48 protein-coding genes, 1 tRNA gene and 1 riboswitch (2 of these 50 cut by a window edge) are annotated in these 57671 nt (G+C 51.0%); of the genes, 11 read left to right on the forward strand and 38 right to left on the reverse strand.

Annotated elements, in window-relative coordinates; all coding sequences use genetic code 11:
- The 5 genes in view from MRJ96_03325 to rsmH are tightly spaced (at most 17 nt apart) and all read right to left on the reverse strand, a layout consistent with a single transcriptional unit that may run on beyond the window.
- Positions 1–1321, reverse strand: the 5' portion of a protein-coding gene (locus MRJ96_03325) for a UDP-N-acetylmuramoyl-tripeptide--D-alanyl-D-alanine ligase (protein MDR4500469.1). The gene continues 131 nt to the left of window position 1, outside the view; the window shows 1321 of its 1452 coding nt (coding positions 1–1321); it begins with the start codon at positions 1319–1321; the stop codon falls past the left edge of the window.
- A gap of 9 nt (positions 1322–1330) precedes the next feature.
- The gene (locus tag MRJ96_03330) at positions 1331–2854 is read right to left on the reverse strand and encodes a UDP-N-acetylmuramoyl-L-alanyl-D-glutamate--2,6-diaminopimelate ligase (protein ID MDR4500470.1); all 1524 of its coding nucleotides are present in this window, start codon (positions 2852–2854) and stop codon (positions 1331–1333) included.
- Between the two features lie 17 nt (positions 2855–2871).
- Entirely contained in the window at positions 2872–4605 is a 1734-nt protein-coding gene (locus MRJ96_03335; GenBank protein ID MDR4500471.1) for a penicillin-binding protein 2, read from the reverse strand.
- A gap of 3 nt (positions 4606–4608) precedes the next feature.
- Positions 4609–4947 (reverse strand): cell division protein FtsL, encoded by a 339-nt coding sequence (locus MRJ96_03340; protein MDR4500472.1) that lies wholly within the window; start codon positions 4945–4947, stop codon positions 4609–4611.
- Positions 4944–5879: a 16S rRNA (cytosine(1402)-N(4))-methyltransferase RsmH gene (rsmH, locus tag MRJ96_03345; protein ID MDR4500473.1), complete on the reverse strand. Its 936-nt coding sequence runs from the start codon at positions 5877–5879 to the stop codon at positions 4944–4946. Before rsmH ends, MRJ96_03340 begins: the two co-directional genes overlap by 4 nt.
- 540 nt (positions 5880–6419) lie before the next feature.
- On the opposite strand from rsmH, the gene MRJ96_03350 reads away from it, so the two are divergent.
- Together MRJ96_03350 and MRJ96_03355 are read left to right on the forward strand one after the other, a co-directional pair.
- Positions 6420–6686 carry a hypothetical protein gene (locus MRJ96_03350; GenBank protein ID MDR4500474.1) on the forward strand — a complete coding sequence of 89 codons (267 nt, stop codon included), beginning with the start codon at positions 6420–6422 and terminating at the stop codon, positions 6684–6686.
- A gap of 49 nt (positions 6687–6735) precedes the next feature.
- Positions 6736–7503, forward strand: coding sequence for a DUF3108 domain-containing protein (locus tag MRJ96_03355; protein ID MDR4500475.1), 768 nt, complete (start codon positions 6736–6738; stop codon positions 7501–7503).
- Between the two features lie 32 nt (positions 7504–7535).
- Here MRJ96_03355 and MRJ96_03360 read toward each other — a convergent pair whose 3' ends face one another.
- Both MRJ96_03360 and asnS read right to left on the reverse strand, forming a co-directional pair.
- Positions 7536–8615 carry a beta-propeller fold lactonase family protein gene (locus tag MRJ96_03360; GenBank protein MDR4500476.1) on the reverse strand — a complete coding sequence of 360 codons (1080 nt, stop codon included), beginning with the start codon at positions 8613–8615 and terminating at the stop codon, positions 7536–7538.
- A gap of 27 nt (positions 8616–8642) precedes the next feature.
- Positions 8643–9944: an asparagine--tRNA ligase gene (asnS, locus tag MRJ96_03365; GenBank protein ID MDR4500477.1), complete on the reverse strand. Its 1302-nt coding sequence runs from the start codon at positions 9942–9944 to the stop codon at positions 8643–8645.
- A gap of 139 nt (positions 9945–10083) precedes the next feature.
- Here asnS and MRJ96_03370 point away from each other — a divergent pair, with 139 nt between their 5' ends.
- Entirely contained in the window at positions 10084–10404 is a 321-nt protein-coding gene (locus MRJ96_03370) for a rhodanese (GenBank protein ID MDR4500478.1), read from the forward strand.
- A gap of 52 nt (positions 10405–10456) precedes the next feature.
- On the opposite strand, the gene MRJ96_03375 is transcribed toward MRJ96_03370, so the two are convergent.
- The 14 genes from MRJ96_03375 to MRJ96_03440 form a co-directional block, all read right to left on the reverse strand.
- Positions 10457–11377: a GDP-mannose 4,6-dehydratase gene (locus MRJ96_03375; protein ID MDR4500479.1), complete on the reverse strand. Its 921-nt coding sequence runs from the start codon at positions 11375–11377 to the stop codon at positions 10457–10459.
- Between the two features lie 47 nt (positions 11378–11424).
- Positions 11425–12189, reverse strand: coding sequence for a TlyA family RNA methyltransferase (locus MRJ96_03380; GenBank protein ID MDR4500480.1), 765 nt, complete (start codon positions 12187–12189; stop codon positions 11425–11427).
- Positions 12190–12255: 66 nt separating this feature from the next.
- Entirely contained in the window at positions 12256–12516 is a 261-nt protein-coding gene (xseB, locus tag MRJ96_03385; protein MDR4500481.1) for an exodeoxyribonuclease VII small subunit, read from the reverse strand.
- A 119-nt stretch (positions 12517–12635) separates the two neighbouring features.
- Positions 12636–13994 carry an exodeoxyribonuclease VII large subunit gene (xseA, locus tag MRJ96_03390; protein MDR4500482.1) on the reverse strand — a complete coding sequence of 453 codons (1359 nt, stop codon included), beginning with the start codon at positions 13992–13994 and terminating at the stop codon, positions 12636–12638.
- A gap of 12 nt (positions 13995–14006) precedes the next feature.
- A complete protein-coding gene (locus MRJ96_03395; protein ID MDR4500483.1) occupies positions 14007–14786 on the reverse strand; it encodes a TIGR00282 family metallophosphoesterase in 780 nt (259 codons plus the stop codon).
- A gap of 21 nt (positions 14787–14807) precedes the next feature.
- Positions 14808–16385, reverse strand: a complete 1578-nt coding sequence (gene rny, locus MRJ96_03400; GenBank protein MDR4500484.1) for a ribonuclease Y — start codon at positions 16383–16385, stop codon at positions 14808–14810.
- Positions 16386–17094: 709 nt separating this feature from the next.
- On the reverse strand, positions 17095–17388 hold the full coding sequence (locus MRJ96_03405; protein ID MDR4500485.1) for a cell division protein ZapA: 294 nt from the start codon (positions 17386–17388) through the stop codon (positions 17095–17097).
- Position 17389: 1 nt separating this feature from the next.
- Entirely contained in the window at positions 17390–17635 is a 246-nt protein-coding gene (locus tag MRJ96_03410; GenBank protein MDR4500486.1) for a cell division protein ZapB, read from the reverse strand.
- Positions 17636–17688: 53 nt separating this feature from the next.
- Positions 17689–19968, reverse strand: coding sequence for a transglycosylase SLT domain-containing protein (locus MRJ96_03415; protein ID MDR4500487.1), 2280 nt, complete (start codon positions 19966–19968; stop codon positions 17689–17691).
- A gap of 137 nt (positions 19969–20105) precedes the next feature.
- Positions 20106–21125, reverse strand: coding sequence for an HDOD domain-containing protein (locus tag MRJ96_03420; protein ID MDR4500488.1), 1020 nt, complete (start codon positions 21123–21125; stop codon positions 20106–20108).
- Positions 21126–21433: 308 nt separating this feature from the next.
- Complete coding sequence (locus tag MRJ96_03425; protein ID MDR4500489.1) at positions 21434–22723, reverse strand: PAS domain S-box protein; 1290 nt, start codon at positions 22721–22723, stop codon at positions 21434–21436.
- 90 nt (positions 22724–22813) lie between these two features.
- Positions 22814–23296 (reverse strand): response regulator, encoded by a 483-nt coding sequence (locus MRJ96_03430; GenBank protein ID MDR4500490.1) that lies wholly within the window; start codon positions 23294–23296, stop codon positions 22814–22816.
- A gap of 588 nt (positions 23297–23884) precedes the next feature.
- Positions 23885–23980, reverse strand: a riboswitch (cyclic di-GMP riboswitch).
- 136 nt (positions 23981–24116) lie between these two features.
- Positions 24117–25646: an ATP-binding protein gene (locus MRJ96_03435; protein ID MDR4500491.1), complete on the reverse strand. Its 1530-nt coding sequence runs from the start codon at positions 25644–25646 to the stop codon at positions 24117–24119.
- A 137-nt stretch (positions 25647–25783) separates the two neighbouring features.
- Positions 25784–26395 (reverse strand): response regulator, encoded by a 612-nt coding sequence (locus MRJ96_03440; protein ID MDR4500492.1) that lies wholly within the window; start codon positions 26393–26395, stop codon positions 25784–25786.
- Positions 26396–26705: 310 nt separating this feature from the next.
- On the opposite strand from MRJ96_03440, the gene MRJ96_03445 reads away from it, so the two are divergent.
- Entirely contained in the window at positions 26706–26978 is a 273-nt protein-coding gene (locus MRJ96_03445; protein MDR4500493.1) for a hypothetical protein, read from the forward strand.
- 95 nt (positions 26979–27073) lie between these two features.
- On the opposite strand, the gene MRJ96_03450 is transcribed toward MRJ96_03445, so the two are convergent.
- A complete protein-coding gene (locus MRJ96_03450) occupies positions 27074–27775 on the reverse strand; it encodes a hypothetical protein (GenBank protein ID MDR4500494.1) in 702 nt (233 codons plus the stop codon).
- Between the two features lie 1132 nt (positions 27776–28907).
- Here MRJ96_03450 and MRJ96_03455 point away from each other — a divergent pair.
- Positions 28908–32345 (forward strand): acyl-[ACP]--phospholipid O-acyltransferase, encoded by a 3438-nt coding sequence (locus tag MRJ96_03455; GenBank protein ID MDR4500495.1) that lies wholly within the window; start codon positions 28908–28910, stop codon positions 32343–32345.
- 41 nt (positions 32346–32386) lie between these two features.
- Here the strand turns inward: MRJ96_03455 and MRJ96_03460 are convergent, their stop codons facing one another.
- Positions 32387–32707 carry a DUF2007 domain-containing protein gene (locus MRJ96_03460; protein MDR4500496.1) on the reverse strand — a complete coding sequence of 107 codons (321 nt, stop codon included), beginning with the start codon at positions 32705–32707 and terminating at the stop codon, positions 32387–32389.
- Between the two features lie 17 nt (positions 32708–32724).
- On the reverse strand, positions 32725–33372 hold the full coding sequence (locus tag MRJ96_03465; GenBank protein MDR4500497.1) for an acyloxyacyl hydrolase: 648 nt from the start codon (positions 33370–33372) through the stop codon (positions 32725–32727).
- Positions 33373–33674: 302 nt separating this feature from the next.
- On the opposite strand from MRJ96_03465, the gene MRJ96_03470 reads away from it, so the two are divergent.
- Positions 33675–33869, forward strand: coding sequence for a hypothetical protein (locus MRJ96_03470; GenBank protein ID MDR4500498.1), 195 nt, complete (start codon positions 33675–33677; stop codon positions 33867–33869).
- 171 nt (positions 33870–34040) lie between these two features.
- Positions 34041–34871 carry a class I SAM-dependent methyltransferase gene (locus MRJ96_03475; GenBank protein ID MDR4500499.1) on the forward strand — a complete coding sequence of 277 codons (831 nt, stop codon included), beginning with the start codon at positions 34041–34043 and terminating at the stop codon, positions 34869–34871.
- A gap of 14 nt (positions 34872–34885) precedes the next feature.
- Here the strand turns inward: MRJ96_03475 and MRJ96_03480 are convergent, their stop codons facing one another.
- The 5 genes from MRJ96_03480 to MRJ96_03500 all read right to left on the reverse strand — a co-directional run bounded on the left by MRJ96_03480 (position 34886) and on the right by MRJ96_03500 (position 38746).
- Positions 34886–35455: a pilus assembly protein N-terminal domain-containing protein gene (locus tag MRJ96_03480; GenBank protein MDR4500500.1), complete on the reverse strand. Its 570-nt coding sequence runs from the start codon at positions 35453–35455 to the stop codon at positions 34886–34888.
- Positions 35456–36095: 640 nt separating this feature from the next.
- The gene (locus MRJ96_03485; protein ID MDR4500501.1) at positions 36096–36464 is read right to left on the reverse strand and encodes a hypothetical protein; all 369 of its coding nucleotides are present in this window, start codon (positions 36462–36464) and stop codon (positions 36096–36098) included.
- A 508-nt stretch (positions 36465–36972) separates the two neighbouring features.
- Complete coding sequence (locus tag MRJ96_03490) at positions 36973–37515, reverse strand: hypothetical protein (GenBank protein ID MDR4500502.1); 543 nt, start codon at positions 37513–37515, stop codon at positions 36973–36975.
- 287 nt (positions 37516–37802) lie between these two features.
- Positions 37803–38381, reverse strand: coding sequence for a hypothetical protein (locus MRJ96_03495; protein ID MDR4500503.1), 579 nt, complete (start codon positions 38379–38381; stop codon positions 37803–37805).
- Positions 38382–38671: 290 nt separating this feature from the next.
- A tRNA-His gene (locus tag MRJ96_03500) sits at positions 38672–38746 on the reverse strand.
- A gap of 148 nt (positions 38747–38894) precedes the next feature.
- Here MRJ96_03500 and rpsT point away from each other — a divergent pair.
- On the forward strand, positions 38895–39158 hold the full coding sequence (gene rpsT, locus MRJ96_03505; protein ID MDR4500504.1) for a 30S ribosomal protein S20: 264 nt from the start codon (positions 38895–38897) through the stop codon (positions 39156–39158).
- Between the two features lie 19 nt (positions 39159–39177).
- On the opposite strand, the gene holA is transcribed toward rpsT, so the two are convergent.
- The 4 genes from holA to MRJ96_03525 all read right to left on the reverse strand — a co-directional run bounded on the left by holA (position 39178) and on the right by MRJ96_03525 (position 44298).
- Positions 39178–40284, reverse strand: a complete 1107-nt coding sequence (gene holA / locus MRJ96_03510) for a DNA polymerase III subunit delta (protein ID MDR4500505.1) — start codon at positions 40282–40284, stop codon at positions 39178–39180.
- A 39-nt stretch (positions 40285–40323) separates the two neighbouring features.
- Positions 40324–40923: an LPS assembly lipoprotein LptE gene (gene lptE, locus MRJ96_03515; GenBank protein ID MDR4500506.1), complete on the reverse strand. Its 600-nt coding sequence runs from the start codon at positions 40921–40923 to the stop codon at positions 40324–40326.
- Between the two features lie 211 nt (positions 40924–41134).
- Entirely contained in the window at positions 41135–43777 is a 2643-nt protein-coding gene (leuS, locus tag MRJ96_03520; GenBank protein ID MDR4500507.1) for a leucine--tRNA ligase, read from the reverse strand.
- A 284-nt stretch (positions 43778–44061) separates the two neighbouring features.
- Complete coding sequence (locus MRJ96_03525) at positions 44062–44298, reverse strand: hypothetical protein (protein MDR4500508.1); 237 nt, start codon at positions 44296–44298, stop codon at positions 44062–44064.
- A gap of 348 nt (positions 44299–44646) precedes the next feature.
- On the opposite strand from MRJ96_03525, the gene MRJ96_03530 reads away from it, so the two are divergent.
- Positions 44647–44883 carry a hypothetical protein gene (locus MRJ96_03530; protein MDR4500509.1) on the forward strand — a complete coding sequence of 79 codons (237 nt, stop codon included), beginning with the start codon at positions 44647–44649 and terminating at the stop codon, positions 44881–44883.
- A 118-nt stretch (positions 44884–45001) separates the two neighbouring features.
- Here MRJ96_03530 and nhaB read toward each other — a convergent pair whose 3' ends face one another.
- The 3 genes from nhaB to MRJ96_03545 form a co-directional block, all read right to left on the reverse strand.
- Positions 45002–46606 (reverse strand): sodium/proton antiporter NhaB, encoded by a 1605-nt coding sequence (gene nhaB, locus MRJ96_03535; GenBank protein ID MDR4500510.1) that lies wholly within the window; start codon positions 46604–46606, stop codon positions 45002–45004.
- 305 nt (positions 46607–46911) lie between these two features.
- Entirely contained in the window at positions 46912–47487 is a 576-nt protein-coding gene (locus tag MRJ96_03540; protein MDR4500511.1) for a DUF3365 domain-containing protein, read from the reverse strand.
- Positions 47488–47639: 152 nt separating this feature from the next.
- The gene (locus MRJ96_03545; GenBank protein ID MDR4500512.1) at positions 47640–49415 is read right to left on the reverse strand and encodes a SulP family inorganic anion transporter; all 1776 of its coding nucleotides are present in this window, start codon (positions 49413–49415) and stop codon (positions 47640–47642) included.
- Positions 49416–50743: 1328 nt separating this feature from the next.
- Between MRJ96_03545 and MRJ96_03550 the strand changes: the two genes are divergently transcribed.
- Positions 50744–52684, forward strand: a complete 1941-nt coding sequence (locus MRJ96_03550; protein MDR4500513.1) for a CHASE3 domain-containing protein — start codon at positions 50744–50746, stop codon at positions 52682–52684.
- Positions 52685–52686: 2 nt separating this feature from the next.
- Positions 52687–54075, forward strand: coding sequence for a sigma-54 dependent transcriptional regulator (locus tag MRJ96_03555; GenBank protein ID MDR4500514.1), 1389 nt, complete (start codon positions 52687–52689; stop codon positions 54073–54075).
- A 273-nt stretch (positions 54076–54348) separates the two neighbouring features.
- Here the strand turns inward: MRJ96_03555 and MRJ96_03560 are convergent, their stop codons facing one another.
- Entirely contained in the window at positions 54349–55638 is a 1290-nt protein-coding gene (locus MRJ96_03560; protein MDR4500515.1) for a nitrate oxidoreductase subunit beta, read from the reverse strand.
- Positions 55639–55795: 157 nt separating this feature from the next.
- Positions 55796–57671, reverse strand: the 3' portion of a protein-coding gene (locus MRJ96_03565; protein ID MDR4500516.1) for a molybdopterin-dependent oxidoreductase. 1562 nt of this gene lie beyond the right edge of the window; only the last 1876 of its 3438 coding nucleotides appear in the window; its start codon lies beyond the right edge, outside the window; the stop codon is at positions 55796–55798.

Below are 57671 nucleotides of genomic sequence, written 5' to 3' on the forward strand. Positions count from 1 at the left end.
TTGCGGCATCGATAACCTCATCGAGAGCAAAAACGGATGACGCCGGCATGCCGTTCCGTCTTGCGCCAGCGGCCAATTCCTTGCCGAGCGGACCACACGTGAGCAGGCAAGAAATGTTTTTCCTGGCGGCATAGCGTCCGATTTCTCGATGAAAGGCCGATTCACCTTTTCCCAACTCACGCATTTCCCCAAGAACCGCGATGGACCTCTGTCCTTGAGACAATTCCATCAGTAAATCGATGGCCGCCTTCATGGAAGCCGGGTTGGCGTTATAACAGTCGTATAAATAGGTGACTCCCTGCACACGATATATTTCGGAACGCATCGATGCCGGACGGGTTTTCGACAAACCACGAGCGATGTCTGCGCCTGAAACCCCCAAGGCATGACCTACCGCCGCGCCGGCAAGCGCATTCGAGATATTGTGTTGCCCAGGAACTCGAAGTTGGACCTGAATCGAACGGGTCCGCTCAGGAAGATGGAGCCGAAAACAGGAGCCCCGACGATCGGTATCCACATCACTCGCTCTCACCTGCGCATGCGAGGAAAACCCATACGACAACACCCGGCATTTGGCTTTCCGCGCGAATTGTTTGAAATAGGCATCGTCCGCATTTAAGACGGCAATGCCATGAGACGGAAGAGCCGGCAATAATTCAGCCTTCGCTCGAGCAGAAGCATCAATCGTCCCAAAAAATTCCAGGTGATCAGGCCCGACATTCGTGATCACACCGATCGTGGGCTGAGCGATCTCACACAAACGGGTCGTTTGCCCTTCTTGGTCAACCCCCATTTCAATCACCGCTACCTCATATCCATGCGTCATCCGCAACAGGGTATGAGGGACTCCGATGCTATTGTTGAAATTTCCCTGGGTTTTCAGTGCTCGCCACTTTGTGGCAAGCACATGAGCGACCATTTCTTTCGCTGTCGTCTTGCCATTGCTACCGGTTACGGAAACAAGAGGAATAGAGAACCGGCGGCGGTGCAATGAGGCGATCTCTTGGAACCCGACGAGAGGATCATCCACCCCTATGATAAAAGGACGGACGGACGTATCACGAGGACGATATCGACGAATCCATGGAGACACGGTTGACCAGGATGCCTGTGAGATCACCGCCCCGACCGCGCCATCTCGAAACGCATGTTTCACGAAATGATGGCCATCAAAATTGGGTCCCGTGAGCGCGACAAACAGATCGCCCTTTCGTACCTGACGGGAATCCGTCGAAACCCTGCGTACCCGCACGCGCGAGGGCGCCCATAAGAGTTGCCCGCCCGTTGCTTGAAGAATTTCTTCCATCGTGAAGGACGCCATAAAGACTCGCTACTTCACACGAACCCGGTGCTGAAGGGCTTCACGCGCCACCTGGCGATCATCAAAATTCAATCGCTCCGTTCCGACAATCTGATAATCTTCGTGGCCTTTTCCGGCGATTAACACGATGTCGCCAGGCTCGGCCGCCGCAATGGCGGCTTCGATGGCCTCCCGGCGATCGGGAATCATGCGATAGTCCGAGCGGATGGATTTGGGAATTTTCAAAATGCCTTCTTCGATCCCGTTGAGGATCGTCATCGGGTCCTCGGTGCGGGGATTGTCCGAGGTCAAGATCGCGAGATCGCTGTGCCGCACGGCCACTTGTCCCATTTTGGGGCGCTTGCCGGTGTCACGATCCCCGCCACACCCGAATACCGTAATAATCTTGGAGCGCTTGAGTGATTGCGCAGTCAAGAGGACCCGCAACAAGGCGTCTTCGGTATGGGCATAATCCACGATCACCGTAAAGTCCTGCCCCTGGGTAATTCGCTCAAACCGGCCCGGAACATTCTTGACTGAAGCAATGGACGCAACAATGAGGTCGGAAGACATTCCAAATTCTAGGGCCACGGCGATGGCCGAAAGGATGTTGTAGACATTATGCTCTCCGACCAATTGACTCCTGATGAGCCATTCGCCTGTGGGAGTCGTCACTCGAAATTGGGTCCCATCGAGCGTGCTGACGATTTCATGGGCTTGAATATCGGCTTCATGACGAATACCGTATGTCCAGACCGGAACAGAACACTGTCCCGCGAGTTTGATGCCCCATTCATCATCGATATTGACCACGGCTCGCTTGGGTGGCGTTTTACGATTGGGCGGCAAGAGGTCCGTGAAGAGCCGTTGTTTCGCCTCAAAATACTCTTGCATGTCGGCATGAAAATCCAGATGATCTTGCGTGAGATTCGTGAACACGGCGACATCAAATTCACAGCCAGATACCCGCCCCAAGGCCAACGCGTGAGACGAGACCTCCAAGATTGCCGTGTCCAGACCAGCCTCAACCATACGGGCAAGGAGTTCTTGTAGTTGAACGGCCCCTGGAGTCGTATGCGAAGCCGGATAGAAATCAGCCCCGATAAAATATCCCACCGTTCCGATGACGCCGGTTTTTTCCCCAAAATTGTCTAAAAGCGCCCGGATTAAATGAGTGACCGTGGTCTTCCCGTTCGTGCCAGTCACACCCACCATATTGAGATGGAGAGAAGGATCCCCGTGCAGGCGAGAAGCCAGACACCCGAGCGCTTCCTTGGAATTCCTGACAGTGATGGTCGGCTTCGTCATGTCGATGGCCGTCACCTGGCCGATCCGCCGAGCCATGGGACTCTCCTCAAGTACGACCCCAACCGCCCCGTCCAGGCAAGCTTGCCGGGCGAACTCGTGACCATCCACTTGCGTCCCCCTCACCGCCACAAAGAGACTGCCCTGCCTGACCCGCCGAGAATCATCGGTGACATCGAGCACTTCACGATCCAAGTCTCCATGAACGTCAAGAGGGTGAAGAGGTTGAATCAATTCCGCGATGGTCATGTCTTTCTCTCGCGCCTCTAAAAGAGGCCAGCCACTCTTACGAAGCCACCATGCTTTGGGGCAATCATCAAATGCTGCAAGGATTTTTCCGCTACTTTCCGGAACACGGGGGCTGCCACTTCCCCCCCATATCCTTTGCCTTCGGGTTCATCGATCACGACAAGAATGGCTAATTGCGGTTGATCCACGGGAACGAACCCGACGAAGGATCCGATGAATTTTGTCGATGAATAGCCACGTGCTCCCTTCTTCGCCTTCTGCGCTGTCCCGGTCTTACCGCCTACCTCGTAATCCATGAGCGCCGCTTGTTTTCCGGTGCCCTGGCTTACGACATTCGCGAGCATCTCCTTGAGCATTTCAGACGTCTCATAGGTAATCGGCTCACGCCGCATTTGGACGTTCTGCTCCATGACCAGGTTTCCTCTTGGATCTTCAACACGCGACACCACAAAGGGTCGGTAGAGTGAACCGCCATTCGCCACGGCCGAGATGGCGGTTAACAGTTGAATAGGAGTGACACTGATTCCTTGTCCGATTGCGAGGGATGAAAGGGTCAGGCCATCCCAATCGTCGATCGCCTTCAGTAAGCCCGCCGACTCACCAGGAAGGTCTATCTCCGTTTTTTGACCAAACCCAAACGCTCTGAGGTAGTCATAAACCTTTTCCGCCCCCAATGAGAGCGCCACTTTGACCATGCAAATATTACTGGAATGGGTCACCGCCTCTTTCAAGGTCATCCATCCATGCTGCTTCAGATCATGCATCTTCGTTCCCGCGATCGACATCTCCCCATCACCACAGTAGATCAGCTCGTCAGGGGTCTTTTTCCCTTCGTTGAGCGCGGCGGCTGCGAGCAAAACTTTCAGGGTCGAACCTGGTTCGTACGGATCCGTCACGGCACGATTGACATAGAGCTCTCGAGGCCAATCTTGGTAGTGGTTCGGATCAAACACCGGCCGAAGCGCCCACGCAAGGATGGCGCCGGTGTTTGGATCCATAATGAGAACCGTCCCCCGTTTGGCTTTGGTTCGACGCATGGCATCGTCCAACTCCTGCTCAGCGATGAATTGAATCACTTCATCAATCGTCAGGGTAATGCGAAATCCTTGATACGGACGCAAACCGTGATCACTGACCAACGCGATTCTTCCCCTGGAGGCGTCGCGCTGGAATTGCACCGTTTGTTTTTTGCCCTGTAAATAGGAGTCAAAATGCCACTCCAACCCCTCCAGACCTTGACTGTCCCGCCCGGCAAATCCCAGGAGATGCGCCAACGATGTTCCTTTGGGATAGAACCGCTGCGATTCCATTTTCACCGTAATCCCTGGCAAGTTCGACGCCTGAATAGCCTCCACTTCCTTAGACGTCAACTTTCGCTTCAATTGAATGGATGAACCCTTACCCTTCATTTTTTTCCGGAGGGAGGAAACGGGAACATCGATCAAAGTTGATAACTTTCTGAGGACATGGGCTTGCTGTTGTATGTCCTTTTTTCGGGCGTAGACAGAGGGAGCGTCAACATTGATCGCATAGGTACTCCCATGACGATCGACGATGAGACCACGATTGCCCTTGACTTCAATCGACTCGAAATGCTGGCCTTGCGCTTGAAGCGCTCCTTTGTTGGACTGAACGACTTGCAAAAAAAATAGACGTGAAAAAATAATCGTGAATCCAACCAGAAACCCTAAACACACGATGGCCGTACGAACACGGCATGACTGACTGACACCGTCAGGAGTTATGTTCATACGTCATTCCTCGCGAAGCGAACGTTGCGCCACTTCCATAGGCTTTCGAAGCTTTCCCTGATTCGTTGCCACGGCTGTTTCAGTGGCCACCATGACCACTTGCCCTGGTCGAGGCATCTCCAATTTAAATTCCGATCTTGCTGCTTCGGCAATGATTCGGGGAGCTGTTAACTGTGAGAACCGCAGTTGCAAAGCCTCCCTCCGGTGTTCAAGCGCGACCTCCTGCTGCTTCAATCGTTCAATATCACGACCAACCCGTAACAGGTCGACCCGCATCCACACGTACAACAGACCAATCGCGCCGAAGAACACGACCATCATCGTAAAACCGCTTCGTTTCATGTGTTGGCCATCCCGAGACGCTCAACGACTCGCAGCTTGGCGCTACGGGAACGAGGGTTATGCAGTTGTTCTTCACGGCTTGGGGTGATCGGCTTCTTAGTCAGGATATTCACCGTCGGAGCAGGCTTGGCGGACAACTCACGGAACGTTTGCTTGACGATTCTATCCTCCAAGGAATGAAAGGCGATGACGCACAGGCGTCCTCCGGGACGCAGAAGCCTACTGGCATCCCGTAAGGCACCGGCTAACCCCTTCAATTCCTGATTGACGACGATCCGAAGAGCCTGAAATGTTCGAGTGGCGTAGTGGATGCGTCCTCGTCGGGCAGGAACGGGAATGGCACGTCGAATGATTTCAGAAAGGCCCTTCGTCGTTTTGATCGGCGTCTGACGAGTCTCGACGATGGCTCGAGCGATCCTTCTGGCAAAACGCTCTTCTCCATACTCTCGAAGAACATGCTCTAATTCTTTCTCGGATACCCGAGCGAGAAACTCCTCAGCCGTTATTCCGGATGATTGATCCATCCGCATATCCAATGGGCCATCATTCATAAAACTGAAGCCTCGCTCGGCATCCATCAACTGTGGAGTAGAGACTCCAAGATCGAACACGATTCCATCAACGTCTGAAAATCCAGATTGCGTGGCAAGAGATTTGAGGTAGTCATAACTACCATGCCTGAGCTCGACTCGACTCCCATAGGCATCGAGAACCTTCTTCCCCTTTTCAATGGCCATGGAGTCCGTATCAATTCCTAATAATTTACCGTCAGGATTACTCAAATCTAGAATTTTTTTTGCTATCCCACTCATCCCCAACGTACAGTCGATATATGACTTGCCTGAACTCGGTGAGATCCAGTAAATTACTTCATTAACAAGGACTGAGACGTGTTCATGCTTGAAAACAAAGTGCTTTTCTTCATTTACCACTTTTCTAAATTACTCACCATATCCGTCCATATTTCTCTACTTTCATTCACAAAGCATTATACGGTGTGCTCTCAAGTTGTCAAGCTGATCGGCTGACCATTGCCTTAGCATATTTACCCTCTCCTCACTTTTTCAGGCATGACCAAATGCCTGATTGTATAGGTATTAGTATTTATGTAGAGACCTTCTATTTTTTGTTCATTATCCTGAAAAAGGTTCAATTGCCCTTCCTCCTTCCTTGCCTTCATCATGAATGACTGTTATCTCAACCGATACATCTTGCATCTGTCACGGCCTTCACTTCTTCGCCTTTCTAATTCCCACAACTTTTGTCTGCTCCAGTTATCCTGATTTTCTTTTCGAAATTCCCCCTGTCCCCCCAAAGCAGAATGACTCATATGATCTTCAAATGGCATGGCATAGGGAGTGCAACATTCAACGGGTAAGAACAATTCATCGAGAAAAACGCTATTGAAGAATTTGGTCGCTTCAGGCATGGGCTTCATACATGCCTGAAGATGAGCGGATAGGAGGGAAATTATGATAAATAAGGCAACTCAACCAGGGGGAAACCTCCACATCATGGCCACGCTTCTTTTCTACGGGGTCTTATCTGGATGCGCACTGGGAAAATGCATCGAATGGGAAGAAGTGGTCGTTGCCCATCCCGTATGCCACACAGGGTCTACGTATGGTGATTGCGAACACTCGACAGACTCAAGAGCGGTGACTACATTGGAGACCATCTGCACCGCCAGACTTCCGCCAGATACTGAAGAAGCTGTCGTGCAGGTCAACCACCCATGATGTGATCTAAGAGCCTGACATGTCGCAGTCCATAAAGTATGATTGATCGATGTTTTCGTGTGGAGTCCGGCATCTTTCGATCCTGTGCGTGGTCTCGTCATGCCTTGTTTCGCCAAACCTGATCTCAGCCGGAGACAGTGATGGCTCACGGCCGCGAAAAGACCATGAGTCATTCCACTACACGATTTCATTATGGGGCTTGCCTGCAGGCACAGGAACCCTCCAGGCCAACTATGAGCTGACCGCTCAGAGAGGACCGCAACTTCGCCTGAAGTCCACAGCCCATTCCAATGATTTCATTTCGCTGTTCTTTCCCGTCCATAACGTCGTAAAGTCGTCGATTCATCCCGACACATTCTTGCCCCGCCATGTCATGTTTCAGCGGCGCGAAGGAAATGACTACGAAGACTTTGACATGACGTTTCACCATGAACAGAAAGTCGTCTCGATCATCAAGAATAGCCAAGCGAGCACCATGTCCATTTCTCCTCACACCCACGGACCGCTGTCTTTTCTCTATTATGTACGCACACTCCAGGATCTTACGCCCGGACGTTCCATCGCGTTACACGTCCACCATGACAAGAAGAATTACGATATCGCGATCAATGTTGAAGAAATCGAGCGAATGTCAGGCCCGTGGGGAGAGGCGGAGGTGATTCGATGCGAAGCGGTCATGCCCTTTCGTGGAATTTTTGCGAACGAAGGCAATTTCCACTTCTGGTTGACCAACGACCAAGACCGGATTCCTGTGATGATGCAGGCAAAAGTGATCGTCGGGTCCGTGAAGGCTGTGCTGGAAGACAGGATCCCATGAACGACGGAATTCCATGATCGGGGAAGACTGGGCTACTTGACCAACGTCGTGACCCAATAGGGATACAAACCGGTTTCGTATTGCGCCACTTTTTTCAGATGTCCATTGTCAGGGTCGATCCGATAAACTCCGAGTTTCGCTTCACCCTTTCCCGCCACATAGAGAAATTTTCCAGACTTACTGATACAGAAGGAGCGAGGGATATGTTCACTCGGAAACTGCCCGATGACATGTAACCGGCCATCCTCCGGATCGATTCGAAATCCAATGATACGGTTTCGTTCACGGTTTTCATCCCGACTCGAGATATAGAGGAATGTATTATCCGGGGTAATATGGAGATCCGCTGTGGTGATGCTTTCAACATCTTTCTTCGTGGTCACGATCTGCTGAATGAGCTCGAGCAGCCCCTTGTCCGGATCCCATTCCCACATCGCCACGCCGGGATTCATTCGTTCTTGAGTGGTGTACGCCACATTGAGTCTACGATTAAAAACAAGGTGTCTCGGCTGACGCGCGCCCACATCCGGGCCATTGGCCATGGGAGGGACATTCGGAACAACCGCTCCTGTTTTTTCATCGAATCTGATTTGAAAAACCTTATTGGGACCAGTCGCAGGGACTAAGATATACCGGTTATCCCGAGAGAACACCGCCGCGTGAGCTTTTTTTTCCAGCGTGAGCTCTTGAACCAGTTGGCCTTGATACACGCCATTCGTTAATTTCCAGACTGACATTTTTCCATCGTCGTAATGACTTCCGATGAGGTACTGGCCATTGGCATCCGCTTGCAAGTAAGTCGTACGCACCCGAATGGGGGCGTTCTGGAGGCGCGTCAGCTTCCCTTCATGATCGATTCGATACGTGGCTATCGAGTATTGGTGCTCAGGCGAGGGCATTCGGGCCAGGATATAGAGGAACCGGTGATCTGGAGAAAACGTGATCGGGCCCGCCCCTTTGAGTGGATTCGTCTGGTGTTCTCGTAATTTTCCCGTCTGTTGATCGATGAGTTTCACTTGAAGCGTATTGCCGGAAGCGATATAGAGGTATTCAGCAGCCGACACGGGGCTTATGATGCTGAAGCAGATCATGATCAGGAATATGTATGGCATACAGGCGATACCTCTTCGTCACGCGCTTTATGGATAAAGCGTATAGAGCATACGGGGAAAAGGAATCGTTTCCCGGACATGCTCTAACCCGCAAATCCATGCGACAACCCGCTCTATACCCATTCCAAACCCGGCATGCGGCACCGACCCATATTTGCGAATATCGAGATACCATCGAAAGGCTTCTTCCGGAAGTTGATGTTCCTGGATTCGTGCGAGCAGCGTGTCATAGTCATGAATTCGCTGTCCGCCTCCGATGATCTCACCATATCCTTCGGGAGCCAACACATCCATACACAGGGCCAGGTTAGGAGAGGCAGGATCCGGCTCCATATAAAAGGCCTTGATGGCGGCTGGATAGCGATGCACGATAACAGGTTTATCGAATGAGGACGCCAAAACAGTTTCATCATCCCCACCAAAATCTTCGCCGAACTGAATCGAAACGCCTTTGCCCTGCAATAACTGAATCGCTTCTTCATAGGTCACCCGCGCTAACGGCGGCACTACCGCTTCAAGTTTCGAAACATCCCGTTCTAATATTTCCAGCTCTTCCCGACGGCGTGCCAAGACTCGTTCGACAACACTCGTCAGAAGGCCTTCCGCAAGATCCATTGCATCAGACAGTTCGGCAAAAGCCATTTCCGGTTCAACCATCCAAAACTCCATCAAGTGCCGCCGGGTTTTGGATTTCTCGGCCCGGAAGGTCGGTCCAAAGCAATACACCTTCCCGAACGCGGCTGCCGCCGCTTCGCTGTACAGCTGCCCGCTTTGTGCCAAATAGGCCGTTTGATCGAAGTATTGTGTCTGAAATAACGTGGTCGTCCCCTCACAAGCATTCGGTGTAAAAATGGGCGTGTCGATCAACGTAAAGTCCCGATCATCAAAGAAGTCCCGACAAGCGCGAATAATTTCATGCCGAATTCTCAAGACGGCATGTTGACGCCTTGAACGCAACCACAAATGACGGTGCTCCATTAAAAATCCAACACTGTGCTCCTTCGGTTGAATGGGAAACGGGTCAGCCAGCTGGACGATCTCGATCCCTGTCACATCAATTTCATATCCCCCCGTGGCTCTGGGCTCTTCCCTCGGGACTCCGGTCAACATAATTGAGGATTCCTGGGTGAGTTGAGCCGAACGTTCAAAATGTTCAGGCTCAATCGTCGCCTTGTTTACGACAGCCTGAACATCGCCAGTGCCATCGCGCAGGACCAAAAAGTGGATCTTGCCCTTGGATCGACGACGACGCAACCACCCCTTAAGTTTGACTTCCTGACCGACATAGGCCGCGATACGTTCGACCGTTATATTGGGAGATGCTTGCATGTGTCGCCTCTTGTTCCTCTGCCGTCACGTTTCTCTGGTATTCACGTGCCCGAGCGTTGCGATTGTGCTGGTCTTCTCGTTGACAGGGTTCAAACCCCGCGGATATCATGAAGCTCCATTGTAAAGGAGGATGTGCCCCATGAGCTATACGATAACAGTTCGAGAACTCAAGGATCGGTTAGATAAAGGAGAGGATCTTTTTATTCTGGATGTACGGGAGCCTCATGAGTTTTCCCTAGCAAAGATTGATGGATCGGTCCTCATTCCCCTCGGAACGCTGCCAACTTCTCTCGACCAGCTTGATCCGAATCGCGAGATCATCGCGATGTGCCATAAGGGCATGCGCAGCGCGGACGCCATGGGATTCCTGCTCCAGCAGGGTTTCTCCAATGTCAAGAATCTTGTAGGAGGAATCGATGCCTGGTCCGTTGAAATCGACAGCTCCGTGCCGCGCTACTAAACACTCTGAGCCAATGACGGCCCCGGCGCGTTTAGGAGGTCCGGCTCAGACACTATGATTTAAAATACTCGACAGTTTGTGACAGCCCGTCTGCCAAAGACACATTGGCATCCCACCCGAATTCTTCCCGGAGTTTGCTTACATCCAAGACACTTCGAAGCTGTTCGCCTTTTTTGGCAGGGCCATAGAGGTCTTTGCAGTCCGATTTTGTGAATTCTTTTAAAAGCCGGTAACATTCGTTCACCGTCGTCTCCTGCCCGGTCCCAACATTGTAGATCCCTTGGATATCCTGACCGAATGTCGCCATGATCGACTCCACGACGTCGTCGACATACACGAAATCCCGTGTCTGCTTCCCGGTCCCGTTGATCATGGGCTGCTCACCTTTCAACATTTTTTTGGAAAAAATCGCGATGACCCCAGCTTCGCCTTCCGCCTCTTGTCGTGGCCCGTAGACATTTCCAAAACGAAGGGCGACGTATCGAATACCCTGCTCATGCGCATAATAGGCTAGATATTTTTCCCCCGCCAACTTACTAATTCCATAGGGAGACAGAGGGTCTGTCCGATGCGACTCCGAAGCCGGAAACACTTCCTGCTCTCCATACACAGCTCCCCCGGAAGAGGCAAACGAAACTTTTCGGACACCATGTCGTATGGCATGCTTCAACAGATTGATCGTCCCGAGAATATTCACCGAGGCGTCAAAAGTGGGATCTTCCGTAGAAAGCCGGACATTCATCTGTGCCGCCAAATGGATAATCGTCGTCGGCCGTTGTGTGCGAAGAACCCGATCGATACTCCGACTTTGAATGTCCATTTTATAGAGCTTCGCCTTCTTATTGACATTTTTTCGTTTGCCTGATGATAGATTGTCGATCACGGACACGTGGTACCCTTCTTGGACCAAACGATCAACAACATGAGAACCGATAAACCCTGCGCCTCCTGTGACCAACACATTCCTAGACATGCGATTCCTCCAGAAAGTTCATGCCAACGACATTCCCTATTTTTACACTACGGTTCAGGCCGTGTGTTTACGGCCATCAGCATTTCTCGATTGCCTTTTCGGCCTAAAACCGGAGAGTCCATCATGCCCATTACGGAGAGCCCCAGGGTTTTCGCGAAGGCGATGAGCTCATCTTTGACTTGTGCTCGTTTGTCGTCTTCTCGAACAATCCCTCCGCGTCCCACCTGTCCTTTCCCGACTTCGAACTGCGGTTTCACCAACATCACGATTGATGCGGCCTTTCCCAAAAATTTCAGCACGCTTGGCAGGACGATTCGCAAGGAAATAAATGACACGTCGATCACAGCCAACTCAATTTGATCGTGAATGTCTTCCTTTGACAAATAACGGATATTGCACCGTTCATGGACGAGTACTCTCGGGTCTTCCCGAAGCTTCCAGTCTAATTGTCCATACCCCACATCAATCGCATAGACTTTTGCGACTCCATTCTGCAACAAACAATCCGTAAACCCTCCGGTGGAGGCACCAACATCCATGGCGACTTTTTCTGCGCAGTGAATATCGAAGAAGTCAAGGGCTGCCGCGAGCTTTTCACCGGCTCGACTCACATAGGTCGTGCGAGGCAAATTCAGATTGACAGTCGATGCCCGTTCAACCAGCTTTGCCCGCTTATCGACGATGACACCATCGACCGATACACGGCCAGCCAGGATGTATCGGTGAGCCTGTTCCCGATTGGCGACTAATCCACGAGACACTAACTCTTGATCAAGACGCTGCCGTTTGGCCACTCGATCTCGACCATTCACTGCAAGGCAACTCGACAAGATAGCGCGAAGAACGTAATGGGACGAATGACAGAAATATGTAAAATGTCATGATTGGGGAACATCTGAGGCCTCGGATTCCATATCGCCATCCGAGAAAGCCTGAATTCGTTTCTTCCCATCTTTGTCACGTACGAGAATTTCGACCTTCCGTTCGGCATCATCAAGAACCTTCAAACAGGTTTTTGATAATTTGATGCCTTCCTCGAAAATCTTTAACGACTCATCTAACGGCAACTCCCCACGTTCTAATTCCGTCACGATGGTTTCAAGTCTTGCTAACGCTTGTTCAAATTTCTGAGCTGCCATATAAGTTTAGTCTTTCCCAAAATCATGAATCCCATCCGTCACCGTCCGCTAAGAATGGAAGAAGCTAGCCGCGTCCTGACGAGATGCCATACCGCATTATACCTTCACGTCAATACGGGTCAAGGAACAGAAACAGGCGAATCCTTCATGACATCCTTGACAAGACACTTGACACTGCCATCAACCAGTTTGACATTCAGAAAATCCCCGATTGACACGTCGTGCACGGTGCGCACCAACGTCTTTCCATCACATGTTTCCACGATACTATATCCACGAGTCACTACCGTTAACGGACTCAGCGCGTGCAGCACGGTGATCACCCCCTCGCTTTGTTGCCTCTGTTCTTTTAACACAGCTCGTATCCCTCCCGTCATTCGCATCCAAAGCTGAGGAACAAGTTGTCGCCCACGCCGAATCTGATGATGTGGCGTATTCCCTAACAATCCCGATTCGAGGGATGAGAAACAAAGACGAAGACGTTGGTGAAAATCTTGTACTTGGAATCGAAGGCGAGTTTCTAACTCATCAACTCTTTGGCCATACCGAAAGAACCAGATAGCGGGATCAGGGAGAGAGGATCGTACCACCTTGGCTTGATGTCGACAACGTTCCAGTACATGCCGTGTCGCTTGAATGACACGCCGCTGAAGCTGCCGAGCTTGGAGATGAAGCTCCTCTTGAGACGGAGCCACTATTTCCGCGGCCGCAGAAGGAGTTGGCGCACGAACATCGGCTGCAAGATCGGCCAACGTGACATCGGTTTCGTGTCCAACGGCGGAAATGACAGGAATAGCGGAATCGGCAATGGCACGGACGACCTCTTCCTCATTAAAGGCCCAGAGATCTTCGAGTGAACCTCCCCCTCTCCCCACAATGAGGACATCCACACCCTTCCTAGAGTTTAGCGTACGGATAGCCTCTGCGATCTGCTTGGAAGCGCCTTCTCCTTGGACCAGCACAGGATGTATCAGGATCGGGATTGTTGGGCATCGCCGGTGAAGAATACTCAACATGTCATAAAGAGCTGCACCCTGCTGAGACGTCACGATCCCTATTTGGGAAGGAAAAAATGGAAGAGGTCGTTTACGAACCAGGTCAAAGATACCCTCACGTTCCAGTTTGCCTTTCAATTGTTCGAAGGCCAACTGAAGCGCACCAATTCCTTTTGGTTCCACCGCCTCCAGAATAACCTGATAGTCGCCCCGTGATTCATAGACAGTGACCGCGCCACGAATGATCACCTCTAGGCCTTCTTCGAGGACGAAAGGAAGATGTTGAGCAACCCCGCGAAATAGGACAACGCGTATTTGACTAGATGGATCTTTGAGGGTGAAGTACTGATGGCCAGACGAGGGACGTCGTAAATTGGAAATTTGGCCTTCCACCAATACGACGGGGAATTGACCTTCTAAGACTCTGCGAACCTGGCTGGTCAGCTCGGAAACAGTCAGAATGCGGGAGAGAAGATTCAGCAATGAACCGCGACCCTATTCATGGATCTGCATTCGCTCGATGCTGACCGCTTTCCCGGTCATGGCATCGACCTCGATCAGTGCCGCACACAAGACAGCCGGACCTCGAGCTACTTCAAATCGTCTGGGCATTTGAAGGAGAAATTTTTCGATCACACTCTCGGGCTTCATCCCGATCACCGAATGAGAAGGCCCAGTCATCCCAAGGTCCGTGAGGTACGCGGTGCCCTTGGGAAGGATTTGTTCATCGGCTGTCTGAACATGCGTATGAGTCCCCACCACAGCTGAGACTTTTCCATCCAGAAAATGGCCCATCGCCATCTTCTCGGATGTCGTTTCGGCATGCATATCGACGACGATAGCCTGAGTCCGCTCCCGGAGCACTTGTACTTCCCGCTCGGCGACACGAAACGGACAATCCAGGATAGGCATGAATACTCGCCCCATTAACTGAAGGATACCAAGAGATTCGCCGGATGGCGTTTCAACGATCATCGACCCGCGACCGGGAACGCCATCAGGATAGTTGGCTGGACGCAACACGCGCGAATCCTTCCGGATAAAATCTAATGCCTCTTTTTTATCCCAGGCATGATTCCCCAGCGTAATGACGGTGAGCCCAAGATCGAATAATTCATGCGCAATTTCCGGAGTAATGCCGAAACCTCCAGCAGCATTCTCTCCATTTCCGATGACTAAATCGACCTGATGTTGGGCGATCGCCTTGTGGAGGCGTTTCATGATGACACGACGACCTGGCTCGCCCATAATGTCGCCGATAAACAGTATCTTCATGAGCTCACTGCCAACGTTAAACTATTTCGCAAATTCGATAAACCGGTTTTCACGAATGACGGTGACCTTAATCTGCCCCGGATAGGTCATTTCTTGCTCAATTTTTTTGGCAAGATCACGGGAAAGTGTAAATGCTTCCGTATCGTTTAATTCCCCTTGGCGCACCACAACCCGGATTTCACGTCCAGCTTGAATCGCATAGGCCTTATCCACCCCCTTAAACCCAGTGGCCAATGACTCTAACTTTTCTAACCGTTTGACATAGGCTTCGAGTGTTTCACGTCGAGCCCCTGGTCGTGCTGCCGAAAGAGCCTCTGCTGCCGCCACTAACACGGATTCCGGGCAAATCGGTTCAACCTGTTCGTGATGGGCCGCGATAGCATTAACGATCTTCTCCGATTCACCATATTTTTTAGCCATCTCGGCCCCAAGCATGGCATGGGTTCCCTCTTCTTCATGACTGACGACTTTTCCAATATCATGAAGCAAAGCACCACGTTTGGCGAGCTTGACGTCTAACCCCAATTCTGAAGCCATGATCCCACAAATGTAGGCAGCCTCTCGTGCATGATAGAGGTTATTTTGTCCATAACTCGTTCTGTACTTGAGACGACCGAGCAGTTTGACGATTTCTGGGTGAAAATCGGACAGTCCGACTTCAAAAATCACTTTTTCAGCTTCATCTCTCATCAACTTGTCCAGTTCGCCCTTAACCTTTTCCACGACCTCTTCAATACGTGTTGGATGTATGCGTCCATCTTGCATCAACCGCTCAAGCGCAATTTTGGCCACCTCTCGTCGAAGCGGATCGAACCCGGACACAATGACGGCTTCCGGCGTTTCATCGATGATTAAGTCGACTCCGGTCGCCGCTTCCAAGGCTCGAATGTTTCTCCCTTCACGCCCGATAATACGTCCTTTCATCCCGTCGCTTGCCAGAGGGACAACGGATATCGTCGCTTCATTCACGTAATCCCGGGTGATGCGCTGAATAGAGCGCGTGACCATTTCAAGGGCTTCTCGATCAGCAGTCTCACGCGCTTCATCAAGAATTCGCTTGCTGACCAGCGCACCGTCAAGCTTAGCTTCACTCTCAATTTCATTGAGTAGCTGTCGTTTGGCTTCTTCGACGGTCATACCAGCCACTCGTTCGAGTGCTTGACGGTGCTCACGTACAGCCTGCTCGCACGCTGCTTCTTTATCCGTAATGCTTTCTTCCCTTTGCGTAAGCACCTTTTCCCGTCGTCGTGTCTCTTCTTCACGTTTTTCTAGGCTCGAATACTTACGATCTAATGCTTCCTCACGCTGGATGAGCTTTTTTTCAGTCGACTGAAATTCAGACCGTGTCTCTTTCTCGCGCCGTTGTATCTCGGATTTAGCCTGAAAGAGGAGGTCTTTGGCTTCTAATTTTGCATCTTTAATCAGACGTTCGGCATCTCGTTCCGCATTCTGAGTCAGCTGACGAGTTTGCTCTAATGCCTCTGAGCGTTTCGTTTCATCTCGGTTTCTCTGAATGACACCATTCAGGATGAAGCCGAGGGCTAACGCCAGAATCCCGACAAGAATTGAAATGGTAATCGTGGTAAAAATGGCAGCCACCCCCTTCCTTCAAATCCACACTCTAGAGTGGTGGAGAGTTGTGTTACTAGCCTTAGGACTCGTTTGAGTCGATGCTTAGCACACAAAAATTGGTAGAGGACTTGTTATACGTTACGCCAAGTTGGAATGGATGGCCGTGGAGAGGAAGCGTTAAAAGGAATGTCAGTGCTGCGAACACAAACCCGTTGAAAAGGGCTCCCTCGAAGGGGAATGCCGTTATACCCCTTGATAGGAACCATGGGAAAAAGGGAATTCTGCCAAGGCAAAACGGGATAAAGATTCTGAACTTCCTTTAAAATCAATACTTTTTCAGATGACCCGTTTAGCCACTGACTCACGATATTCTTCAGGTTTGTTGTACGCGAATTCGCACACTGCCTTTTCAGAACCATCAGTAAATGGGTCATAACACCAAAAATCTTGGCCATTACCAACATAGCTGTAACGAAAACAGCCTCCAAAATTTCCCTTTTTTAGAATAAAAGGGTCTTCTTAATGATACAGTAACATGATAATAAGCGTATGCAAAATCACGTTACCAGATGAACACATGTGGTTTCAAGATGAATTAAAGAACCCTCTAAATGATTGTAATAAGAAACGTATCTCATCTCATAGGCGAAGAGATATTGAACCAGAGTCTTGGGATTTCCTAATGGCCATGACGCCAGGGGAGAATACGCAATGATGAGAATGAGGTGTCGTACGATTAGGCTGGATGCAGTTCTAGCTGATGATCAATATGCTCCAGCATGCTTTGCGTCAACCGCTCGACTTCAACTTCTCCTGCACGTTGCGTGTTTCGTTGCTGAAACAATTGATCTGCGATGTTGATAGCGGCCAAAATCGCCAATTTCGTGGGAGTGCAGGTTTTCATGTTGAGGGTCAATGATCGCATCTGTTCATCAACATAACTCGCGAGTTCTTGGACATAGTGTTCATCAGCTTCGCCCTGAAGAGAAAACCGTTGTCCGTAGACTTCGACTTCAATGTGTTTTTTCACATTATCCCTCCTGGTGGTGGCTGGTATTATCGAGAAACTCGAGTTCACCGAGGACCTTTTCGATGCGAGAACGGATGCTCGTTCGCTCTTCTTCCCACCCCTGGGTCAGCTCGTCTTGTTTCACTAAACGCTCTCGCGCAACCTGCAGTTCGTCTTCGAGGGAGGCCTTGTCAGCGCGCAATTCCACGACGAGATCTACGAGCTTCCTGACCCGAACTTCCAGCGCCTCTATTTTCTCCAGGCTCATACTTCCCCCTTCGCTTAATCAAAGATGACGTGACGAATCCGAATATAAAAATTTCAACACATCCTGTCAAGCGAAACAGCACGACAGGATTGATCAAACAGCGCGCGATACACGCGGTAACTCCCCAGAACCCGCTTCACGTATCCGCGGGTTTCTCGGTACGAGATTCGTTCGACGAATTCATCAGGAGCCACATGAGGATCTTGGGCTATCCATCGCCGCACAACATGCGGACCGGCATTATACGCGGCCACAGCATGCACGATGTTCCCCTTAAATTGTGCCAAAAGTTCACCGACATAGGTCGAACCGAGCTGAATATTCATGGCTGCATCAAACAAGTCATCCCGGTGAGGAGCTTGCAGTCCCAGGCGAAGAGCCACTTTTCTGGCGGTCGTTGGCATGAGCTGCATCAAACCAAGCGCGCCAACGCGAGACATCGCCCTGGTATCGTAGAGACTTTCTTCCCGAATTAACCCTGCGACCAGATATGGGTCCAACCCAGAAGGTACATACTGTTGAATCGTGGGGAGATAGCCGGTTGGATAGGCGCCTTCCCAAGCATAAGCCGAGCGGGGAAGTTGATCCTGCTTCATTTGATATCCGTGATGCTGAATCGCAAGACGGATCCCAAGATCATATGCTCCAGCCTGTTGGGCCACGTCGAGAAGAGACGCAAGATTCCTCTGTTTGGAAGTTGTGTGTCGGGAAACCGCCCGCAGTTCTTTCGTGGCCTCCTGCAACAGACCTAAATCCACTAACGCCTGTGCTTTTTTAAAATGAAGATCGTCCGGTTCTATCGGTTGCATTGCCGGCTGCGTGTCCGGCTGCGTTGCAGAAGACGCCTGTTGAACGGCGGTCTTCACCACGCCTACAGGAGAAGAAGAGACAGGCTCGCTCAAGCGGGCTTTAGCCAATTGCCCATAATACGTAAATGGCTGGTCCTTCCAAAGATTCCGGAACGTCTCCTGCGCTTGAGAGTCTTTTTTGAGCTGCTCATAGACTCGGCCTTTCCAATATTGAGCACGAATCATAACCCCCGCGTCTTTCGAGCTTCGCAAGAGCGTCTCTAACGTTTCCAGCACTCGAGCATATTGCTTCTGCTCGTAGTAGATCCACGTCATACGCCACAAGGCGTCCTGCCGCTTCTCAACGGAGCGAGCGACCTGAGACGCGGTTCGAAATGCCTCCAATGCCTCCGCCGTCTTTCCCTGATCATTCAACCACACACCAGCAAATATATGGAGAAGGGCTTGTCGGTTCTTCGACAATCCGAGCGTCTGCGTTTTCTTTTGCAAATCGAGCACCTCGCGACCCTTTCCCTGACGAAGATAGGACCGGGCGAGCCAAACGGTCCCGTCCTGTTTCCGTCGAGACTGTGAACGAGCAACCTGATCGAAGACTTTTTCCGCCTCGTCATACCGTTTCAGGCTGGCGAAAGCCATGCCGAGTTTGTACTCGGCCTCATCGCGTTCTTTGCCTGGCGATGTCTGTCGAATATAGAGATGGAATCCCGGCAGAGCCTGTTCAAATCGCGCGGCTTTATACCACGACAACGCGTGTTGGTATTGTTCCTCAAGCGTGGGCTCTTGTTGGAACGCTTCAGGCAGCTGTTCAAGCCGTACCTGAGCTTCCTGCCCTTCAGTTTCGTATGGAAACTTCCACCAGATCTCGCGGAAGGTCTTCTGCGCATCAGCTGTCTGATTCAGCAACACCTGACAATCACCAATCTCTAATAACGCCATCGCGGCCAGAGAAGATTGCGGCGCCCGCTCGACGACCTGGCGATACCAGTACATCGCGGACTCGCAATTATCCGAATCACGTCGTGCCTGCCCTGCAAGGACCAGCGCATCATTCCGCAACCGAGATTGAGAACTTGGCTTGGCCACTTCCTCGAACAGTAACGCAGCTTCATGTGGTTGACGGGCATTCAGTAGGGCTTGGGCTGTCCAATAGTTCAGATAATCTTCCAACAGAGGAAATTCGTGTTTCACGCCGCGAAAATAGGTGATCGCCTCAGCTGGTGCCGTATCTTTTAGCATAAGTCCAAGGTGAACACCGGCACGATGCGCCCATGGAGTGCCAGGGTATTCAGCCAGAACCTTTTTGAGACCTGCGACAGCATAGGACTCAGGCGGCACAGAGCCACTGACCGTTGCATTCGGGTTAAACGCTTGCCGGTAACAGGATTCCGCCGAATGACATTGAACTGGAGCGGGCTGTGGAGAGGGAAGCGGTTGCGCGGAGAACGCGGTCACCCCAAAAAATACGCTGACCAATGCTAGATGAGCCGCTGAAATGGTCGATCTTCTCGTTGATCGAATGTTCAAGGCTATCCTCTTCGAGTGTGGTGAGCGTACCGAACCTGCATCGATAAGACAAACGGGATTACCTTAGTATACCTGAGATATCCTCAGCTTCAAGCAATCTTTACACCCCACACGGATGCCCCACCAGGAAAATCGATTCAGGCACGACCGTACTCCCACTGATCGATCCGTTGATCTAGCCGTGCCACATGCCGTCGCCATCGGGGCCATGGATTCACCCACCCATAAGCCGACAAATATTCCATCACACGATCTGACGGCACCCCGTCACTATCCTGAGGCCATCCTCCGCCATCCAACATGTTGGCCGCGAAAACTGCGAGTGTCGGAGTTACCCCGGAATTCTCAAGCCCTAAAGGATGATCGTGAAAGGATACCGCATGAACGATTGGTTGAGAAAATTTCTGCCTTTGAAGCAATTCCGCTCCGACAATCTCATGGGAAATCCCAAGTAACTGCAATTCAGCCGTCGCTAAAGTCGTACTCTCTCGCCTCGCATGAGCCAGAACCTCAAGGTAACGTCCCGTATTAACAGAAACAGCTAAAATGGCCAGTCCGATATCGTGCGCAAATCCCGCCAGGCAAGACTGCAAAATTGTACCAGCATCTCCCCCTTCTTCCTTGATCAGACAACCCGCGAAACACCCGGTTCGTATGCTATGCTTCCATAATTGATCCACCGATAAAGGCCAGTCTCGTTTCTTGTCCAAAAGCATGAAAATTTCAGCGATCAGACGCAAACGATTCACGGTCTCACTTCCCAACCAGATAATCCCCTGATCGATCGTAGCGGGCTGGTAGTCAAATACGATCCATATCGCACGCAGGAGTTGAATGAGCCTGCCTTTTATGCGTTCACTCCCGTCACGAGCTGACTCGGCGGGGATCAAAGAATCAACAGGATAACTGGATGGCCGTATGAGGATGGGGCTTGGACAACCTCCCCCACCTATTGCTTGCGCGTAGGTTGACTGTCCAGGCATGCGGCTATCAGAACGATCAAGCTGGTCAAGGCAATGCCTAGTTCCAAGCAGGTCAAAGCTGATCTGATGCGTCGTCCAATCGAGTTCTTTAGGAAGGATCCATGGGGGTACATGCCCCCCGCCCTCTAATGAGGTTCTCCTCTCACTACAAAGAATGTGACGAGGTTGAGTCACGTGATCAACACCTCAGGAAAGACAAAGACTGACGCCACGGGCATGCAGACGATGTTCCTCATTTCGCTTAAAAGTCTCGCATCGACCCCATTCATCCCGTCTGCATTCGCATAAACACAAACGCCATGACGGCTGATGCATTTATCGTGTGTTTCTCGAAGAATGGCGGAAAAGTATGAAATCTCTGTAGGTTTTTCGGTTAGTTCTCTGGCAGTCTTGAACGAGGGCAGGCCTGAAATGCCACCTTTTATCTGGAGCATCAGAAAGCCACGACATTCGAAGCCAGTCTCCCGTACATTCTTCTCGACTCACGGTTTCTCTGGCACCTCCGTCGGAAGGGTGAGATGAAAGGTTGCACCACATCCGACGCCTGCACTGGTCACGGTCAGAGCCCCACCCATGTTTTTAGCCAATAAAGCTCCGCTATGGAGACCAAAACCATGTCCATCTTTCTTCGTCGTAAAACCTTGAGAGAAGATCCGGGTTAGATTACTCTGAGCAATCCCAACGCCAGTATCCGAGACTTGGAGTTCGACCATGTTCGGCTCGTGGGCTGACAACAGGATTCGAACCGTGAGCAACCTCCGATCGGTCGCCTGCATAGCCTGCAAACTATTCCGAACGAGGTTGACCAGAATTTGAAGAGTTTGATGTTTATCCACGACGACCTCTGGCACATCCGAAAACTCCCGGATGACGTCAACGGCTAATTGCTCTCTGTGAGCTTTATTGATCGTCAAAGCCTGCTCTACCAGGTCGATCAACGCCACGGGCTCCTGAAGGCCGCCAGCCTTGACCATCCCCTGCTGCATGGCCACACATTGCCGCACATGTTCTGCACTTGCATTCAGGGATTCTAATTCCTGAAGGGTGACTTGATGCTCTTTCAACAAATGCTCAGATAATTGCGCAAGATATCCCGGAATCTGCTTGCCCTTCTTGTCTTCCGTCAGGTACGTGTTCAGATCGTCCTTATGCGCTGCCAACAAATCTGAGATTTTACGAACATCTCCGACCAGTGATTGACGTAGCGTGGTGCTCATAATGCCGACCGACACATTGATGCTATTGAGCACATTCCCCACGTTATGCAAGACGCTCGTGGCCACATCAGCCATACCAAGACGACGAGAGGTCTCCATCATTTTTTCATGCATCTGACGCCGCTCTTCCTCAATCCGTTTACGTTCCCTGATGTCATGGGCAACGCACACGAGTCCCTGAATACCGCCATGCTCATCCATCATCAATGACCCTGAAAGCGACATCGGAATTTGCTCGCCATGTTTAGCGAGATAGCTGGTTTCGACGTCACGGACAGATCCCTGGCAATAGAGTGTCTCCATGATCGACCCTTGGGCCAATTCTTCACCGAAGATCTTACTCGGAGATTCTTGAAGTAATTCTTCTTCTGTATAACCTAATAACGTTAATAGCGAACGGTTGACGGCGCCGATGACCAGATCGGCGTTGATAACCAAGAGCGTGTCAGCCATAGAGCTAATGATGTTTTCAATTCGTGATTTCGCCTCCGAAAGCTCATCTCTGGCTGCTCTCAGCTCTTCATTTTTTCGTTCCCAATCCTGCGTGACGCTCATACGACATCCTTCCCCTATCCACTTCCGTCAACGATCGAGAGGGGTTGCTCGTTGATCTCGATACATGAAGTTTCCAAATTTCCTCAGGTATCAGTGCATCAACACGGGCCTGCCCCGGTGCGTACCTTGCACGGGGATCATCTTGGACCAGTACTTGGTCAACCCTTTCATCAGCTCAAGATATCCATCTAGGTTATTGGGTTTCGTGATAAATGAATGGGCTCCCAAGCTATACGCGCTATCGATATGTTTCGCGACCCGGGAGGTTGTGAGGACGAGGACTGGTATGTCCTGTAACTTAGGGTCTGCCTTGATCTCGATGAGGGCAGAACATCCATCTTTCTTCGGCATATTCAAATCCAACAGGATCAAGCCAGGTCTGGGATATTTTTCCATGTCTGCATAGGGTCCACGGTGGGTGAGATAGTTCATGAGCTCTTCGCCATCATGAACAAACCGCAGTTCTTTTCCGAGACAACATTCATCCCACGCAGCCTGTGCGACTAAACAATCATCCGTACTGTCATCCGCCATTAACACAATGAATGGAATCGATTGAATGCAGGAATTCATGTTCGCGCCCTCCTATTAACGTAGCGAGACAACCTTAGAACAACCAAAAGCGATACTGATCGTTACTCATGACACACCATATCGTTGCTTCAGACGTTCACTCTTTTTCAGCACTGTCACTTCTTCTCAACGATCCGAAACACAATTATCGTCAACAAGGCCAAGTGGATGTGGTATCGTGAGTGAATGAAGTTACTACTCCGCTAACCAATTGCAGGGCTGATCGGTAACTCACATGACCGCAGCCAGGTTCCAGCAGACACGATCATCTCGAACACGATCACCCCATTGAGACTGAAGAGAGCCGCCGCCAAGCAACAGACACGGATCGTCGAATGCGTGGCTAATCCAAGGTCTAGTTGTCATCTCATGGATCTGTGGATTAGTAACGTCGATCTTGTGCAGTTCGAATTGACAAGGCTCAGTCAACATATCCACCGGGTGCGGTGAATGGACTCTCTAGATGAATTGGGGTAAAAAGTGACCGCGCCTGCAATTAAGGAAGGAATCTGGAGGGAAAAGACAACTCCTCTGGCACACATCAATCATCGTGATGTACGAAAGGAGGGTTGTCGCTCCTGTAACCAGTGTAGCAGCTTGGCGAACCCCGGGAACATCGATGCTCCCAACTCAGGTTCCATGGCTTTGCGTCCTACCTTCTCAGGCAGTTTGCCCTTTACACCCTGTTGCCTACTGTATCGGTATTGGTAAGAAATTCTTTAGGAGTTCAGACAGAAGAAATTGAGCAGAAGTGGCTGAAAACTATACTCATTTACCGTCTCTTGCCTGTAGAAGAACGGACGCTGTAAAAGGGTGCCACTCATACTCCGAGAGTGGTTACATGGTGAGATGATGCGAACGCACCAATCAAGCTCCCGTCTCCACCTTCGGTCGTACGACTCATAGGAAGAGTGATGAGAAACCTTGATCCCTGTCCCAATTGACTTTGAACCGTTATTTTTCCCCCATAGCGATCGACAATCTTCTTGCAGACAGCCAATCCTATCCCCGTCCCCTCGTACTCATCTCTCCCGTGAAGACGTTTGAACATCCCGAATATCCGTTCGGTGTGATGGGGCTCCATGCCGATGCCATGATCTTCAATCAGAAGCTGGCATAGCTGTTCCGGATGCAGTCCCTCTTGCTGGCGACGTTCCTTCATGAGATGTGCCGAAATACGGACCTGAGGCGGTTCACCGGGCTTGTGAAATTTCAACGCATTTCCGATCAAATTTTGCAAGAGTTGCCGAATTTGCGTCCTGTCGAACTCAATCACAGGAAGCTCACCAACCTCTACCACCGCATGCTTTTCTTCGATTCGAACGGCAAAATCATTCAAAATCTCGTCAACGACCTGTTGAAGCTGAATTGGCTCCATCGCTCGTTCCTGATTCTCTAATCGCGAATAGACCAGAAGATCCTGGATCAGGCGTTGCATCCGCCCCGAGGCTTTGAGGATTCGCCCCAGAAATTCATGTCCTGATTCGCTCAGTTGACTCCCACATTTCACACGCAACAAATCACTGAAGACTTGAACGGTATGGAGCGGCTCTTGAAGATCATGAGCCGCCACCGAAGCGAACTGATCCAGCTCATGATTAGAACGCACGAGCTCTTCAGTCTTATGTCGAAGGGCAAGTTCGGCACGCTCACGTTCGTGAACTTCGATTAAGGCTTGATCACGGGCTTCACTCAATTCCTTATTACGTTCTTCTAAATCATGAACCGTCTGAGCCAGCTGAGCTTCAATCGATTGCCGACGAAGGACATCCTGTTCCAATTTCGCATTGGCCTCCCGGAGCTCGGTCAACCGCTGGTCGACCTGACTTTCCAGCTCACCCATGCGGCCCCGCGCATGGCTGGCCCAATGCCATTTATAGGTGAGTGAATTCGCGAGTTGCCGAACTTCTATCGGATCGAATGGCTTGCGAAGAATCAAGAGTTGATCACGATGGCCTAAGCGCGGAATGAGTTCATCCCATGCATAGTCGGAAAAGGCCGTGCAAATCACGGTTTGAATGCTTGGATCCACTTCCCACATTCGTTCAATGGTCTCGACGCCATCCCAACCGGGAGGCATTCGCATATCCACAAACACCACGGCATATGGACTCCGTTGAGTCACGGCACGCTTCACCAGTTCAAGGCCCTCCTCGCCTTGTTCAGCACAATCCACGAAAAACGGCTGTTGATCGACCGCGACGGCCTTTTCTTCGAATAAGGCCTCTCGATGCCTGTGGTCTAAGACCGACTCGAGCGAAGACGACAAGACTTTTCGGTAATCTTCAAGAACCTGGCGATTATCATCGATAGCCAAGATCCGACGATTGATAGACTCCATGTTGTCCATACGCAACCTTTTTACATGAGGTAAACGACGCTCTACGCCTCTGGGCATTCATACCGAAACTACGATACTCACGCAGTCACGAGAAGCAACGGCTCCTCTTTTCCAGATAGCGGTGAGGACGGTCCGATGATCATGGATTATTCTGGCACATCAGTTGGCGCCGTCATCGCCAATTGAATCTGCTCAGATTCCTTTTGCAGTTCTTCGGCCCGTTGATCGGCCAGCTCGGCGAGCATATCCAACTGGCTTTTGGCTTGACGATTTTGATCCCATCGCTTGGTCAAAGAATTGGCCAACTGCCAAACCTCGATATTGTCGAATGGCTTGCGCAAGATCAGGAGCTTGTCACTTTTCGGTAATCGTTCCAGCACTTGATCCCAGTCATGATCGGAAAACGCCGTACAGATGACGATCTGGAGATGTTCATCTTCTTTCCACAGATGTTCAATTGTCTCAACACCATCCCAGCCTGGAGGCATTCGCATGTCCACAAACGCCAGGGCATACGGATTTCCCTGTTGAATCGCACGTTGGACCATTCGATGCCCTTCCTGCCCTTGATCCGCGAAATCCACGTCAAACTTTTGAACAGCTTGATACGCTTCGACATCATCAAACAGTCCACCTCGTGCCTCATGAAGCAAGGCAGCGTCAAACCCCTGGCACAAAATCTTGCGAAAATCCTCGTGAATGGCCACGTTGTCATCTATCACAAGAATTCGCCGATTATTCTGAACGCATTCAGTCATGAATGGCCTCCATTAACCCCACTTGAAATGATACCGCGATTGCTGTGACCTATCGCCCCTTCTTCTTTTCCGTTCTCAAAGAGAGAGGGGTGTGCCCACAGTCCTCGTCGGAATGAACAGAACGAATCTTAAGACCTTTTTAGAATTGCCCTCCGTTACAATCAGTCTTGTATCGTTCCTGTGGGTTGTACGAACGAGTGAACTCCCTGTTGAGTCCTGCAAGAAAACCGCACCTTTGCAGCAAGTCAAGCCGACAATGTGACGATAGTTGGAGGAAGGGCTGTCTTCAACCTGATCAGGAATCGCCTGCATGATTGAGCGGATTACACGAGGTTATGCTGACCTGTTGCGAGATCTTCAAGATTCTGACCATCCGACTCAACTTCAGCTCGCCCTGGAACGCGCAAAAGCTTCAATCGATGAACTTGAACGGATCATTACCAGACTGGAGCGGATTGATCAGCGAGCTATTTCGGACCCCGTGACCTCAACCGAGTCTGTCTCACCACAGGACAGGCAACTCAATAATCCACAAGAATTTCAAAAAAGAAAACATCAAAAAAACACGCATCGAGGCAAATGAACTTTATGCCCGTTCAGCATAACTTCCATGCGGAGTCTCATGGACCGGGTTAAGAGGTAAGGAGGAAACGATGGAATGTTGAGCCTATCGGTCACTCAACACCATTTATTCTGGGTTTGCCAGACTTTTCCTAAATAGGAATGGATGAACGATTGACTAAGAGAGTCATCATGACTAGTGCAAATCTGACCGCGAAACGGTAGGTCTTGATTCTTGCCTTTTCGGACCTGACGAGCATGGCAAACCAGATATCTTCGCATTTGCCAGAAGGAGATCGCTGGCATGGAAATCCGAGGTTCCCCTCTATCGACAATCTGAAGAGCCATCCCTCCTTTCGTGCATTCTCGTTGAACAACAGGGTACGTCAGTGAGTAACGGTTTCCCCATTGGTCCTGATAGCGAATAATCAGTCGAATGTTCGATCGCCTTTCGCGGAGCAAAGGGGAATTTGATTTGACTCTCACCCATACTTCCTGCTCCGCCGTCCATGGATTCAACTGAGCTATGATGGGCATTGGCCTCTCCCCTTCGTATCCATGAACCATCACACGAATTTTCTCAGCCGGTGAACCTCCATTATTTCGAAGAGAGAGTGTGAGCACATCTTGGCCATTGGAATAGACTGTCGCACGATTCGTGATCCGGACTTCTGGTTGTAAGGCGTGGAATTGTTTTCGAGTCTTTCCTGCTACAGTCAGAATTCGCCAATACACGACACTAAGCAGCGTAAAACCGATTCCAAGGGCCAGACGAAAATCAACAGGAGACGAAAAAGATGATGGGGTTAGAATATCCATGGTCAAGTGCTCCCTGAAACTAGAGGCGTTTTCTGCACACGAAAGACCCGTTCGTTGATAATCCTATGTCAATGAGGCTTAGGTAATTTCCGTTCATCACAATGCCCTCTTCGAGCAAGATCAAGGCCAGTCTCGAATGAAAAAAAGAGTTGCACGCGTTTTCTTTCAATTCATACAAACCCACATAATTGGAATCCAACTGAATCGATCATCAGATTGATTTTTTGAACATCAGTGCGGCAAATTGGCAAAATTTCTGACTCGTCGAAATTTGATAACTGCCAAGTTTTCAAAAAAACGAGATGTTGATGCCAAAGACGAGTGACAAGTCTCGATAACCTACGTTGAACAACCTGTCGGGTTCATCGACATGCTTACTCCAGTTTCCGCTGCGACTACTCTACCGCCCTTAATAGCCTACTCCTAGAGAAAGAAGCGGCAATGCCTCGATACCCGACGTGGCGGCTGTTAAGGATCTGACTGCTCGCGCCAGTTTCATGACTGCTCATCAGCTGAAAAAAGAATTCGGGAAAATGACATTTTGAGAATGCTCGTGAAATCAGTGGGTTCCCCCGTTCCCCTCCCGGAGCGTGAGACCCTCCAGCCTGGTCTGCCTTTTGCTGTACCCAAGAATCATGAATATTCCAACACAATCCACAGAGCACAGAAGTCACAATCGACTACTTCGTCACGCAGTTTCCAAAGGTAAGGAATCGGTCCGCGTCGATCATTCCTCAGATGCATTCATGACCGCAATGTTGAACCCCTTTCTTACGGTCGAAGAAGCAATGGTAGAAGCCTACATACGACAATATTCACCTCCTGATCAACATGGCTGACCTCTTCGGCCCTCTTATGTGCCGATGATGACTGCGACTTTACGACGAGAACGAAACATCCCCCTCGCACGTTCCATCCACTGCTACGTTCTGCCTGTTGGTCACCTCCTAATGCAGGGATAACCTGCCATGTTCTAGGCATCTCCGATTTTGTCGCCCAGAATTGGTGCCTGCGATCGCAACAAGCACAAAAGATTGGTACAATTCCCAGGAGATAGGTCGGAATCGAATAGGCCTCGAACATACAGAGATGTACCAATAGTTCCCTCTCAAGCACTCTTCATCGCATACCCATGCCATCGCCAAGCTCAAACCCGCTTCGCGGCCTTCTCATCACACAGTTCTGCGGAGCCTTTAATGACAATGCCTGGAAACTTATGGTGGCCTTGTTGGCCATTAAACAGGTTGGAGCCGAATTAGGTGCGACTGGTCCTGAATTTGAGGCTGCCGCCCAAACGGGCACCACGATCACGTTTGTCGTATTTACCCTTCCGATGATGATGATATCGATTATTGCGGGTGTTTTTTCTGACCGTTTCAGCAAACGAAATGTCATCATCGCCATGAAATGGGTAGAAGTTGGCCTGATGTCGCTCGGTACCTTCGCGTTGTTTCTCAATCCTCGAGGTGGGATGCTCCCCCTGATCGTGCTAATGGGAATGGGGGCTCAAAGTGCTCTGTATAGTCCGGCAAAGTACGGAATTCTTCCTGAAATTCTGCCCCATGAACAACTCACGATGGGCAATGGATCATTGGAACTCTGGACCTTTGCGGCCATCATCGCAGGAACGGCCGCGGGCGGCGTATTGTTGGGCATCACAGACCCAACTCCGTGGCTCGCGGGACTTCTTCTGACTGGCTTAACCGTCGTGGGGCTGGCAGCCGCGTATGCCATTCCCCCCGTGCCAGCCGCCCGGGCCGAAGGTGGAATCAAAGCCACGATTGTTTCTGCCTGGGAGGCGGTTCAATCGGATCGGGTCCTGCGATTCGGGATCATCGGAGCTATCGCGTTCTGGACTATCGCGAGTCTCGTAGGCCAGGACATCATCATTTACGGAAAGTCCGTTTTGGGTTTGTCTGATTCAAAAACCGGATTACCCTTGGCGGCCTTTGGCGTCGGCATCGGTGTTGGTGCCGTCCTCGCGGGAAAATGGTCTGGTGCGAAAGTCGAATATGGACTCATTCCCTTAGGCGCCATCGGTCTGAGCTTGTGTTTGCTCGTGCTGGGAATCGCTCAACCACAGCTCTTTGGAACACTGCTCTGGATGTGCCTCTTGGGAGTCGCGAGCGGATTTGTCGTCGTTCCGATCAATGCCCTGATTCAGTGGCGTTCACCGGAAGATCGACGGGGAGCGGTGATTGCCCTCTCCAACACCGCGGTGTTTAGCGGAGTGCTCATTGGATCATTAAGCGCCGGGCTCTTCTCGGGAATTGGCCTGAGCGCAAGTGGTATCTTAATTGTATCTGGAGGCTTGACGTTGGCGGCCACCGTCTGGGCGCTCACGCTCCTACCAGGTGCGTTTCTTCGCGTCGCGTTAAGCCTCTTTACTCATACGTTCTATCGGCTCACGATTTTACACCGCGAACATGTTCCGCAGGAAGGCGGCGCCTTGCTGGTCGCCAACCATGTTTCGTTCGTGGACGGCTTATTGATCCTCGCAAGTTTGGACCGCCCTGTACGATTTATCGTCGATCAATACTATTACGACCATCCTCTCTTTCGCGGGCTGGCTCGAGTCATGGATGCCATTCCCATTTCATCGACTGGCACACCCAGAGAAATCCTCAAGGCCCTTCGCGAGGCTGGCCGACATTTAGATGACGGAGACTTGGTATGCATTTTCCCGGAAGGTCAGATTACGAGAACCGGCGGCCTTTTACCGTTTCGCCAAGGCTTTGAACGAATCATCAAGGGTCGCGAAATCCCGATTATTCCCGTACATCTCGATCGCGTTTGGGGAAGCATCTTCAGTTTTATCGGAGGGAAATTTCTGACCAAACTCCCGGAACGCGTCCCTTACCCGGTCACGGTATCCTATGGCGCACCACTTCCCTCCACGACCTCGGCTCATGAAGTACGAATGATCATCCAGGAGATGGGAGAAGCGGCCTGGGTAGAACGAAAACCCAGCTGCAGGCCTCTCCACCATTCATTCGTCTGGGCCATGCGTCGCCACCCCTTTCGATTCGCCTTCGGAGACCTGACGCGACCCAAAGTCTCCTGCCTTGAAGCCCTCACTGGCGCCATCGTCCTGGCCAGGGCACTCCGAACGCCATGGGAGGGACAACACACGGTTGGCATCTTACTGCCATCAAGCGTGGCCGGGGCATTAGTCAACATCGCCGCGACGCTTTCCGGCCGAACCACGGTCAATCTCAACTTTACGGCGGGCCGAGGTGGCATGGAATCAGCCGCCAAGCAAGCTAGTCTCCAAACGGTTGTCACGAGCCGACAGTTTATCGAAAAGGCGAAATTAGAGATTCCGGAAACCGTGACGATGATATGGCTGGAGAACATCCGTCAAACCATACGTTCGACCGACAAACTGATGGCCATGCTGCTTGGACTCTTTGCGCCCATGACGCTGCTGGAGAGGAAATGCGGGGCCGTGTGTCGTCCCGCCATGGACGACCTCGCGACGATCATTTTCAGTAGCGGGAGCACCGGTGAACCGAAGGGTGTCATGCTGAGCCACTTTAATATTGATTCCAATGTCGAAGCGGTGGCTCAATCCCTCCACGTGGGCGCCCACGATCGCCTCCTGGGAATCCTGCCTTTTTTTCATTCATTCGGATACCTGGCGACATTATGGTTTCCGATCATCCACGGGGCCGGTGTGGTATTCCACCCGTCTCCGCTTGATGCCGGGCCCATCGGTGAGCTCGTGCACAAGTATCGAATCACGATCTTACTGACTACACCGACATTCCTCCAACTCTACTTGCGTCGGTGCACGCCTGAACAGTTCGGGTCTCTTCGTATCGTGCTCACGGGCGCTGAAAAATTACCGGACCGGCTGCTTCAGGCCTTTGAAGAACGGTTCGGCATACGGCCCATCGAGGGCTACGGCGTGACGGAATGCTCACCGGTCGTCGCGGTCAATTGTCCTGACTTTCGAGCCGCTGGCTTCTTCCAGCCCGCCTCTCGCCCCGGTACTGTCGGTCAGCCCTTGCCGGGCGTGTCGATCCGGATCGTCGATCCGGACACGTTTGCCCCTTTGCCGTCGGAAACTCCCGGCATGTTGCTCGTGAAAGGCTCGAATGTCATGAAAGGCTATTTAGGACGAGAAGACCTCACCGCCAAATCGATGCATGAGGGATGGTATATCACCGGCGACATTGCTCAAGTCGACGAAGAAGGCTTCATCAAAATCACCGACAGACTCTCGAGATTTTCCAAGATCGGGGGGGAAATGGTCCCCCATGGGAAAGTTGAAGAAGCATTGCATCGAGCGGTCAACGCCGACACCCAGGTCTTTGCCGTGACGTCAGTGCCTGATGAAAAAAAGGGGGAACAATTGGCTGTCCTGCATATTGTCGACGAAAAGGCTATCCCGAAGCTGCTGGAGAAAGTTGCGGCGAGTGGACTCCCGAATCTGTTCATTCCCAGGAAGGACTACTTCATAAAAGTGGAACAAATCCCCGTGTTGGGCACCGGCAAACTAGATTTGCGCGCACTCAAACACATCGCCAAAGACCATCTCTTTCCTGCTCAGGCAAGGGTTCAATAATTCGATATTACCGGCAGCGCATAACGAACATCTTGTGTCGTTCAGGTCGCGTCAGTTCTTTCACGTCCGCACTTCCAACAAGTCGTAAACTCCCCCTCATGCTGCTCGCCACAGTTCGGGCATGTCCATCGTTCTGCGTTTACATTGGCTGCTTCGTCCCATTTGTCTAGGATTTCTTTCGCTCTGGGATAATCATCATCATTGATGACCCACAACTCAGGAAAGACCTCGACAAATGGCACTTCGCCGGCGAGCGATGAGCCCTGCTGATTTTTGATCGTACAGAGAATCCCTTCCTGATCAAGCATTTCTTTTCGTGTTTCGACCTCAATCAAATTCTGTGAGACGTAGAGTTTTTTCATCGATCGACGGGACCTCATCAAGGGAGGAAAAACGAAAACCCTCCACTGAATAACCACGCGTTTAACCCAACGTTTCGATCACCGGTATTCGCGTTGGAAATATGGTGATATCGGACACTCGTCGTCAAAGCAAACTGCTTCGTCACAAAATACTGAACGCCCGGGCCAGTCTCCAGAACGAAATTTACCTGCGTACTTTGTTCGGGAATTCTTGGCGCCAGATCAGTCCACAACATTCCCGCCCCCATGTCCCAATACGGCATCCAGCGGCCAAAGGATAAAAAATTATACTTGAGCACCAATGACAGCCCCCCGGCATAGGCTTTGAAGGGTTTCCAGTACCGCGCCCCTAACGGTTCAGCGAGGAACTCCAGGTTTCCGGTCCCCCACCCCGCCTCAAACGGATCAGTGAACACGATGCCGATACGCGGAAGAACATAGACGGCGCGTTGATTTGATGAGGGCTTCGTGCCATCTAAGCTGTTTTCTTTCCAATAGCCAGCGATCACACCAAGCTCCATTGTCCCCTTCTTCACCGTGTCCCGGGCTTCGAATTCTGCCAGCCCGACAGATGGAGCGATGAGCACAATGCACAATATCCCTATGACCAAACCACGACGTTTCCGCATTGTCTGAGGTATCCGACTTCCCGTATTCATCGACATACGTACTTCCCTTTCACCTTGGGACTACTGGAATGTGAGCGAGCGCTGCATCTTACCGTTGCCACCAGGCTCAATCAACATCTGCAATGAATATGAAGGGCAGGCAACAGGGAAGAATGACGAGGAATGAGATAATGCTATTGTACGTGAGATGGGATACAATGAAGCACTTTCACACGCATATATAGCGAATCCACATATCGTTCCAAGCGATACGGACGACACACCCCGCGCGGTATAACGTTGAACCAGACGGATGTTATTTGAAACGGCTATACCCTGCTCGACTTCAGGAAATTCACATGAAACTCACCTCGACGGTTTTTAGTGAACTGCTAGATGATTCCATTCAGCGTCTCAATAACGCCATGTCTGAGCTGGAGAAGATCATCAAACGCATGCAAAAACTCGATGAGCGACCAGCCTCCCCTCCACGATCGCCTGCGCGGTCTTGCTACGACCCGTCAGACAGCTCTTCACAACGTTTGCTACATTAGAACGTCGAACACGTAAAAGTCTTTCCTGGCTATCATCTGAACAATATAAGCCGGCAGTCTCGTGGAAGTACTCTGGCTCATGAAGATCCATGACAACCTTGCGTATTCATTCACACAGCGTTATCGTCCAAAATTCTTTTATGCAAACCATTTTTCTAGTGAGGGTAGCCAATGAATCCCACATCGACTGACATGGAGGCGTTAAAAGCCAGGATGAAGGCCACATGGATGGCTGGAAACTTTGGCTTGATCGCCAAGTCCTATGAGACAGGAGCCCAACACTTTGTCGAGCGGCTCCAACTTCAGCCAGGCATGCGTGTTTTGGACGTTGCCTGTGGCACGGGCAATCTCTCGATTCCTGCCGCGAAGGCTGGCGCCACAGTCACCGGCATTGATATCGCCACGAATTTACTGGAACAAGCGCGAGCCAACGCGAAAGCTGAGGGATTAACAGCCGAATTCGAGGAAGGAGATGCCGAGAATCTCCCGTACCCTGACGCAAGCTTCGACGCTGTGGTCACGATGTTTGGGGCGATGTTTGCTCCGCGTCCTGAACTCGTCGCGACGGAACTCCTCCGGGTGTGCAAACCGAATGGCGTCATCGCCATGGCAAACTGGACGGCAACGGGGTTTATCGGACAGATGTTTACGATGATATCGAAACTCGTTCCACCGCCGGACATTCCCTCTCCCATTCAATGGGGCAGCGAGGACATCGCGCGAGAACGATTGGGGACCGGGACAGAGCTACAATTTCATCGTCCTCATATAGCCCTGAAATTTCCTTTCGCCGGTAAGGAGCTCATCGAGTTCTGGCGCCAGTATTACGGACCGACAAATCGCGCCTTTGCGGCACTTGCGTCATCTCCGGAGAAACAGGAAGCCCTTCACAACGATCTTGAACGCTTATGGACTGACCATAACCAAAACACGGATGGGACCACATGTGTCGAATCTGAATACCTCGAAATCCACGCTATTCGTCAGTTGTGTCACGAATAATGTCGAGAGCTTTCTTATTCATGAATAAATTTCAAAAAGTTCAACACTTTGTGAGGGGCATAGGCCCCTGCAACCTGTCCAATTTTGGTCTTGATTTCAATGTTTGATACTTGGCCCGTCAGTATGATGTGTTCGTGAGCCGTCGTGATCACGATATCTTTTTCTTCGGGAAACAGAGCCGTCAGATTTTGCTTCAAGTCATCGATCGGGAGATGCACGACCAATTCCAAGACGGCGGAGAGATTTTTCTTCTTGTCCCACAGGGTCAACGTGGTATAGCCGATACCCTTTCCTGCGAGATAGAGCTGGGTGGGGCTGAGAATGAGAGAATCAGCAATCGCAGGATTCGCCACTTGAGCCCCAACAAAAGGCTCAGGGAAGGCTAAGACTAAGGCATGCCCTAAAGGAATTCGCTTCACGACCACGTTCGATGTTCGAATATTGACTTGAGTATCGACCGTGGCCTCGTCTTTCTCGATCGACTTGATCGGCATATTCTCCACCAACTCTTCGGCTTCCGCCACCGACGACAATCCCACGAAGCACATCGCAACCATGACGCAGAAAAGATCGAGTCGTTTCATGATGACCATTGCCTCCTGTACGAAACATTCATGAATGCATGACTTTTCATAGATGCCAACTTTGGCATCACTGTCAAACCTTTCCAGGTGACAGGAATCAAAGAATACACAAAATAGATCGCTCAGAGATAGTGAAATAGAAGATGAAGAAAAGGGTTTTCAACTAAGTTGCGCCTTGATGCTTCTGGGCCATGAAGACATTTTTCACCTGCTGACATGATTAGGCGTCGATAGACAGGTAACGACAAGAATCCCAGCTATTCGGGTTTCCCCTTCCAACTTCGCTCCCTTGCTCACGCATCCTACTCGCTAGATTGTATCCATCTTAATCGCAAGCAGCTTTGCTGACTGATTCGTTTGAGGCCATTACCGCTAGAACTTGTCGGTTTCTAGAATGCCAGATAGGCCATTCGTGGAATACTCATTCACGTCAGAGACTGCGCACTCTGAACGAGCATTCAAACGTTCATCTCAACAAGGAGCAATCTCGTCGTGAAATCCTTTGACCTTCTCCTCACTATTTCTGCCTGCGGGGTTTTTGCTTGGATTTGGATGACCATGGTTCAGCGTTCGGAGTAACCGTAGCAAAGGAAGGACTTGCCTTTCATCGTCAGGCGGGAAAGCCGTCTGTCTCTTTTTTCTAGTGGCGTGGGTTCATCCCGTTAGGTAAACACAGAAAATCCACTCGTTGGGTGACTTGCTGACCGGCATTCGTAATCATCGTGTAATGAGTGCCTTTTTTTAAACTTGCATGCTTGGTATTGCCGAGTTGAGTCGCGTAGGACTCATAGAGCGACGTATTCTCCTGAGCCGCCAACGTCAGGCAATCATGATAGTTAGGCGTCGCGTTCAGGACTTCCCAAATCAGAGGGTCTGTTGTGCGCGCCGTATCCTTGTTGACCTTCATCCATAACACCCACGCTCCGTCCGCAAAGGCCACGTTGGTCGCCAGCAAAAGAGTCAACGTTAATACGCAGGTCCGTACGAATGTCCAATGCGATGTGGTCATGTCATGGATTCCGGCTCTAACGACATTGGCTTGGATTTGAGGCTTGGCTTTGATAGATCATCTGAGCATTTTACTCCGTCCAGCCAGAGAAAATCTTTACCTACTGGAAAATGGCAGCAAAAAATAAGCCGCGCCAGATGAGAGACTGGCGCGGCTCAAGGGGTGCAATCCTCAAGGCTCATCACACCTTGAGAAAGTCGATGCTTCTACCCCTCAGTGTGCGCAGAGTGACATTGGGAAGACAAGGGGAACAGGTGTTCCCAACCCTCTTTGCCTTGAATCTGAATACAGAGAAAACGGGTGCCAGATGGAGACAGACCAGAAGACTGGGCCTATCGTCAAAAACGGTCCAGCTTCCTGTTCTTAAGGGCATCTCTAAAAACGAGGATTTTTTTGTGAGGGCAAGGAAACCACGCGCGGAAAACCACAGTGTATATGGGAATACATGAGGATTTGAGCACGCGGTTGACGCCACCATCGCGGAAAAGGACAGTGTTTAGAGGTGCCATTAAGGCTTCTTCGGTGAAGATGTCGAGGGCTCATGAGACCTGTTCAAGAACCCTTGAAAATAAAAGGCGGGCACCTCGACAGCGACCAGATCATGCTGCCCGCGAAGCACCAGAGAAAGACCAGTCTGCGCGTAACGACTCACGTCTTGATCAGTCAATTGGACAGCAAAGACTTCCTTTAAACCTCCGGGAGGATCGGAAAGATGCTGCCGATCGATCTTGAGAAAAGAAAGGGGTTCACCATCCTTACCCCTGGCATGTTCGAACAAGGCCCATCCCTGCTCTTTTTCCCGGGTTTGATGAAGATACAGTTGATAAAAAGACAAGTCTTTGGCCGAAGCCGATCGAAGCTGGTACGTGACTAGAGTTTGCGGACTGGTTACCGGGGGTGCCTCCAACCACGTGACATTCTCGAAAGCATCGACCGTTGATGTCGTCGCCAGCCTCACTTCTTCGGAAGTCGTATACGTCGGGGAGGAGCTGCACCCGAGCATAGAAGATACAAAGACGAGAATGATCAGCGGTTGAAAATAACGCGTCATGGCCCCTTTTCACTTCATCTCCCTGAAGACAGATCTGTTCTTTCAACCCGCCCAGGGAGAGATTTTCCTGCAAAATATCTATCTTGTGAGCTTGCTGGATTCTCGGAACAAGAAGGTTCGAGGCGAGTGACTGGATTCGAGAATGACGGCATCTGAAACCCCACGCAACCCCGTACACTCATAGCTTACAAAATCAACGAGAGGCATTATAGACTGTCACCCCGCATTGCGCTAGATTGACCACCGTCTCTGTAAAGCCACCGAAATTATGAGAGTATCACTGGTGTTCATCTATGTATGGCATTCTCCTTAAAAATGTTTTGGCCAATTGGCTTAAGGTTTGCCGTGGCACTCTGTGAATTACTCAACGTTACAAAACACTTTTTGATTGATTGCTTATGTTTTAATGCGCTGCATGCGCGATGGAGATCTTGGGACAATTGGTGCATAAAAACGGTTCGACTCCTCAGATCCTCAGCAGTGTGGCTCATGGCTTTTGCCTTCTTTCCTTTCTTAATAGTGAATCCAACACCAGGGGAATCACTTTTCAGATGATAACCGTGAACCAACTGATTTCGATCTTCCTTGATTTGTTCCATATATTTTTGGAAACCAGACAAAGCCTGGAGACCTTCCTTGTCGCTTGCAGCTATTGGGGAATAGGCCTTGGTAAGTTTTTCGATGAGCGGACCAGCCGTTAGATTATCTAGTTCTGATATCTTCTTCTTACTACAACTCGCATGGGTATTCGTCTCATAACAAAGTCTTAAAAAACGACGTATATTATCCATTAGTGTCTCAAATGAAATAAGGAATGCCCCAATTTCATACACATAACGCATTTCATTAATTTGCTTCTCAGCCATTAATTCGCTGTTTCCAACACCCGATCATGCCCCCACTTACGCCTAAACTTTGGCCAGGAGCGGCACAACTGTACCCATGTTCTACCACTAAAGCCACGGCTTCGCGCTTAAATTCTGGACTGTGATGCTTGTGCGTTCGTTTTATGGCACACCTCGTTTTGATCCATTATATTATCCCTAACTCGGCGTCCGAAATAGTAGGGGAAGGTCACCCGCAAGCGCAGACATCTACCAATCAAGCAAGTGCTGCGTAAAACGTTGTTTCGAAGTGGATTCTGAGAAAGAAGGGTTGGGGTGAGTGACGGGCTTCGAACCCGCAGCCTCCGGAACCACAATCCAGCGCTCTACCCTTGAGCTACACCCACCACACATTGTTGTAGTAATCGATATCTTGGAGAGGGCTGTATTTTATCAAAAGGGCAGGAAGCTCGCAAGACGGGATGGCTTAGTTGACCAAAATTCAATGCGTATGGTAAGAGTGATTCATTGTTTATCGTCACTTTGGGGGACATAATGGCTCTGAGACATCAATCTGCAATCAAGCGTGCTCGACAATCCATCAAGCGCAGTCAGCGTAACCGTTCAATCATCAGCAGTATGAAAACTGCGGTCAAAAAAGTCAGATCGGCGGTGGACCAGCAAGATGCGGCCCTCAGCCAATCAACGCTCCGAGAAGCCACGTCCCAACTTCACAAAGCCGTCACCAAGGGAGTGCTTCATCGCAATACCGCTTCCCGTCTTGTTTCACGGCTCACCACTCGGGTCAACAGCCTGTAGGCCTTCTCTCACGACACCTCTACCTGTTTCGCGCATACGACCGTGTGCTTTCGCGCTTCGGCGCGAAGGCTCTCTTTTCAAGGCGGTTGTTTTTTGATCCGCCGCATAGCGAGATGACCAAGGCATCGAGCACCCGCTTTGGCGAGGCAGAGGCGCTCCCCTTCAAGGCGGCGTCGGCTTGACAAAATTCATCCCAGGCAAGCCGCAGTTGCGGGTCAGACCAGTGTTGGATCTGTCGAAAAAACTCCGCTGCCCGAAATGGCGGAATCCCCACCTCCCGCGCGATTTTGGGCTGAGCCAGGCCCTGCTGTAACAAGCTCTTCGCCTTCCATACTCGACGAACCTGCCAGATCAAAGCCCCCAAGATCCGTAACGGCGCTTCTCCCGTCTCAAGATTCTTGGCGATGATGTGCAACGCCTTGCCGCTCGCGCCCGTCCCGATCGCCTCCGACAGGTCAAAGACAGATGCCCCGGGCTCCATTCCCCGAATCGCTTCAACATCCCGCGCCGTGGCGCATGCGCCGGAAGAAAGGTACGCGGAGAGCTTTTGAATCTCGCTATGCGTGACATACAACCCATCCGCCGACAATTCTTTCAGCATGTGCGCGGCATTCTCTTCCAATTTGACACCGGACTGGGCGGCCTGTTTTGTGATCCATCCCATACGCTGATTGTCATACAGAGGGGCACAGTCGATGAATATCGCATGCTTCTTGATTTGCTGAACCCATTTCAGCCGTCCGTCGAGCTTCGCCGCGACGACAACCAGCGTGGTGGTCTCCGCCGGATGTTGAAAGTACGGGATTAACGCTTCGCCTTCCTTGGCCGGCAGCTTTTCAGCCCAGGTCACGATCACCAGACGCCGTGCCGCAAAGAATGACATCTCCCGCGCGATCGTGAGCACTTCAAGGGCGTCAGTTTCATCCCCATACAAAACATCATAGTTAAAAAACTGTTCGTCCTGGGCAGCCGACCCGTCAGAAACTTCAGAGGATTGTTTGGCGGCGGAGCGAATGGTCTGAACGGCGCGATCCCGTAGATAAGCCTCTTCCCCCGCCACGACATAGAGGGGCGCTAATCCATCTCGCTGGAGTGTGGCGGGTAATTCATGTGGCTTCACCGACATTGACTCGCCTTCATGAAGAAATTCAACAAAAACCTATCATTATCTTTCAGGCGTCAATACTGCCGGAGGCACCGGAGAAGACGAGCGCTCACCTGGGGAACGAGGCACGTCAAGCACTCCCGGCTTCGGTTCAGCAGGTTTTGGCGTAAACACACCTTGTTCACGAGCGAACGAAAATTGATCGGCCAGGGTTTCGGCGACGAACTGCCCGGCCTGCTCCAATGCCCGGTCTTGTAGCACCCGGTTAAACTGGATACCTGCCGTGCCGTCTCCGGTATTTGGTGAACTCCCGACAAAAAATTCCGCAGAGCTCGTCCCCGCCTTCTGCCAGAGAAGCTTTCCGGTCTTCCGGTCGTTGACTTGTACTTTGACATTCACCGTCACCCGGCTTTCCTGGGTTTGATTCTCGGTAAATGTCAGGGTGGGAAGAGTCACCGACTCAATCGCCCCCTTTAAAATATAGTCGGCATCTTGAGCATCCTGAACTATTTCCGCGCCACCGGTCACCGTAAATTCGTCTTTGATGTATTCCGTGTACTTGTACTCCAGATTGGCTTCGAATGTTCGGTTCTCCAGCGGTTGCAACACCATTCTCATCGGAGGGCCTTCGAATTCAGGGACCGTCGCTGTTCCTAGCATGGGTCCGCTCCCTTCGACATTAAACCGATACCCGCAACCTGCCATCGTAAGAGTGATTGCAAGGAGGATGAGGACTGCACGATAAAAATGAGTGTTCATTGGCTGAAACAGTCGGCTAGAAAATGGTAGTTCTGTCACACTTTGCTTATGGAGGTCTCTCTTTAGCTCTAATTACTTTCGGCCATCATGAATGCTTAGATGGATTTTCTCGCTAGACAACGAAGTTCACTAATTTTTTCTCGACATAAATGACTTTTCTCGGGGCTTTACCTTGAAGAACGTCATGGATTTTTTGATCGGCTTCGGCTTGCTTGAGGATTTGATCTTTGCTCCAATCAGCGGGGACCTGGATTTTACTCCTCAACTTCCCGTTGATTTGAAGGGGAATCGTCATCTCTGTCGCTTGAATGAGCGTCGGGTCATAGTGGGGCCACGGCTGTAACGCCACACTCGGTCGTTGTCCCAACATTTCCCAGAGTTCTTCGGCCATGTGCGGCGCGAAGGGAGCCAGGAGCCGGACGAACGCTTCTGCCGAGACTCGCGGTAACGGGGCATCTTTTGAAATATCTCGAACAAAGACCATGAGTTTCGAGATCGCCGTATTCAAGCCCATAACTTCAATGTCCTGCGTGACGCCCTGGATCGTCCTGGCGGTCAACCGCGCCTGCTCTTCGGTTCCAGTTCCATCGACAATCGGCGCCAACGAACCAGGCTCATTGCCATCGCCTTTGACCAGCCGGTAGGCGCGCTGCAAAAATCGGTACATCCCCGGGATCGACTCGGATGACCACGGAGCCCCTTTATCCAAAGGCCCCATGAACATCTCATAGAGGCGCATGGAATCGGTTCCGTATTCCTGAATCACATCATCAGGGTTCACGACATTGCCTCGACTCTTGGACATCTTTTCCGTCACTTCCTCTAGAAGCAGCCCATCGATCGTGGGATGAATCGGTTGATTCTGCTCATTCCGCCGGACAGCGTTGGCGGTCACCCATCGGGCTTTCATTTCGTCCCCGCTTTCTTTATGAATCGCCGTTTCCCCGTCAATCCTTACTTCTGACGAGGCGCACACCCTGGGAGTGACGGATGGATCATCCGCTAGATTACTGTCATAGTACCGATAGCTATACCCCAGGATCATGCCAGGATTAAGCAACTTCTGAAACGGTTCTTTCGTATGCACGAGACCAAGATCAAACAACACCTTATGCCAGAAACGGGAATAGAGAAGATGCAGCACCGCATGCTCGGCGCCGCCTACATATAAATCAACGGGCATCCAATATCGTTCCGCTTCGCGCGAGATGGGTTCGCGCTGATTCCGGGGATCGCAAAATCGCAAATAATACCAGCAGCTCCCGGCCCATTGCGGCATGGTGTTCGTGTCACGTACCGCCCGTTGCTTGGTGTCCGGATCGGTGACTTCCTTCCATTCGTGCGCACGGGCCAACGGAGGCTCGAATTCTCCGCTCGGCCGAAAATCATCCAGTTCGGGAAGGAGAACCGGCAGGTCAGATTCGGGGACCAATGTAGTCGTTCCATCTTCGAGATGAATGACTGGAAACGGTTCCCCCCAGTACCGTTGACGGCTAAACAGCCAATCACGAAGTTTGTAATTGACCGTTTTCGCTCCCTTGGCATTGGATTCCAGCCATTCAATCATCTTGGTCTTCGCCTGAGGGGTTTTCAGCTCATCCAGGAAGTCAGAATTGACATTGACGCCTTCTCCCGTAAACGCTTCCGTCCCGGTCTTTCCCCCTGAGACGACTTCAAGTATCGGTAACGAGAAGGTCTTGGCAAATTCATAGTCTCTCGTATCGTGCGCCGGCACGGCCATGATCGCACCCGTTCCATACGTGGCCAGCACATAATCTGCGATCCAGATGGGTAGCTTCGTGCCCAAGACGGGATGCGTCACGTACCCTCCCGTAAATACTCCTGTCTTCTTCCCGAGATCGGACATTCGAGAACGGTCACTGCGCCGGGAGACTTCTTCGATGTAGGATTCGACGGCGGCCCGATGTTCAGGGGTCGTGATTTTTGGGACGAGAGGATGCTCCGGCGCCAACACCATGTAAGTCGAGCCGAAGAGCGTATCCGGTCGCGTCGTAAACACTTCAATTCGTTCACCTGCCAGATCACAGACGTCAAAGAAGATTTGGGCTCCCTCCGAGCGACCGACCCACTCCCGCTGCATTTTCTTAATGGGCTCCGGCCAGTCAAGTCCCTCAAGATCCTCGATCAATCGGTCGGCATAAGCCGTGATTCGCAACATCCATTGACGTAATGGCACCCGAATCACGGGGTGCCCCCCCCGCTCGCTTTTTCCGTCCTGGACTTCTTCATTCGCGAGCACCGTGCCTAACGCGGGACACCAATTCACGGGCACCTCCGCTAAATACGCCAACCCATTCTCGTAGAGTTTTCGGAAAATCCATTGCGTCCAACGTACGTACCCGGGGTCGGTCGTATCAATTTCCCGCGACCAATCGTAATCCATTCCAAGCGATTGAAATTGCCGTTTGAAATTCTGAATGTTCTTTTGCGTGGTCTCACGGGGATGCGTCCCGGTCTCGATCGCATACTGTTCTGCGGGAAGTCCAAACGCGTCCCATCCCATCGGATGAAGCACGTTAAACCCACACATGCGTTTGTAGCGGGAGATCACATCGGTTGCGATATAGCCTTTGGGATGTCCGACATGAAGCCCGGCGCCCGATGGGTAGGGGAACATATCCAATACGTAGAATTTTGGCTTTTCAGTGTCCAATCGTGCGGAAAAGACCTGATGGTCCTTCCAATATTGTTGCCATTTGGCTTCAATCGTGTGGGGATCATAGGGTATGGACATGACGTGTTATCCTAACAAACAGAAGACACAGCACAAGGATTCTCGCGCATCTTAATGGTAGTCTGTTAACCAGAATGCTATGCGAGCAAAAAGTGATCGATATCTAGGAATGGGTGAATTCTTGAAAACCCTCGAAATCTAGCATACCTTGTGAAGAGCGACAAGCTGCGACCCTCGATCGTCAGCCGTCGGAAGAAAGGCGTGAAAAAAGAAATGGAAAGCGCCAGGCAACCGGGAAGAAGATGTGCAAAAAACGTGAGAGGAGAGCCGGGAAAGGTTCAGAGCTATTTTCGGCTCAAAACCGCGACCGGAGAAGGAGTTTTATTCGAAGGAGGGGAGGAGATAGCCTCGACTAGCTCTCCATGAGCTCGTTGAGCCTGTCGGTGCTTCAAGATGAGCGGGTCTATCACCTCTCCACACATAAGACAGCGCCAGCCTGGCATCCAAATTTCACCACTTTCTTCCATGTCGAGGAAGTAATCGATGACCATCGTTCCTTGACATCTCGTACAGTTCATCATGTGCTTCAAACTCCATCCATAATTATTGACCGTGGCCTCTCCATCGGTCATTCGGCAAAAGAGCTTAAATGGCAAGAATACAAGTATTGCGGCGCAATCCTTGAATCTCGTGCAGGATTCGAGAGATTGGTGTTATCATTCACGGATTCACCACTGATTTGCGGCAGATTTCTCAGCCACAACACGTATCCGGCGTTGCTCCATGGACAGGACCACCTGAAAAAAAGAGCCATTCTCCAGGACCGCCCCATCGTTTGTCCTTGGCGTATTGCGGTTTCCTTGCTCAGTGGTAAGATACAAAAAACTAAATCCAGCCAACCCAGGTAAAGAAATTCAGGCTTCAAGACTGTGCAATTTTCCCGCTTCGTGATTCGATTTTTCTTGCTCCCTCCGCTCATGTTCCTTGCTTCCTGTGCGAATGGACCAACGACGGTGTATTGGCAGAAAGCGGGGTCAGACAGCGCAGCGTTAGAACAGGACAAGGCTGAATGCCAGGCCCTTCAACGATCAGTAGGCGCTGATGAGTGGAGGATTCATCAATGTCTCGAGGTCAAAGGATGGACACAGGTTCCAGAAAAACCATGATCCATTGAAAACACCGAGATACGAGGCGGGATTAAGGAAGGGTGACCAGTCGCACGGAAAGCCTTACATCAAAGAGAGAGAACGACAAACGACAGTGCCAGTCACTCTGGTTTTTCAATCAATGACCGGCAGGGCTCGAGACGCTCAACGTGTGATGATTGATAAGATCGTTGGCATAATAGGTGGCGGTCGCCGCATCGAGGACGTAATACACGCAGATATAACCCACGACACTCATGCTAATAGTGTAGGGTAACGCCATCCACACCATACGGCCGTAAGACAACCGAACCAACGGGGCAATCCCTGAGGTCAATAAGAAGAGGAAGGCTGCCTGACCATTGGGCGTCGCCACGCTGGGGATATTCGTTCCTGTATTAATGGCCACGGCCAGAAGGTCAAATTGATCCCTACTAATCACCCCATTGGCCAAGGCCCGCATCACTTCGTTGATATAGACCGTTGCGACGAAAACGTTATCACTGATCATCGAAAGCAGGCCATTCGCGATATAGAACATCCCGATTTGCTGGGCTCCTTCGAGGCTTAACCCATACTGAATAATGCCTCCGAACAAATTTTGTTCTTGAATGACTGCCACGATCGCAAAAAAGACGACAAGCAAGGCGGTGAAGGGTAACGCCTCGCGAAACGCTTCGCCTAGATGGTGTTCTTCGATTATTCCGTTGAAGGCCGTCGTCAAAACGATAACGGAAAGACCAATAATCCCGACCTCCGCTAGATGAAACGCGAGAGCAATGATAAGCCACCCCCCAGCGATGGCTTGAATAATCAGTCGTGCCGTTTCGATGGTTTTTCGATTTTTGGTTTGTTCATTGTCAAAACTCCAGAGGATTCCGCGTACTGATTCCGGAAGTTGATGACCGTAATCAAACCAGCGAAGTTTTTCCAGGAGCACCGACGTCGCGAGCCCGATCACGAGTACGGGCATCGTCACCGGCGACATTCGTACAAAAAACTCCGCAAAATGCCAGGACGCCTTATCTCCGATCAAGAGATTCTGAGGTTCTCCCACTAAAGTACAGACCCCTCCGAGCGCTGTCCCGACAGCTCCGTGCATCAGAAGATTTCGAAGAAATCCTCGGAATTGCTCCAGGTGTTCCCGATTGGCCTCAAAGACAACCTCATCAGTCGTAGGATCATGATCAGCATCATACGTTTTCCCTGAAGCCACCTTATGATAAATGCTATAAAAGCCCGTCGAGACCGCGATAATCACAGCCGTCACCGTCAACGCATCGAGAAAGGCCGAAAGGAACGCCGCGACAAAGCAGAATAAAAACGACAGAAGCGCTTTCGACCGGACCCCCAACAAGATTTTTGTGAACGTAAATAGCAACAGTTCCTTCATGAAATAAATGCCGGCCACCATGAAGATGAGCAGAAGAATGACTTGGAAATTATTCAAGGCTTCGTGATACACCGTTTCAGGGCTCGCCATCCCGATGGCCACCGCCTCAATGGCCAACAAGCCGCCAGGTTGAAGCGGATAACTTTTCAACGCCATCGCCAGGGTAAAGATAAATTCAACGATTAGAACCCAGCCGGTGAAAAAAGGGCCCATCGTCAGGGATAACAAGGGATTCACCAGCAAAAACGCGATAATGACGATTTTATACCAGCTTGGCGTATGGCCGAGAAAATTATGAGAGAACGCCTCAGACAGCGGCCCCTGCTTGGTTCGAGTTACGGTAGATGACATACGTGTAAACTCACACGGTTCGGCTCAAAAACAGCTATAACCAGGATGAAAGTGAGGAAGTGTCCTTGCTACATGAAGATTGTGACTTGAAGTGACTCGCCAATATACCAAAACTCGGTATCTTGACGTAACTCCTTTATACGCACCATCTCCATTTTTCTCATGATCGTATGACGCCATTCGTTTTAATGGGGTATCAGACTCGCACAACTCATTAGTTGAAATCGTTGAAAGAAGAAGAAAGACACGAAAAGCGGCTCAGGGCCACGAGGGGCGGTTCATGTTCTGATGAGGGATGACGCTCCTTACTCGAGCGGAATTTGAATGACTAGGCCCCCCATCACATCATTGAGTTTAAAGTCGCGCTTTGGCCCATCTGGATGACTATTGTGACACGACACACAGGCTCGGCTCACCGCACGATCAGGATAGACAGCCTTGAAATACCGCTTGCCGTCAACCATCACTTCTTTTTCCACGACTTCTCCATATTCCACGACCTGTTCAAGAACCGTTCGTTCAGCTGGAGAAGATGGAGCATTTTGAGGATTCAGGGGCCAAAGGCTCACCAATCGGTAACGAAAGGGTGTGCCTCGAACATGAAGACTCCTGGAGGCTTCTCGAAGAAATTGCACAGGCAAGGGCAGGGTCTTTTCTTTCCTCCACTCCTCGGATGACGTCACAATCAGCATAGCCTCCATTCGCTCGACGACATGCTGGGTATAGAAGGTCCGATCAGCGTCGATCACCGCCTGAAGATAGCTCGCCACCGTTCGTGCCGGTATGCTATCGCTCGGGGGGATCGTCCCACCCACCACCCAACCCACTGCAAAGCACAGCGAGGCGATCAGAAAAGAAATAATGAGGCTTCGTCCATTCATCGACCGCCCATCACACTGGCCACTCTCTCTACGAACATCTCTTGCATCATGGTCAACAGGCTCGGGTTCATTGTAGCGGAATCAGCTCTCACTCACCATATAAAAATATCCTACTGTTTTTGGAAGTTGACCGTGACGCCGTGTTCAATGCGTTAAGACGCACTCAGGGGCGACAGGCCATTCGGAATTCCATTGGAGAAGACAATGAGTACAGCTTCTTGAAGAGCTTCCGGGAAATGATTGTAGATATATTGAGGCTGCAGACGATCTAACTCGTGTAAATCTTCCAGGACTTGCTTGGATCGATCAGAGAGGCCTGCAACCAACACGGCCACCGATCGACGATTGGCGGCTTCAATCAGATCTCCCAGCGCGTAGGCCCCGGAAAGATCAAGCTCATCCAGCCATTGACATCGAATCAGCAACACATCTTTCCCATCAAGATGCTCAACGGCCTCATTCAACCAGTCAATCGCGCCAAAAAACAATGGGCCGTGTGGTCGAACGATCAGAATACGGTCCTGAATCAGATGTTCGAGTTTCCCGCTCATCTCCCCCAGGTCAACAGTATCCTGCGCTTTGAATTGTCGGCTATAGTCTCGAGAAAAGGCAAAAAGCAGATCATCTTCTTCCTGCTTCACGTCATCAGCCCGACGATCAAGGTCCGCCTTATAGCGGTCCGCCATGTCTTTCACGAACCGGAAAAAGGCCATCGCAAGGCCCATCGCCATCGCAGCCAGCAAATTCCAGAAGACCGTCATCACCACGACCAGAACAAACACGACAAAATCTGATCGAGGCAACCGACGCACAACCGGCAGGACACGCATATCCAAGATATCGTACCCCGCCTTCATGAGAATACCTGCCAACGCCGATAGTGGAATCTGCGAAGCCAGTGGACCTAACCCCATGACGAGCGACAAGAGGACAACCCCGGACGTAATAGCAGACAGACGAGTCTTGGCTCCACTCTGAATATTCACCACACAAGGCATCGTATTGGTCGCTCCGCCCAATCCACCAAAAAGTCCTGAAAAGATATTCGCCGACCCCTGGGCAATCAATTCTTGATCACTGTGGTGATGTGTTCCGGTCATGTTGTCTACGATCAAACACGTGAGCAGACTATCGAAGACACACAACCCCGCAAGCACGGCGGCTGGAACAAAGGCCGCTTGGATGAGATCAATGTGTGGAAGATGAAGGTCAGGCAATCCGGTGGGTATCTCTCCAATCGTCGGAATATCCAGACCAAGAAGCCACACGGCAGCGGTACTCACCACCAGCGCCACTAATGGACTTGGGAGCCAGATCACAGGTGATATCCGCGGCCAAACGATGAGGACGACAATCGTCATGGCCCCAATGCCGAAGGCCGGCACACTCATCTGGGCAAGCGCGCCCGGTAAACTGGTCAAGGCAGAAGAAATGCTTGAGGCGCCCGCGAGCCCAAGAAAAGGGTTAATTTGGAGTAGAATATACAGAACGCCCAGACCGGTCATAAACCCGGATATCACCGAGTACGGGGTAAATCGGATAAATTGACCGACTTTACCGAGCCCCAGCACGATAAGAATAAGGCCTGCCAACACGATCGTCGTAAAGATGAAAGCGAGGTCTGGCGTCCCTTCCGGTGTCTGATGGGTCTGCGCGATGGTTAAAACTTGAATCGTGATGGGCCCAGTCGGCCCCCCAACTGCCCAAGGCGAACCGCTCAATGGTCCGGCGACGAGTCCTGCCGCTACAGCGGACCATAGACCGGATATCGCTCCCAGCCCTGAGGCGACACCAAAAGCTAACGCCATCGGCAAAACGACCATAGCGACCGTAATGCCTGCCAGGATATCTCCCTGAATATTGGTGTTCAGATCGCGAAGATTAGGGCCAATATTGAATTCCGAAAAATACGACTTTACCCCAATCATCTTTGGTTTCTTAACTTCCATCTACCTCAGCCCAACATGCTGGATACAGATCTCGAATACGACAGAGCGCTTACCGCATCATGACAACCTTTTATCATAAGCAAGGAATTCTCCCGCCAGTAATTCGTAAAACGAAATAGACCTTAACAAATCTACCGAGATGGAATATAAAGGAAAGGCTACGGAAAAAAGAAGAGACGAAACACGTGGAAGAGAGTGAACCTGGCCCTTGGGAAGTGGGAAACAACTACACGCGAGAAAGTACAGCCCAACTGATTAACACTAATAGTACAAAGCTTTCCATGTTGATCGCTCCAATCTGTATGAAGAACAATCGAGCCGTCTTTCAATGTTAAAATAGAGCAATCATGATGCCAGTTTAAGTTTCGGCAAAAAACCCATGCTAATCAGCGTTTTCCACACATTTCCCTTCGACTTCCAGATAAAAAATCAGCAGATTCGAGCGAATCCACACGTTCAACTCTGTTCACTATCGCTCAACGCACGAGCAATAAGAACTTCTCTCTCGACTAACATGGCACTCTTAGGATAAAAGACTGCAAAACGTCACTCAGGGAATGATCACAGGTAAAGCAGGAAAAACTGTGAGCCTTTCAATAAACGGTAGAATTTCTTGAGAAGAGTCGGCTGAAGGAAAAGACGAGGAAAAACTCAAAGCACGAGCAGAACAATGAGGCAAGAGAGTTTTCAGGTATGACTTGAGTCGCTTGTAAATAAAGGTCCTACCGCAAACAGCTCAGCAGACTTGTTATCTTGTTGTTGTTTTGACCGACTATCATTTTCTTCTATCGGCGCTCGGACAGCAGTGAAGACTGGTTCCTACGATAAGACCGATAAACCCGATGATGACTAAACCGTAGATCGGGTCCATGCTGTCTACTCCTATTGATGTTGGAGAGTGAATCTCCTCATGGTCCAATTTCGAACACATTCGCATTCCTTAGGAGTCGTTTTCAAGAAAGATGTATAACGACTTGACTTATAAAAGTTTATTGATAGAGTCCACTGTTCTAGCCAGGGATTCTTACCTCATAATTGAGCGAAACTGCGTAGTCGAAGACGTTCAAATTCGCACATCATTTATAATTAAAGGATGAGGTACAGGAAGGCCTAGTATGGGGGATGGCGCGTCAAACAGCATTTTCATAGAACGAAAAAGGCGAACAATTATATAAGATTTATACTTCGTAAATAGGCATAGGATCTGCAATGGATTCATTTCGGTACGGAAACTCCTGCCCTAATTGCTCGTACAAGACCCCTAGACAAGCAGTGACAATCCATATCAATGAATTCAAGAGTATGACATGCAAATAACGGCGCCCATATTACGGGCCTTTGGCAATATCCCGATCGAAAAGAAGCTCCTCCTTGTTTCTATCATTCCGATTATTACGATTTTCACTCTCAGTGTGATCACCTATCACCGTGTTCAGACATTCGCGGAAGACGAAGACCGGCTGAACCACATCTATCACGTCCAGACCACAGCAGCGGAATACTTACGACTGATCGTCGACCTGGAAACAGGCTTTCGAGGCTTCGTCTTAACCCAACAACCAAAATTTTTAAAACCTTATCTTTCCGCCAAAAAACGTGTCCTCCAAGTTGGTCAGTCTCTCGCACAAATGGTCAAGAAACGTGAAGACCAGCACATGCGCATCCAGCATGTCCAAGGGTTGGTCCAACAATTAATGGGTGATAAGGATCAACTCATTGAACGTGCCAAACAGGGGAATACCCATGATGCGGTGGCCTATATCGAATCCGGAAGAGGACGCACCTTCATGCTCAACATCCGTGAGGACATTGCCCATTTCGATCGATTGGAATTTAATCAACTCCAGCAAACGCTGGCTAGGACATCGGAGGATCGTTCCTTTTTACTGGGTGTCATCATCGGTGGTGGATCACTCGCCTTACTTCCCATGGTGCTTGTACTCAGACTCCTGGCGAGATCAATCGTGGGTCCACTCTCGACGCTTGCCAAGGAGGTGGAAAGTCGATCAGAAGAGTCGATCCCAGAAGTTATGACTCTTGACCGGAAAGATGAGATCGGAAATTTAACTCGAGTGATGAGTAACATGAGTCAGCAGCTTCGAGACTACGTAGAGCGTATTAAGAACTCTGAGGCAGAGCTACGCTCGCTGAACATCGATCTCTCCTTATCAGAATCAAAATATCGTGGAATCGTGGACCATGCCCCATTCGGAATTTTTACAGCCTCTGGGGGACAGATTATTTTTTGTAATCGACACAACTGGATCCTCGCTGGACATGAACCAGATGTACAGTTATCTCCTGAAACTATGTGGGATGCCGTCCATCCAGACGATAGGGATCACGTACTTCAGCATTTTAAAGAAACTACTTCTCAACATCAGCCATTCGAACAGGTTTTTCGATTTCTTCACCCAAACGGCGCGGTTCGAAAAATTTTATGCCGCGCCATACCCATCGAAGACAAAGATGATGACGACGTCCTCTATCAAGGATTTAACGTGGACATCACCGCGTTAGAACAGATGCGGGAAAAACTAAGTCGGGCCGAAAGGCTGGCGACATTGGGGCAGGTTGCGGCCGGTATCGCGCATGAAATCAGAAATCCTCTGGTCGGCATCGGCTCGACTACCACATTGCTCATGGAAGACTTCGAGCAAGATGACTCGAAGATTGCCGACCTCAAAACCATCCTGAACGAAACACGTCGCCTGGATCGGATCGTGAATCAAATCGTCGAATATGCCAGGCCTCGTGATCTGGTCTGGGCCTCCTTTTCCATTAAAGAATTGATAGAAGAAAGTCTCGACTTGCTCAGGGACCCCATCAGATTGAAGCAGATTCAAGTGGATAACGAAGTTCGAAACCTCGATAAAGCCCTGTGGGCCGATCGCGACCAAATTAAACAGGTCTTGCTGAATATTTTTCAGAATGCGATCGAGGCCATGCCTGAAAAAGGCACGCTGACCATACAAGGAACACAAGACAGGCGAGGCGGTGAGCTGGGCGTGTTATTAACGATTACCGATACCGGGAAGGGCATCGCGGCGGCTGATTTAGCCCGAATCTTCGACCCCTTCTTCACATCAGGGAAATATCGTGGAACCGGCCTCGGCCTTGCGATCTGCAAGAATATTCTGGAAGCCCATGGGGGAGAAATCAAAGCAGAGAGTCAACTCCATTCTGGAACCATCATGTCGGTTTGGTTGCCCGTCGTTCATCAACCTCAATTTTCCATGGTGACATAAATATGCGTGCCACAATTTTCGTGACTGATGATGATGAAGTGGTTCGGTCTTCGATTACTCGACGACTCGCTCGACGACAGCATCAAATCCGTAGTTTCGAATCCGGTGAGGCCTTATTGGATGCTCTGGATCATGATGTGCCGGATATCATCCTCCTGGACCTGAAAATGTCCGGCATGACGGGACTGGAAACTCTCCAAAAAGCCAAGCCCAAAGCCCCGCATGCCTTATTCATCCTTTTGACGGCCTATGGAACGATCGAGGATGCCGTAGAAGCCATGAAATTGGGAGCCTATGATTTTTTAATCAAAAGCGTCGATCTGGGCAGCATCGATCCAGTGATCAACCGGGCATTAGAATACCTGGAACTCTTAAGGAGAATGCATTTTGAAGTCAAAGACGTGGCCGATCGGTATGCGCTCAACAATTTGATCGCAGAGAGCCCAAGCATGCAGGGGTTAGTTTCTCAGATCCAAGACATGACGCAAAATCATAAGACGACGGTCTTACTGCAAGGAGAAACTGGGACCGGAAAGGAATTTATCGCTCGCGTTCTCCATCACAATGGGCCTCGTCGAAACGGAACATTTGTGGGAGTCAACTGCACAGCCATTCCGGAAGAGCTATTTGAAAGTGAGCTATTCGGCTATGAACGCGGGGCCTTTACGGGAGCGAATCAACGAAAGCCAGGGCTCTGTGAACAAGCTGAAGGGGGAACCTTATTCCTCGATGAAATCGGAGATATGAATATTTCCATGCAAGCCAAGCTCCTTCGCGTCTTGCAAGAACGTTCCATTAAACGACTGGGAGGTCGTGATGAAATCGCGGTAGATTTTCGTCTCATCGCGGCTACCAACCATGATCTTCGCAAACAAGTCAGCGATGGGCATTTCCGTGAAGACCTGTTTTTTCGTCTCAATGTGGTCTCCCTAGAATTGCCACCACTTCGTCAACGTATAGAAGACATTATACCCTTGAGTTTTCGCGCGCTCGGGCGTTATGCCAAAGATATCGGAAAAGATATTCAAGATTTTTCACCCGATGCCAGGACGCTATTGGAGAATTATCCATATCCAGGAAACATTCGAGAATTAGAAAATATCATTGAACGAGCGGTGATCTTTTGTAAAGAAAAATCAATCATGGGTGCTGATCTACCCAAGGAACTCCACCAAACGGCAGAAAGAGTGGCTACCGCTCACACGACCAATGACAAACAAGTGGTAAAGATTGAAATGGAAATAGGAACACATGGCCTGGTGGATGTCGAAACCGCGATCATCGATGAGGTCATGCGATTGGCTGATGACAATAAAAGCCTCGCCGCCAAACACCTCGGCATTACTCGATTTGCCCTTGACCGCCGCCTGAAAAAGTCCCACGATTCGTAGAAGGCCAAAACTCTCGCAGGTCTGTCTTCTCAACGGCCTGTTCACTATTGGTCATACACAAACACCGCATTAAATCGGTTTCGTAAGGCCCCCCTCTTTCTTCAGCTGTGTCAGCACCTCATTTTCCAGATTCTTCAAAGGTCTGATCTATGACACATGAAGAAGGGATGAGAAAGCAAAAAAAAGTAAGCCTAAAACGATGCACGGCCGAGAGGGTTGCCCCCCTCGGCCGTGTCGCTACCGCTCTGGCCCCTCGTGGCCCAGACTGCGCTCCTACAACCAGTTGACCCGTTCGGCCGGCCGGATGTAGATCGGCTCCTCCACCTGCTGCCGCACCGCTTCCTTGCCCGACTTGTTGAACCCCAACACGGTGTCATTGTACATCTCAAACTTCTTCCCGTGAATCATGGTTTCAAACACTTTCGGACCCGGAATCACATCATAGCGGAACAGGATCTGCTGGCTCGCCCGCCACAACTGCAGCACCGCCAACAACTCCCGACTCGGCACCAGGTACTTCTCGATCGCATTATCCACCCCTGGCCCAAACATCTGCCGCGTATACCCTCGCGGCGCCTGTCGGGGCGGGATATAGTACCCGTTCGGCTCCGTCCCCCATTGCGGGTACAGCGGCAACGCCACCTGTTCCACCCGAATGGCATAGTACAACGGATTCCACCGGTCTTCCGCCCACAGCCCATCTTCCCCTACTTTCACCAGGCTCTGTAACCGGATCTTCCCCACACAGGCCGCCATACACCGCGTCTCCATCGGCTCGCCACCGGTCAACGGGTCTTTGCCCTCCACCCGCGGATAACACGCAATACACTTCTCCGTCACCCGCGTCGTCCCCCGGTACATCGGCTTCTTAAACGGGCACTGCTCCACACACTTCTTATACCCCCGGCACCGGTTCTGGTCGATCAACACGATCCCGTCTTCCGGCCGCTTGTAGATCGCCTTGCGCGGACACGCCGCCAAACACCCCGGGTACGTACAGTGGTTACAGATCCGTTGCAGGTAGAAGAAGTACGTCTCATGCTCCGGCAAACTGCTTCCCGTCATCTTCCACGGCTCTTCCTTCGTAAACCCCGTCTTATCCACGCCTTCCACGATCGCTCGCATCGACGTCGCCGTGTCTTCATAGATGTTCACAAACCGCCATTCCTGGTCCGTCGGAATATACCCGATCGCCGCTTGCCCAATCTTGGCGCCCGCGTCAAAGATCGTCATCCCTTCGAACACCCCGTACGGCGCATGGTGCTTCCGCCCCACCCGCACGTTCCACACCTGCCCCCCGGGGTTCACCTGCTCGATCAACTGCGTGATCTTCACGTCGTAGAACTGCGGATACCCCCCATACGGCTTCGTCTCCACGTTGTTCCACCACATGTACTCCTGCCCCTTCGAGAACAACCATGTCGACTTATCCGCCATCGAACACGTTTGACAGGCTAAACACCGATTAATATTAAACACAAAGGCAAATTGCCATTTCGGATGCCGCTCCTCATACGGATACAGCATCTTCCGTCCTAGGTGCCAATTATAAACCTCTGGCATAGTTCCCTCCGTTCTCTTTGATTAATGACTAAAATTTAAATTCGGTCACTTCGTTAATTTAATAACCATTCGCGCCATGGGGAAGCCGGGGAGGTGCATGCAGTGCTTCTTTTCAGACGGCAAGTTTGAAAAGAGCCCCGACTTCCCGCAAAGCCACTTACACCTTAATCTTAATATGGTCGCCTTTGAGCCATTTGATCATGAACTCATTTTCCTGACCCGGCGTAAACCCGGTCCGAACCGGCTCCCAGGGGCCCCGCCCCCCGATCCCGCCGTCTTCCGCCTTCGTGATCCGCATCAGACATTCTTTCGGGACCGTATTGATCGCATGGTTATCCACTTGATACCCGAATTTAAACTTCCACGCCACCGCATGTTTGCCCGGCAGCGAGTCCAACTGATGTATTGGCATCAACCAATCCCGTGTAAAGGACTGTTGCGCCCCATACCGGAAGTTCGACTGATACCCCGTATCCATCGCAATCGCCCGCCCATCCGGCCGCGTCTCATGCCCCTTCACCGACTTCGCCGTCGACACATAGGGCGCATGCTTCGCCATCGTCACATGGTACGGATACGCCGGGTTATACTTCGCCCGAATCATCAACCGCGCCACCTTGTAGTACGGGTCACTGGGCTTCCAGCCCCGGTACGGCCGATCCACCGGGTTCCCATCGACGTAGACATAGTCCCCGTCATTGATCCCCCGATCTTTCGCCGCCTGCGGGTTCATGTGCAACTGATGCTCCCCGACGCCCGGCGTCCGTTTATCCATCCGGTAGGGGTCCCCGAAGTTCGACTCATACATCTGCACCCAGTCGTTGACCGACCACTGACTGTGCACCCGATGCCGCGTCTTCGGCGTCACACAATAGAACTGATACCCTTTCTCCCACAACGGATTCGAGTACCGCTTGATCTCCTGCCACGGCAGCGCAATGTTCCGCACCGTCTTATCATCATGGTGCTGCGCCGTGATCGGGATCCCGTAGTCATCCGGCCGCACATACGGGTTCGTCGTCATGATCGCATTCGGCAAGTACGGCGTCGCTTCCGTCCCTTCCCGGTGCGAGATGAAGTTCTCCCCATACTCAATACACTCCGGCTCGATGCGGTAATTCTCATACCGCCCCGTCCGCGTCCACTGCGGCTTCGACTCGTTGGTCTCTTCCCAGAACGGATGCCGGGGGTACGTCCGACACATCACCATCCACCCCTTCTCCGACTTGAGCATCGTATCCACACTGTACCCATACCCCGTCGTACTGGCATCCAACAACCGCTGCAGATACACATCCACCCGGTTGTCGTACACAAACTTGAAGTAATCCCGGAACCGCCCATCCCCGGTCATCTCCGTCAACTTCGCGGCTACCCCGGCCACCGTATCCAGGTCATTCCGCGTGTCATACAAGGGCCGAATGCCCCCCTTCCACACTTGGAACCACGGATTCGACACCGTCGCCGTATGCTCCGGGTACGTAAACTCCATCCACGTATTCACCCCCATCGCCACATCGTTATGATTGACGTCCGAGGTCATCTCCACATCCTGCGTGACTAACGTCTCAATGTGCGGATCCACGTTCTTCACCATGTCATAGTGGTGCTTCGCGTTGTTCAACACGTTCACGTTGGCCACCCACCGGAACTTCGACGGCGTCGGCATATGCGTCTTCCCCGTAAACACCCGTCGTCCATACTTGGGCGTGTTCACGATCAACGCCGTATCCCCGTGGTTCCAATACCCCACTTCTTCGCCGTAGTAGTACCCTCGCACATGGATCTCTTTGCCATGCACGTTCGGGTCCGTCGTAATCTTAAACGGGTCTTCCCCGGTATGGGTCCCTAAGCCCCCGCCACCCCACGGGGTCGAGTTCCAGATCCCCGCTTTGTAGTTGCCGGCCCAGGTATGTTGGCCCGTCCCGAACTTCCCGACATTGCCCGTCACGATCAGCACCATCGCCGCACCCCGGGCAATAATCGTCTGATGGAAGTAGTGGTTCGTCCCTTCTCCGTTATGGATCGCATGG

The organism is Nitrospirales bacterium, assembly GCA_031315865.1.
Lineage (GTDB): Bacteria > Nitrospirota > Nitrospiria > Nitrospirales > UBA8639 > JAGQKC01.

Bases quoted from the DNA above. Each gene is read 5' to 3' on its own strand.
- MRJ96_03425 (MDR4500489.1), bottom strand. From the start codon at position 22,723: ATGAGCGTCACGCAGGATTGGGAACGAAAAAATGAAGAGCTGAGAGCA.
- MRJ96_03470 (MDR4500498.1), top strand. From the start codon at position 33,675: ATGAAACTCACCTCGACGGTTTTTAGTGAACTGCTAGATGATTCCATT.
- MRJ96_03455 (MDR4500495.1), top strand. From the start codon at position 28,908: ATGCCATCGCCAAGCTCAAACCCGCTTCGCGGCCTTCTCATCACACAG.
- MRJ96_03445 (MDR4500493.1), top strand. From the start codon at position 26,706: ATGATTGAGCGGATTACACGAGGTTATGCTGACCTGTTGCGAGATCTT.
- MRJ96_03395 (MDR4500483.1), bottom strand. From the start codon at position 14,786: ATGAAGATACTGTTTATCGGCGACATTATGGGCGAGCCAGGTCGTCGT.
- MRJ96_03355 (MDR4500475.1), top strand. From the start codon at position 6,736: ATGTTTTCGTGTGGAGTCCGGCATCTTTCGATCCTGTGCGTGGTCTCG.
- MRJ96_03435 (MDR4500491.1), bottom strand. From the start codon at position 25,646: ATGGACAACATGGAGTCTATCAATCGTCGGATCTTGGCTATCGATGAT.
- MRJ96_03475 (MDR4500499.1), top strand. From the start codon at position 34,041: ATGAATCCCACATCGACTGACATGGAGGCGTTAAAAGCCAGGATGAAG.
- MRJ96_03485 (MDR4500501.1), bottom strand. From the start codon at position 36,464: ATGACCACATCGCATTGGACATTCGTACGGACCTGCGTATTAACGTTG.
- asnS (MDR4500477.1), bottom strand. From the start codon at position 9,944: ATGCAAGCATCTCCCAATATAACGGTCGAACGTATCGCGGCCTATGTC.
- MRJ96_03525 (MDR4500508.1), bottom strand. From the start codon at position 44,298: ATGATGAACTGTACGAGATGTCAAGGAACGATGGTCATCGATTACTTC.
- nhaB (MDR4500510.1), bottom strand. From the start codon at position 46,606: ATGTCATCTACCGTAACTCGAACCAAGCAGGGGCCGCTGTCTGAGGCG.
- lptE (MDR4500506.1), bottom strand. From the start codon at position 40,923: ATGCTAGGAACAGCGACGGTCCCTGAATTCGAAGGCCCTCCGATGAGA.
- leuS (MDR4500507.1), bottom strand. From the start codon at position 43,777: ATGTCCATACCCTATGATCCCCACACGATTGAAGCCAAATGGCAACAA.
- MRJ96_03555 (MDR4500514.1), top strand. From the start codon at position 52,687: ATGCGTGCCACAATTTTCGTGACTGATGATGATGAAGTGGTTCGGTCT.
- holA (MDR4500505.1), bottom strand. From the start codon at position 40,284: ATGTCGGTGAAGCCACATGAATTACCCGCCACACTCCAGCGAGATGGA.
- MRJ96_03335 (MDR4500471.1), bottom strand. From the start codon at position 4,605: ATGAACATAACTCCTGACGGTGTCAGTCAGTCATGCCGTGTTCGTACG.
- xseB (MDR4500481.1), bottom strand. From the start codon at position 12,516: ATGGCAGCTCAGAAATTTGAACAAGCGTTAGCAAGACTTGAAACCATC.
- MRJ96_03360 (MDR4500476.1), bottom strand. From the start codon at position 8,615: ATGCCATACATATTCCTGATCATGATCTGCTTCAGCATCATAAGCCCC.
- MRJ96_03460 (MDR4500496.1), bottom strand. From the start codon at position 32,707: ATGAAAAAACTCTACGTCTCACAGAATTTGATTGAGGTCGAAACACGA.
- MRJ96_03430 (MDR4500490.1), bottom strand. From the start codon at position 23,296: ATGAATTCCTGCATTCAATCGATTCCATTCATTGTGTTAATGGCGGAT.
- MRJ96_03480 (MDR4500500.1), bottom strand. From the start codon at position 35,455: ATGAAACGACTCGATCTTTTCTGCGTCATGGTTGCGATGTGCTTCGTG.
- MRJ96_03340 (MDR4500472.1), bottom strand. From the start codon at position 4,947: ATGAAACGAAGCGGTTTTACGATGATGGTCGTGTTCTTCGGCGCGATT.
- MRJ96_03330 (MDR4500470.1), bottom strand. From the start codon at position 2,854: ATGACCATCGCGGAATTGATTCAACCTCTTCACCCTCTTGACGTTCAT.
- MRJ96_03540 (MDR4500511.1), bottom strand. From the start codon at position 47,487: ATGAATGGACGAAGCCTCATTATTTCTTTTCTGATCGCCTCGCTGTGC.
- MRJ96_03550 (MDR4500513.1), top strand. From the start codon at position 50,744: ATGCAAATAACGGCGCCCATATTACGGGCCTTTGGCAATATCCCGATC.
- MRJ96_03465 (MDR4500497.1), bottom strand. From the start codon at position 33,372: ATGTCGATGAATACGGGAAGTCGGATACCTCAGACAATGCGGAAACGT.
- MRJ96_03410 (MDR4500486.1), bottom strand. From the start codon at position 17,635: ATGAGCCTGGAGAAAATAGAGGCGCTGGAAGTTCGGGTCAGGAAGCTC.
- MRJ96_03375 (MDR4500479.1), bottom strand. From the start codon at position 11,377: ATGTCTAGGAATGTGTTGGTCACAGGAGGCGCAGGGTTTATCGGTTCT.
- MRJ96_03350 (MDR4500474.1), top strand. From the start codon at position 6,420: ATGATAAATAAGGCAACTCAACCAGGGGGAAACCTCCACATCATGGCC.
- MRJ96_03490 (MDR4500502.1), bottom strand. From the start codon at position 37,515: ATGACGCGTTATTTTCAACCGCTGATCATTCTCGTCTTTGTATCTTCT.
- MRJ96_03370 (MDR4500478.1), top strand. From the start codon at position 10,084: ATGAGCTATACGATAACAGTTCGAGAACTCAAGGATCGGTTAGATAAA.
- MRJ96_03560 (MDR4500515.1), bottom strand. From the start codon at position 55,638: ATGCCAGAGGTTTATAATTGGCACCTAGGACGGAAGATGCTGTATCCG.
- MRJ96_03495 (MDR4500503.1), bottom strand. From the start codon at position 38,381: ATGGCTGAGAAGCAAATTAATGAAATGCGTTATGTGTATGAAATTGGG.
- MRJ96_03450 (MDR4500494.1), bottom strand. From the start codon at position 27,775: ATGGATATTCTAACCCCATCATCTTTTTCGTCTCCTGTTGATTTTCGT.
- MRJ96_03440 (MDR4500492.1), bottom strand. From the start codon at position 26,395: ATGACTGAATGCGTTCAGAATAATCGGCGAATTCTTGTGATAGATGAC.
- MRJ96_03545 (MDR4500512.1), bottom strand. From the start codon at position 49,415: ATGATTGGGGTAAAGTCGTATTTTTCGGAATTCAATATTGGCCCTAAT.
- rpsT (MDR4500504.1), top strand. From the start codon at position 38,895: ATGGCTCTGAGACATCAATCTGCAATCAAGCGTGCTCGACAATCCATC.